Raw genomic sequence first — 49,926 nt, forward strand, 5'->3', positions numbered from 1 at the left:
TCTGGTGGAACTCCCTGAACGTCGAGCTGATGGTCGATTCGCGAATCGGCGACACCACCCATGCAGCAGCGCCCCTCTTCCACGTCGGGGCGCTCAACAGCTTCGTCCTCCGAGCCCTGGTTCGCGGGAACAGGGTCGTGGTCCGCAGGGCCTTCGACCCAGCGCAAACCCTCGACGACTACACGCACTACCAGGTCAACTCCACCTTCGCAGTCCCGGCGATGTTCATCGCGATGCAGCGCCTCCCCGAGTTCGACGCCGCCGATCTGAGCACGCTGCGTGCCGTGGTGGTCGCCGGGGCGCCAGTCCCGCCGTCGGTGATCACGGACTGGGCCAAGCGCGGTGTGATGCTGCAGCAGGCGTGGGGCCTGACGGAAACGGCGCCGTTCGCCACCCACCTTCCCGTGGACTGGACGCTCACCAAGACTGGATCGGCCGGCATCCCCATGCCGTACACCGAGGTTCGAGTGGTCGACGTGGTGACTGGCGAGCCAGTGGCAACAGGCGAGCGCGGTGAAGTCATCGTTCGAGGTCCGAATGTCACTAGCGGCTACTGGAAGAACGACGAGGCCACCGGAGCTGCATTCGATGCCGATGGGTGGTTTCACAGCGGAGACATCGGGTTCCTAGACGACGACTCCTGCCTCTACATCGTCGATCGGCTCAAGGACATGATCATCTCCGGAGGAGAGAACGTGTACCCAGCTGAGGTGGAGCGGGCCCTGGCAGACCTCGAAGGCCTGAACGACGTCGCTGTCATCGGAGTGCCGGACGAGCAATGGGGAGAGATCGTCGTCGCCCTGGGTTCTGTCCAGCCAGGAGCCGATATCACGCTGGAGACCGTGCGTGAACACGCAGCCAACAAGGTCGCCCGGTACAAACTCCCCAGCCGATTTCTGATCGTCGACGCCGTTCCACGCAACGCGTCCGGGAAGCTCGACAAGACCAACATCCGCCGACTTGCGGGCGAGACCGATGAGCGAGGCTGATCTGTCCGCCCTGGACCTGCCCGGCTTCACGATCATCGAGCGGTTCGGCGGCCCTCGAACGGCGAAGCTAGCCGTTCGTCTTGGCGGGAATCTCCACGCCGTGGTCGAGGTCGCCCGCTGCCGTTCGAGCCGATTGCGTGACGCCTATCCCGTGGGAGAGCACGATGTAGAGGTCGTCACCACCGGCGACCTGCCGCCGGATGCGACCACCGCCCTGCTCAAGGCGGTCGTCCAAGCGGTCGAGAAGGCAGACCCGTTCTGCCGACGACTTGTCACTGCGACGGACGCCGACGATCTCGACTCGTTGCACAGCGCAGAGGCCGCGGGATTCCGGTACGTACTGAAGGTCGACCTGCGCGAGGGCACTTTCAACCTCGCCGTCGTGGAACCGTCCTGGGTTACGGCAGTCGACATGGACCTTGACCACATGCCCGGCACCTGACCAGGTCGGCTCCGAAATGCCTATCCAGGCAAGCGGTCGAATCTCATGATGCAGCAGCGTGCGGAAGCCGAACGGTGGCGCCCACACCTGCTCGCCGGAGTGCCTGTGAAGCAGCGTGGCTGACTCGCCGTAGTGCCGCGGCATGGGAACGTGGGTCGAAACCTGCGGCCGGACCCGATACGGACAATCCGGCGATCGCCCTGTTGCCCACTCCGAAGACCGGCACCGCGACGCAGGCAAGCCCTGGCGCCGACTCCTCGATCTCGAACGCGAGACCCTCTCGGCGGATGCGGTGCAGCTGCAACGACAATTCCTCGACGTCGACCACCGTTCTCTCCGTCAGTCGCTGAAGGTGGGTGTTCGAGGTGATCATCTCGAACACCTCCGGGTCGTTGGCGATGAGCGCCTTGCCGATGGCAGTGCAGTGCGCTGGCACTCGGCCCCCGACCCGCGAGGGAGCCGGCACCCGTCGATGCCCGTAGAGCTTCGCCAGATAGACGACATCAGTCCCGTGAAGGGTGGCCAGGTGCACCGTCTCGTGAGTGAACTCGTACAGGTCAGCTAGGAAAGGTGTCAGCACCTCTCGAATCCGGTCCTGCTCGGGTGAGTAGACCGCCGCGCCGAGATCGTGAAGGCGTTGGCCGAAGCGGTATGAGCTTCCCACGCGTTCGACGACGCCGTTGCGCTCGAGGAGATTCAACACTCGGAACGCGGTCGACTTCGACAGCGAAGCGCGGCGGGCGAGTTCGCTGACCCCGATGCCGCTGGCAGCCTGCTCCCCGAAGCAGGTGAGTAGCGAGAACGCCTTGTCGATCGCGGCTCGATCGTCTCGCGGGGTGTTCTCGGTATCGGTCATGTGATGCTCCGAGGTCTAGCGGTGAGGTGTTGTAAGTGACATGATGACCACTAGAAGTGACGTCACACAAGTGTGACACTCAGTCAATTTTAAGTGACAGGCGTTGGGGATGGACAGCAACGAACTCGTGGCGCGCAACGTCAAGAGGTTCCGCCTCGAGCGCGGCCTCAGCCTCGGCGACGTCGCGCGACGCTCCGGGCTCTCCAAACAGACCCTGTCGAAACTGGAGAGCGGGGTAGGCAATCCGACTGTCGAGACGCTGTCCGCCCTGGGATCCGCGCTGGATGTCTCCCTCCGCCGCCTCATGACCGAGTGGGGGACGCCGGTTTTCGTTCAGCGCGTTGACGAAGGCGAATGGGCCCCGGCTCACGGGCACGAAGAACGGCCGCTCGACGAGATCTTCGGCTCCGGCTATGTACGCACCACCTTGATCAACCTGAATCGCACCGACCGCGTCGAAGACATCGAAGCGCACCCCCCGGGCACCCTCCACCACGTATACGTCGTAGTCGGGCGGGTCCGCTTAGGACCGACCACAGACCAGGTTGAGCTTTCTGCGGGCGACTTCGTCCGCTACCCGGGCGACGTCACTCACCGCCAAGCCTGCTTGAGCGAGAAGGCAGTCCTCCACGTCGTCACGACCCTTCCTCAGGTGCGGCAGTTCACCCCCACCGCCCGCCCCGTAGATGGACAGTAACTCCGCGTGCCGCTGACCGGAACGAGGGTCACGCCGCCAGTTGGAACTGATGAAGGCTGAGAAGTCCGCAACCGATCCTGGAGCGCCCTCATGCCAACTGCTCAGACTCCTCGCGTACCTGCTGAGGTTATCGACGAGGCCGCCAACCGCCTCCTGGTTGCCGGGTACACGAACTCGCCCTGCGAGCCGGTTCGCGACCTGATCGGCGCCGAGGACGTCCAGGCGGCGTACGCCGTTCAAGAGGTGTTGACCGGGGCTCGAGTGGAGGAGGGGGCGGCCATCGTCGGGCGAAAGATCGGCCTCACCTCTGAGGCCGTCCAACAGCAGCTCGGGGTGAGCCAGCCCGACTTCGGGATTCTGTTCGACAACATGGCCTACATGTCCGGGGACACCATTCCCTTCGAAGCCGTGCTCCAACCCAGGGTCGAGGCCGAGATCGCCTTCGTCCTCAAGCATGACCTCGTCGATGGACCCCTGGACCTCGAACAGATCCGCACCGCGGTCGACTTCGCCGTTGCTGCTCTGGAAGTCTGCGGGAGTCGAGTACGAGACTGGGACATCTCTTTCGCCGACACGGTTGCTGACAACGCCTCGTCAGGCGCCTTTGTCCTCGGAACCGAGCGACGCACCCTAGGCACCTTCGAGCCCAGGGATGTCCAGATGACCATGCGGGTCACCAACCAGAACGACGCCAACGGGACGGGTGCCGCCTGTCTCGGTGATCCGCTCCTTGCCCTCCAGTGGCTCGCCGTACGAGCCCGCGAACTCGGCGCCCCACTCCTCGCCGGCCAAGTGATCCTCTCCGGAGCTCTGGGGCCCATGCGACCAGTGCAGCCGGGGGCTGTCGCTCACGCCGAGATCACCGGGCTCGGCTCTGTGTCGGTTCGCTTCTCCAGCAAGGACATCTGAACATGGCCGCCATCAAGAGCAAGATCAAGGTTGCGATCGTCGGCTCCGGCAACATCGGCACCGATCTCATGATCAAGGTGATGCGCACCTCCCGGCGCCTTGAGGTAGGCGCCATGGTCGGCATCGATCCCGCATCTGACGGGCTCGCGCGCGCCGCACGCCTCGGCTTCGCCACTACTTCAGACGGAATCGACGGTTTGATCGCCCTGCCGAACTTCGACGAGATCGACATCGTCTTCGATGCGACATCGGCCAAAGCTCACGAGTACAACGCCGGCAGGCTCGAGCCCTACGGGAAACGACTGATCGACCTCACTCCCGCCGCCATCGGGCCGTATGTCATCCCTGCCGTGAACCTGGATCAGCACCTCGAGGCGCCGAACCTGAACATGGTGACGTGTGGAGGCCAGGCAACGATCCCCATCGTCGCTGCCGTTGCCCAGGTCGTTCCGGTTGCCTATGCCGAGATCGTCGCCTCGATTGCGTCGAGGTCTGCGGGACCGGGCACCCGCGCCAACATCGACGAGTTCACCGAAACCACCAGTTCGGCGATTGTCCGGGTGGGCGGGGCCCGACGTGGCAAGGCCATCATCATCCTCAACCCGGCAGAGCCACCACTGATCATGCGCGACACCGTCTTCTGCCTGGTCTCGGCGCCCGGCGCCGACATTCAGGAGGACATCGTCGCGAGCGTCGAGAAGATGGTCGGCGACGTCGCCGAGTACGTCCCGGGCTATCGCCTCAAGCAGAAGGTTCAGATCACAGAGATCCCAGAGGATCAACCGCTGGAGACCCTGATCGGCTCAGAGGGCGAGCGCCCAACCCATCAGGTGTCGGTGTTCCTTGAGGTTGAAGGCGCTGCTCACTACCTGCCGGCCTACGCGGGCAACCTGGACATCATGACGTCAGCCGGAATCCAGGTCGCCGATCGGATCGCAGCCCAGAAGGTGAGCGCCGCGTGACCACCAAGATCTTTGTCCAGGACGTCACCCTGAGGGACGGCATGCATGCGGTCCGCCACCGCATCACCCCAGAAGATGTGCAGCGCATCACCCTTGCATTGGACAACGCAGGAGTTGACGCCATCGAGGTCGCGCACGGCGACGGCTTGGCCGGATCATCGGTCAACTACGGGCCGGGTTCCCACTCTGACTGGGAATGGATCGAGGCGGCCGCCTCGGTCCTCGAGCGGGCGCGACTTACCACCCTGCTTCTCCCGGGAGTCGGCACCATCCACGAGTTGAAGACCGCATGGGACCTGGGCGTCCGCTCGGTGCGAATTGCCACCCACTGCACCGAGGCAGACATCTCTGCCCAGCACATCGCCGCAGCACGAGAGATCGGCATGGACGTCTCCGGCTTCCTGATGCTCTCCCACATGGCCGCACCTGAGGACCTCGCGAAACAGGCGAAGCTCATGGAGTCCTACGGAGCCCAGTGTGTCTATGTCACGGATTCCGGCGGGCGCCTGACCATGAACGACGTCTCTGCTCGAGTGCGCGCCTACAGAGAACTCCTCAACCCAGCTACCGAGATCGGGATCCACGCCCACGAGAACCTCTCCATGTCAGTCGCAAACTCGGTGGTCGCGGTCGAAAATGGGGCTTACAGGGTCGACGCGTCTCTGGCCGGACACGGTGCAGGCGCCGGCAACTGCCCGATCGAGGCGTTTGTAGCCGTGGCAGATCTTTCAGATTTCGAGCACAACTGCGAGCTGTTCAAGCTTCAGGACGCCGCAGACGACATCGTTCGCCCGCTGCAGGACCGACCCGTCAGGGTCGATCGCGAAACCCTCACCTTGGGCTACGCAGGCGTCTACTCATCTTTCCTGCGCCACGCAGAGAACGCTGCGGCCCGCTACAACATCGACGTACGCGACATCCTCGTCGAATGTGGCCGGCGAAAACTCGTCGGCGGTCAAGAAGACATGATCGTCGACGTCGCTCTGGATCTTCAGGCGGCCACCCACTGAACTCGAGCGACCGATGACAGCGAGCCTCGCACACATGCCTCGATTGCGTGACGGTCGAGACTGGACCGTGCTTGCTGCATGCCTCGACGAAGACCCGGACTTGTTCTTCCCTGCCGGCGAACGCGGAGCAGCACCCGCTCAGCTAGAACGAGCTCGGAAGATCTGCCAGAGTTGTCCGGTGCGCGGGTGGTGTCTTCAACTCGCGCTGAGGATCGATGCGGATCATGGCATGTGGGGCGGAACGACGCCACACGAGCGACAGAGGTTCAAGAGTCGTTCAAGAAGGTAGTGCGGTCCAGGCGAACCGTGCGTTTCGATCGACGGCGCGAGCCGGACACACGCCTTCCTTGAAGGCGAAGTTCGGCATAGGCCGCCGTCGAGTTCCGATTCGGGTACGCCACGTGCCTCCGGGTTCGTGAGACGTATGTGAGTGATGGCGCCCGGCGTGACGTCCAATCCAGCCGAGATCCGGACCCTTGGTCACGTGCATGAAGTGGTTGCGCTGCGAATGTCATGCACCAGCACCAGCGCACACACAGAAGCCAATGGCGACGAGCACGAGCCCGCTGATCCCGCTTAGACCCCTCTGGGCGCCGGGGCGCGTCATGAACGCGCGGCCGCGAGAGACGAGGAAGGCGAACAGCAGGTACCAGCAGGCCGTGACGGTCGCCCACAGGATGCCAAGCCCCAGAGTGGGCAGAAATCCGCCGCCTCCGGCGAACGCCGGCAGGAGCGAGACTGCGAACGCACCTGCCTTCGGGTTTCCGAGGTTGGTAGCCAAGCCCGCGAGGTAGGCAGATGGTCCGCTTGCTTCAATATCCGGGCCGCCGGAAGACACGGCGGACAGCTCGGCTGGGTGGCGCATTGCTGACAAGGCGGTGCGTAGCCCGATGACAATGAGAACGCCGCCGCCGGCTAGCAGCAGTCCGCGATAGACGGCAGGGTCGGCTAGCAGCGCGGCGGCGAGGCCGGCGCCTGCGGCCGCCGACCAGATGACGAGCCCGGTCACTGTGCCGAAGATGGTGGCCACCGCGACGCGCGGCCCGTTCGCGAGCGTCTGGCGCAGCATGAGCGCCTGCCCGATTCCAGGGAGCATGGCCAGCAGCCAAGTGATGGCAACGAAGTTGAGTAGCACGCCGGAAGTCATCCCTTTGGGCTCGCCAGGTCGGTGAGGAAATCGCGTAGGGCGGTCCACATGGCGGGAGGGTTGGAGTACATGGGCCAGTGGCCGCTGTGATCGATCTCGACGACTCTGACACTTCGACGGCGCAGCTCGGGCAGGTAGCTCAGGTGCGCGTTCTGCTCGCCGTGGATGAACATCCGTGGCATCGGGAGGCCGGTGAACGTGTTGAGCAGGTCTCCGTGGTCGGAGAGCTCGACCATCGACTCGAACACCGCTCGCACGACGTCGGGGTCGACGGTGGTGAGCACGCGTGACCCGTAGAGAGCGCTGGCGTATTCGTCCGACTGCAGGGAGCGGTCCGCGAACTCGCTCAGGAACGTTTCCGGGTCGTCGTTGCCGTGGGTGACGATCTGACGGGACAGGAAGCAGTCCTCGGGGGCGAGGTTGCCTTCGATGTCGGTGTAGCTGAGCACGCGGTCCGGCACCCGATCGGCAAGGATCAGCGCGGTAAGGCCGCCCATAGAGTGACCCACGACGTGGAACCGGTCGATGTCGAGCTGGTCAAGGACGGCGAGCGCGACGTCGACGAGGAAAGGGATGGACACTTTCGTGAGGTCGCTGGCGGTGGACTCACCGAAACCAGGGGCGTCGTAGGCGAGAAACGGCTGGCCCGCGAGCCCAGGGAACTGCGTGAAGTCGGCATACTCCTCTTTGGTAGACCCGAAGCCGTGGAGGAACATCACTGGCTCCGGCCCCGGGGCGTGCATGGCGGCGATGTCCAGTGCGACGTCTTCGACCGTCAGGTCGAGGCTGTGCGCGGACCAGGACGGCTGAGGCATTTCAGGAGCCGGCTTTCGTGAGTGCGGAGACGAGCCTGTCGGCCGCCTCCGTGAGGCGCTCTTGGTCGAGCGCGAAGCTGATGCGCAGCGTTCCGTCGTCGCCGAAAACCTCGCCTGAGACGACCGCGACGTGTGCCTCGTCCAGCAGCCAGGCTGCCAGCTCAGCGGCGGTGGGATGTTCGGCGCTCAGCAGCTTGCTGACGTCGGGGAACGCAAACATCCCGCCCGCGGGCGTGGGGCACTCGACGCCCGGCACCTGAGCCAGCTTGCCGACGAGCAGGTCGCGTGAGGCGCGGTAGTCGGCGACGGTGTCGGCGTCGACAGGTGCGGTGAGGGCCGCCAGTGCGGCGTATTGGGTGATGGAAGGGACGTGGGTGATAGTGGCGGACACCTGAGCGCGGGCGGCGGCAACCACTTCAGTGGGGCCGAGTAGCCACCCGACTCGCCAGCCGGTCATCGCGTGGACCTTGGAGACGCCGTCGACTACCACCAGCCGCGACGAGTCGGCCACGACGGCCGTGGCGGAGAACGGGTCGGCGTCGAAGACGAGGCCGCCGTAGACCTCGTCGCTGACCAGCCACACGTCTTTGTCGACGCACCACGCGGCGATTTCAGCGAGCAAACCGGCGGGGTGCAGGACACCGGACGGGTTCGACGGATTCGCGACAACGACAGCGCGGGTGCGCGGAGTCCTGGCGGCCTCGAGCGCGTCGACGCTCGTGAGACCGTCCCGGTCCACAAGAACAGGTACGACGGAGGCGCCGACAGACTCCACCGCGCCGACGTGTCCCGGCCAGCTCGGCCGCAGCACGAGCACCTCCTCCCCCGGCCCGGCCAGCGCCCCCAATGCCAGGTGCAGTGCGTGCTTGGTGCCGATGGTGATCTGCACGTGGTCGGCGGTGACGTGGTCGGGGTGCTGGGCGGCCACTCGTTCGCGCAGGTCTGCGAGCCCGGCGGCGGGACCGTAGTGGTGGGTTCGCGGGTCCCGTGCCGCGGTGACTGCGGCTTCGACGATGTGCGTGGCGGTAGGTGCCTCGGGTTCGCCGGCGGCGAGGGAGATGACGTCGAATCCTGATGCGCGCAGACCTGCGGCGCGGTCGGCGATCCGGAAGATGGGGTTGTCCGACTCAGCCACGGCCGGCCTCTGCTAGCCCGTAGATGTCCAGCGAGCTCTCGCCTGCCTTCAAGCGGCGGATGATGTCGGCCTCCTTGGCGACGCGCTCGTCGGCCGTATCAAGCACCCGATCGGCTACGTGCTGCGGGAGGACGACGACGCCGTCTGCGTCGGCGACGACGAGGTCGCCGGTGTGGACGGTGACTGCGCCGACCTGGACGGGAACGCCGAGCGCGCCGCGGAACAGCTTGCGGGTGCCGCGGACGCTCACGTGCCGGGAGAACACCGGGAAGTCGAGCTCGGCCATCTCGACGGTGTCGCGGACGCCGCCGTCGATGACGAGACCCGCGATCTGGCGGAACTGGGAGGCGACCGCGAGAACCTCTCCCCAGTGGCCCCAGTCGGCACCATTGACGTCGGCGACAAGCACCGACCCTGCCGGCGCTTCGAGGATCGCGTGCTGGAGCGCGAGGTTGTCTCCACCTGCGCCTTGGACGGTGAACGCGGGCGCGGCCACGCGGGCACCCGGCCAGGTGGCGCGGATGCCGACGTCCATCGCGTAGCGGCCCGGACCCTCGGCAGCGACCGCGGCCTCGTACAGCGTCGCGGCGGTGTGCCCCCGGGCGGGGCCGTCGGCGGCGCTCATGCCGTCTCCCCGGTGTCCGATGCGGTCCTATCCGGGGTCTGGAGGGAGTGGTAGCCGTGGGCGCTGCGTGCTTCGCGCAAGGTCGCGCCGTCGCGGACGGTGGCGACGATGGCGGCCTCGACGCGCTCGACCTCGGTCGCAATGGATGCGACCTCATCGGCTCGCCCTGCCGGGACCACGACGACTCCGTCCTCGTCGGCGCACACAACGTCGCCGGGGCGGATAGTGACGCCGTCGACGAGCAGCGGCTCCTGCACCGCCCGGACCCGCACTCGGTCCTTGCCGGTGCGCATGAACCGGCCGACGCTCCAGATCCGGTAGTCGGTGGTCGTCGTTACCGCGACGTCGCGACACACTCCGTTGATCACGGTGCCGGCGACGTGCTTGTGGGCCGCGACCTGCGTCATGATGCCGCCCCACACCGTGCAGTCGGTGCGGCCGGCGTTGTCAATGAACACGACCGAGCCAGCGGGGACGTCGTCGAGGAAGTCACCCACGGTGCCGCCTTGGTCGTCGACCGGCTCGTAGGCGACGGTGTAGGCGGGCCCACAGGCGCGCTGCCCCGGCCGGAGCGGGGAGAGGCCGTGCATTGACCCTCTCAGCCCGAGCTTGTCGAGGGCATCCGAGATGGAAGCGGTCGGAAGGTCGGCGAGCTCTCCGGCAACGCGGGCGCTCATCGGCCCTCTTCCTGCCCCTGATGAAGCACCTGCTCGGCATCGGCTTCGTTGTCGGTGTGGCCGGCCAGGCGCACATCGTGCATGGCCTGGTCGATGCGGACGCCGGCACGGATGTCAGCGGAAATGGCGGCCTCACGCTCGACGATGGCCTCGGCAGCGGCGAGCACCTCCTCGGCACAGTCGGCCGGCACGAACACGACACCCGAGTCGTCGGCGATGACCAGGTCGCCCTCGCTCACGGTCACATCCTCGACCTGCACGGGCACTCCAGTCGCTCGCTGCCGCAGCCGGCCACGTGCCGTGCGGGGACTCACACCTCGGGCGAAGACAGGCAACCCGAGCTCCTGCGCCTCGGCGACATCGCGGCACGCACCGTCGGCAACCACACCGACGACACCTTGCTGGACGCAGCCCAGGGACAAGATGCCACCCCAGCAGGAGACGTCCAGGCGTCCGCCGTTCGCCATCACGAGCACATCGCCCGGGCGAGCATCCGCCACGACGGAAGTGCCCAGGTGCGGACCCGGGGAACCGCCGGAGTCGCCCTCGAGGGCAACGGTGCGCGCGCGTCCCACGAACCGCGGAGTGCCCCAAGCCGGTCGCAGCCCACCGAGTCCAGCCGGAAGGTGAAGGCCGTCGAGAGCGTCACTCACGACGGTCGAGTCAAGAGCGTCCAGACGCTCCACCAGCGGGTCAACGGTTGATTCGCCAGCGCGGTCACCGGTGAGGTCGAACGACGAGGTTTGACTGCTCATGACTCCAGTAGACGGCACCGGACCCGTAGGGTGAAGGTCCGAATCTCTATCTCAGTTTTCTGCGAGGCAGATAAATGTTGGAAGTCCGCGAAGCCCGCTACTTCGTCGCGGTCGCCGAGGAGCTGCACTTCGGGCGAGCCGCCGAGCGCCTGCACATGTCCCAGCCGCCCCTGTCGCAGACCATCAAGACGCTCGAGCAACGGCTCGGAACGAAGCTGCTCACCCGCACCACACGCGCGGTGGCCCTCACTTCGGCCGGCGAGGTACTGCTCCAGCAGTGCCGTCGGCTGGTGAACATGGCAGACGAAGCCGAGACGGCCACCCGAGACGCCGCGAGCGGTCAACTCGGGCGGCTGCGCATCGGCGCGGTCACATCCGCGTTCTTCGAGCCCCTCCCCGCCATGCTCGCCAAGTTCCGCAGCCAGCACCCCCGCGTCGACGTGGTTCTGCGCGAGCTCGACACCCAAGACGCCGTTCGCGCGCTGGCCGACCACGGCATCGACGTCGCCCTTGTCCGCCGGCTCGCCACACCACCCGGCATCGCCCGCCGAACCCTCCTCGAGGAGAAGTTCGTCCTGGCGGTCCCCGCCACCTGGGACCACGTCCCCGACGACGTCGTAGACCTGGCCGACACCGCCCGCGAACCGTGGATCTGGCTCCCGCGACACATCTCCTCCGACTACCACGACCAGGTGGTGGCCTGCTGCCGTCAAGCCGGGTTCTCGCCAGTGGTCACCAACACCGCCGACTCCATCGTCAGCCAGCTCGCCATGGTCGCCTGCGACATCGGCGTCGCCATCGTGCCCGACAGCGCAGCCGAGCACGGCCTCAACCTCCACGGACGCGTCCGGTTCGTGCCCATCAAGAAGCCGACCACCATAGAACTCGCGGCCTTGTGGCTCGAGGACACGGCCAACCCCGCTGTGGCGGCGTTCGTGCGCGACTGAGCGCCGAAACTTCGCTGAGGCGCGATCAACCCTTCGAGCACGAGCCTCTCAGCAGCTAGGGCTGCATGCACCCGTCTGCCGCGAATCCGGGCTCCGATTCGGCTGGCCCAGCAACCGCCATCTGGCCTGTCAGAACGGTCCTGCGAGAGGTTCGTGAGAAGTCGCGCCGACCCTGGACTCGCTGGAATCGCCCAATGTCGTACTGACCTGCACCGTTGCTCCCCGGGTAGGCTACGAACCTACATCGCTAGTCTTGATTCAAAGTCAGCCCACCGTGTACGCGAGATCTGGTCCGATACGCGCCCCGGAAGCTTCGGCCGCGACCCGATCCCTACCAGGGCACCCATGTTGCGTTGCGTCTCTACAGGCCGAGGTCGCGGCTGGAGGTGAACTCGAGGGCTTGGGCGGGGCGGATGTAGCGCTCCAGCAGCGTGGAGAGCCGTTTGTGGCGGGTCTGGGCGGCGATCCGGTCCAGGCTGACGCCGGCGAGCGCGGCGGCGGTCGCGTGTCCGGCGCGCAGGGAGTGCGGGGTGATCCGCTCGGCCGGCAGACCTGCGTCCGTGGCTCGGCCTCGGAGCATGCGGCCGACTGCGGTGCCCGAGAGCGGGTCGGCGGTGACGCGCCTGTTCCTCAACGCGGTGAAGAGGGGACCTGGTCCGGTTCCTCGGTGGTGAAGCCAGCCGCCGAGTGCCGCGATGGGGTCGGTGTCGGCGCGTTGACCGTGGGCGACGGGGACGAGGTGTCCGGCAGCCTCCTGGTCCGTCTTGGACCGGTGGATGTGCAGCAGCAGCCCGGCGGGCTTGTGCTCGACGTCGGCCAGAGTGAGACCAACGAGCTCGGAGACGCGGAGGGCGGAGGCGAAGCCGAGCAGGATCACGGCGGCGTCGCGGGCGCCCTTGGCGGTCGTGCGGTCGATGGGGTGCAGGATCTGGCGGAGGTCGGCGATGTCGAGGGGTCGGGCTTGGCGTCGGGGTGCGGTGCCGACGAGGCGGCGCAGCCCGCGGCGGACCTGCCGAACCGCTTCGCAGGCCGTGGGGTCGTCGAGGCCGCGCACGCGGTGGCGATAGGAGATCGCGCCCACGGCCAGGTCCAGCGTGGGAACCGAGGCTCCGGCGGCGGCGAGGTCGGTGAGGTAGGCGCAGACCAGGGCGGCCGAGGCCGGCAAAGGCTGGGCGTCTCGGGTGGCGCACCAGCGTTCCCACCGCTTCCAGCCCAGGTCGTAGATCCGGCGGGTGGACCCGGCGAGCGTGGAGTGGATCGCTTCGGCGATGCGCAGCGCGTCGTCGACAGTGAGTCCCTCCGGCAGGTCGAGAGCGGGGCTGTCGGGCAGGGAGGCGGCCAGCGCCTCGGCGGTAGTGGTGATCACCCACAGGTTGTAGGGATCGGTCTCCCCCGCCCATGCGCCGGGGAGCCTGCGGTGCCGACCGGGCGCGAGGGATGCGGGTCGGTCGAGGGTGTGGGTCGTGGCCGGGAAAGGAGCAGTATTCGGCCCGGGGTTGAATCTCATCGCTTGCGCGGGCGACAAGCGCTGCACACCTGCTCAGCATGACACTCTCAGTAGAGAACCCCGACGAGCTGATCGCGGTCATCCCGCACCTGCTCGGCTTCAAGCCCGAAGAGTCGATCGTGTTCCTGCCGATGCGATCCGACCTCCCCGTCGCCCGGGTCGACCTGCCCACCACAACACGCGACCGCGACTTCGTCTGGCGATCCATCAGTGACGCCTTCAGCCGCTACGCGCAACCCGGAACCAGCGTCGGCATCGTCTGTATCACCGCCGACCGGGCGATCGCCGAGGAAGTCGGTCCCGAGTTCGCCGCCCGGCTCGACACCATCGGGATCGACACGCGACTGGTCGTGTGGGCCGACGAGACCCGATGGGCCGACCTCACCACCGGCGACATGGGCCTCCAGACCGACGCCGCCCGGGAGCGGATCGCGGCGATGACCGTCCTGGGCGGTCGGCCGCCGCCGGCCGCCAGTCGCAACTCCCTCGCCACGACCCTGGTCGGCGACCGTGAGCCGGTGGCCCGCCTGCTGCCGGAGACTCGTGAGGCGGCACGGGAGAACACAGCGAAGTTGGAAGGCCGGTGGGCACTCGGCCGGATGCAGCGATTCCAACGCGACGGGGTCCGCCTCTCCGACGGCGACGCGGCCCGGCTGCTCGTCTCCATCGAATCCATCCCGACCCGCGACCGGCTCTGGCTCGACATGAACCGCGGCAACGCCGCCTCGCACGTCGCGCTGTGGACGGACATGACTCAGCGCGCTCCCGACGGCGTGCGTTCCGCCCCGGCTTCGCTGCTCGGCTTCGCGGGATGGCTGAGCGGCCACGGGGCTCTCGCGTGGTGCGCCCTCGACCAGGTTCCCAAGGACAAGCCGTACACCCTCGCCAACTTGGTGGCAGCGGCCGTCCAGACAGGCATGCACCCACGCGAGTGGGAAGCCGCCAACCGTCCCACCGAACGCGGGCTGGAGAACGCTGCCGAATTCATCGCCCGACGCTCGACCGCACAAGCCGGACCGGCCCGACCCGCGCACGGGTTCTGAGGATGACCCCGTGGATGTCACGTACCGCCGTCGCCACCCGGCCGGCCGACTCGAACGACTACTCGCCCGTCTCGTGCCGGCAAGGTCGACGCACGAGCCCGTCGCCATTCGGGTCGATTTCGTGCTCGGCGATGGCGTCGAGGTCAAGCAGGTTTGAAGTGGGAAGCGACGGTCGCGCGAACGACCGCAACGTCGACGGAGCCCTCGTCCTCGACGAGGAGCTTGGCGAGCCGCTTCGGCCAGAGAACCTGCACCGCACGGGTTGTGAATGCTCCGCCGATCAATGGCCAGTCAGCCTCGACAAAACAGAGAGAGCCGGTGACGGGGAGGTCACCGACAACCTCGCGGACCAGATCGACCTGCTTGAGAACGCCGTCGACGAGCTTGGTGCAGTCGCGTCGCCCGACGAGGACCTTCTCGACCTTCGGACGAAGGATGCCGCCCTCGATCTTCAACTCGGGTCGGCCCTTGTATCGCTTCGCGTCGATCACCCAGATTCCGGCGGCGGTGATAGCGATGTGGTCGATGTTGGCCTTCGTGCCAGGAATACGTCGGTCGTGAAGCACAGCAACCGACTCTGAAACGAGCGAGTCGAGTCGTGCGCCGAGTCGCTCCTCACCAACCGCGCCGGTCGCCCATGCCTTCGTGCTCTGCTTCTCCTCGGAGAGGGCGACGGCGATGCCGCCGAGCTTGCCCCACTTCTGACGGAGTCGCTCTTCGTCCTTCGCCCTGCGCCGTTCGTACTCGCGACGAGCAGACAATCCTGCGACTCCGGTGTCCTCGACCGGGACCACAGCGGATGGCTCGTCGGTCTCAACCTCTGTCGCTGGAGCCACCGCTTCGACCCCGGTCGGGCACGCAATGCACCGGACAGTCTTGGTCGCCCGCTCGTAGATCGCCTCCGCGCGGACAGGAAGCTCGGTGCCACACAGACGGCACATCGCTGGGTAGCGGAGCTTCATCCGCTTGTCGGAATCGCCGTCAGGCGAAGGTTCGTCAATCAGGTCGACCACACCGTCAGACTAGGGATCGGGACTGACGGCTCTCGCGGCATCCCGAGGTGTCGGACGGCCCCAGTAGTGTCTTGCAGGACGACAGGAGTGAGCGGATGACCGAGGCGCCGACCGGAACCGCAGGCGAGCACGGAGCCGCTGCAAGTGCTCTCGGCTACCAGTTCCAAGTTAACTGGGGCCTCCTCGAACTGCTCCGTCGCGGCGCTTCACGCCCAGACCAGTCGCTCACCCTTGAACTCCACGACGATGTCGCTTGGGACCACGCGGGCCATCCAATCGAGCGAATCCAGGTCAAGCACCACCTCAACCGCCAAGCCTCGCTTACCGACGCGAGCCCGGATGTATGGCGCACCTTGAAAGTGTGGATGGACACAGCGAGCCCCGCCGACCCCAACGGTGCACTCCTCGTTCTCGTCACCACTGCAACAGCAGCAACGGGAAGCGCGGCCTCCATTCTTCGGCCAGATCAAGGTCGTGACGAATCGGCCGCTTTAGCGTTGCTCGTCGCGACCGCGGAGACATCCGCGAACCAGGCGACTGCTCCAGCCCGGGAGCAGTTTCTCGCGTTGTCCTCGGCGGACCGAGAGGTCTTCGTCTCCAAGGTTCAGGTCCTAGACGGACAACCTGGAGTTACCGACCTCGACGCCCAACTGCGTCAGCAGCTGTGGTTGTCGCTGCCTTCGGACGAGGGCCACGCCAACACCTACCTCGACCTCGTCTGGCGCTGGTGGGCGAGCGTCTCACTTGACCTACTCACGGGAGTCCGCGCGTCCGTCGACGTTCAAGAAGTTCGTCAACAACTCGCCGGCATACGCGACATGTTCCAAGCAGACAATCTGCCGACCCTGGTCGAGCTCGAAGATGTTGACGAGGACGCAACCGTCGACCTACATGTCGACCGTCCGTTCGTTCACCAGATGCACTGGGTCCGAGTGAAGATCGACAACCTTCGAACGGCGATCGTCGACTACCACCGAGCCGTCACCCAGACGACAAACTGGCTAGATCGGGACCTGATCGGAATCGCGGAGTTGGAGAAGTTCGAGCGGAACCTCACCGACGAGTGGCGCCGAGCTTACGGCGACATGATGGAGGACCTTCCGGACGACGCAACGGACGATGCGAAAGCGGAGATGGGCAGGGCCTTGCTTCGCAAACTCCGGGACTCAACTGCGGTGACCGTCCGAAGCCGCTACACAGACTCCTTCTTCGCGAGAGGCAAGCGCCACGAACTCGCCGACGCGGGCAACATCGGATGGCACCCGGAGTTCCAGACCCTCCTCGAGAATCTGCTCACCGGAAGCGACACGACCGCGTCTGGCGGCGGCAGCGCCGCCTGACGGCGAAACTGGGGTAATCCCAGAGTTGAACGTAACTCGCTGGCATGCTTCATGGGGTGAGTAGCTGGACTGAGCGTTCCCCGGCCGTGGCGGCCATGCTCAACCCTGCCCTGCTGGCGGTCGTCGCTGGCGCAGCGACCGAGGAGTACACCCGGCTCAGCGGCGAGCCACTGCACTATGCCTACCCTTATCTGGTCGCACCTCTGGTGCTCCACCACGACACTCGCCAAGCGTTACCTCGCCGAACCGACTCCCATCTCGCCACATGGCTTCTCCGCAACCCAGTCATTGCGGCAGGGTTCCCGGAGCGAGCCAAGTCGCTCACCCCCGCAGTCACCGAAGGTCTCCGCTTCGCGCTGGCTCATGGCTCTCTTTCCCTGACGGACTCCGGCCATCTGATCGGCGGCATCGCGGACAACGCGCGCCCCGCCAAGGTCGGTGACATCGCCGCGATCGTCGCGAAGTCGGGATTCGTGGGCCGGTGGCTGACGAAGCTCGACAAGCCTGCTACGGCGTTTGCGCTCCTCGGCGTGAGGCCGTAACCAGCATGCAGCTCCTAACTATTTCCCTCTACGGTCCCGACGGCGCACGACGAGACGTCGAGTTCGCACCCGGTCAGCTCAACATCGTGACGGGCGAGTCCCAGACCGGAAAGTCCGCTCTCCTTACAATCGTTGAGTACTGCCTCGGCCGCGACTCGATGCGTGTGCCGGCAGGACCAATCAGCGACACCGTTTCTTGGTACGGAGCGCTATGGCAGATCAGCCCCGGCGCGAGAGCCTTCGTCGGCCGACCCGCGCCCGCACCAGGTCGTGCATCAACCCAACAGGCAATGTTGGAGTTTGGGGACGACACCCTCGCCCCCCCGGCTCGCGACGACCTCGTCGTCAACACCGACAGCGACTCTCTGCGTGTCCAGCTCGGCCGCCGGATCGGCATCGAGGAGAACTTGTCCTCGACTGCTGCCGGCTCGCTCCGGACTCCGCTCGAAGCAAACATCGGTCACGCCGCTTGGCTCTGCCTCCAAGGCCAGAGTGAGATCGCGAGCCCCAATCAGCTCTTCCACCGCCAAGGCGAACAGGGCATTGACCAAGCGTTGAAAGATACGCTCCCGTACTTCCTCGGTGCTGTACCCGCAGACCAAGCGGTCAAGAAGGCGCGCCTGCGTGACGCCCGGCGAGACCTGCAACGTCTGGAGTCCGCCCTTCGTGTTGCAGAAGACGCGGCAGCAAACCTGGACACCCGACTTGCTGCTGCACTCGCGGAGGCACACGCAGTCGGCCTCGTCGAGTCCACCGCGTTCGAGAACCGCAAGGAGGTTCTCGACGCCCTGAACGCTGCGCGCGTCGCTCGGCCTTCCGAGGCGCCAATCGCGGACGTCGAGGCCCAAAATCGACGACTGGAGCTCGTTGTCGAGCGCGATCGCCTTCGACAAGAACTGCGCTCAGCACTCGGCGACCGTGAGCTGCTTCTCGAACGGCGTCAGAGCGAGGCGGAGTACACCGAGGCAATCGCCCTCCACACAGGACGAATGACGAGCCTTGAACTTCTGCCCATCCCCGCCCCACGCTCGGCCAACGACGAGGACGCCGCCACTAATGCCGATGATGCGAGCGAACCGAGCCACTCCTGTCCTGCCTGCGGCCAGCATCTGGAGCAACCCGATGCCGCGGCGAGCCAGGTTGCGGCTCGCCTCCAAGAGCTGCGCATTGAGTTGGCAGAACTTCACGCGGCACCGCCGTCGCGAAGGTCCGAGATCGAGCGGCTTGACGAGGCGATTGCAGGATTCCGCGCAAGCCTGGTTGCCACCGAGAGCGCGATCGAATCCTTGCTGGCCTCCGAACGCTCAGTCGAGGAACTCAACGCGATTGCCAACCGTGACTTCGTCCGAGGACGTGTCGACGCGCTCCTGTCCTCGGCAGCGAGTGCCGACGAGTTGGAGATCCTAAGACTTCGACGAGATCGAGACGCCGTGGCAAGGACGGTCGCCGCGCTGGAGGCCGAACTCGATGTGGATGACGAGCGCGAGCAACTGACGTCTCGCTTGCTGTCGGTCGGCTCTGACATGACCGCCTACGCAGACACACTGAATCTTGAACACGCCGGCACGAGCGTCCGCCTCGATCTCGCGCGGCTGACAGTTGTCACCGACCGGGATGGAGCCGGACCAGTTCCTCTCTGGCGTATTGGCAGCGCGGCGAACTGGATCGGCTATCACTTGGTCACGCACTTGGCCTTGCACCGGCACTTCGTCCGCAACGGCCGCCCCGTGCCGAGATTCCTGATGCTCGACCAGCCGACACAGGCGTACTACCCATCCGAGGCGTCTCGGGCGAGCGGCCTCCCTGAGTCTGATGCCGATGCACTCGCCGTCGAGGCGATGTTCAAGCTCATCTTCGACGTCGTCACGGAGCTTGCGCCAGGCCTCCAAGTCATCGTGTGCGACCACGCTCATCTCAACACGGACTGGTTCGAGCAGTCGATCCAGCACGAGTGGCGCAACGGCGTGAAACTGATCCCCGCCGAGTGGATTGCCGGCGCTGCCGGTGAACCCAGCGAGTCTGGCGGCCAGACTGATGAAGCAGGTGCCTAACCCGCCGCTAGGCGAGCAACGTCTGGATGCGCGCGGCGAGACTCTGCTTCAGATCCGCCAGCCCTTCTCCGTTACGGAGATAGGTGAGGGTCCGGATGGACCGCAGGTCAAACGGTACGTCGTCCATCGATTGCGCGATCTGGATGACGTCCCTGCCGAGAGAGTGGGCGACGCCAGTCTCGTAGAAGACATTGGCGTTCTTCGAGGTCAGGTCCGAGACGACCAAGCGGCACCGCCAGATCAGGCTTATCACGTCATCCATGATGTGGTGGTTTTCCCAGATGTCGTCTGCGCGATGGCATCGCAGCCCCAAGCCTTCGACCGACTCCTTGATGGCTGCGTAAACCGGGTTGAACTCGGCCCCGAAAGGCATCATCACGGCCACGAGATCCGGCTCAACCGGTGCCTCGACAGGAAAGCTGAATACCTGAGGCGCGAGGTGACGGATTCCTTCGGCTGCCAGCAAGACCTCGTAAAGGTCCAGATCCTTGATGGCCCAGTGCGTCCGGTTCAGCTCCCACTGTCCAATGCCCAGCTCGGTTGCAAGTGACGCGACTCGGCCGGTACTCAAAGCGGGAAGACCCGGATTCTGAACGAAAGTGAACCTGTAGTCGGTGCCGATTAGCTGGAGGTTAGTGATGCGCCCAACTCTGGCAACAGGCGGCGCGTTGGAGTCGCCGATCTCCGGCATCACCAGTGCCGGGAAGCTGAGAACTCTGTTCACGTCCAGAGTCCCAGCCGGCCGGACGTAGTCCACGAGTGCCTGATCAGTGTGCTCGAAGACCCGACTTCCCGTCGCGGTGTTGTCGTAGAAGCCGACGAGGAGGTTGTACATTCCTTAACTCTCCTCAAAGCCCGACTGGTCGAACTTGAGGGTCTTGGCGTTCTCGGAGACAGTGCGGACCTTGCCGTCCTCGAAGCCGGTGGTGTTGGTGGCTTCGATCTCGATGCGGACGGTCAGCTCAGTGCCCTCGTCGGCGCGCAGGTTGGCGATGACCTCGTCGGCGATGTTCTTGAAGTCCATCGCGATTTTGTCGGAGTTAAGGGTCTTCACTCCGTAGAAGCGGGTCTTCGGCTTGGTAAAGACGATGTCGACCTTCGGCGCCGACGGATCGTGCGAGACCGGCCCACCCTGCTGCTCGACGAGTGCCGCGAGCTGCTCCTCGGGAGAAGTCTTCGGGGCCGACTCTGCCTCGATCTGCTTCGACGCAACGTTTGGCTTCACGAGCAGCAGCGTGTCCGTGGTGGTCGGCGGGAGCGACTTGCCGTCGGTGGTCGGGTGCCACAGGCCGACGTAGCGACCGGTGCCCTCGTCGTAGCCCGTGGCGAGCGCGAACGCGTCGGTCTGCCAGATCATCGGCATGTCGACGATCCCCTCGTTAAGCACCTTCCGGTCACGGAGCCGTGGCATGTACGGGTACTGCGCGTACAGGCTCCACAGGGTGCCGAGCGCGACGTGGCCGTCCTTCCATATCTGCGGCACCTTGTTGATCGCCAACCGAATAGTTGCCGCAGCCTGCCGCGTGGACAGGTCGCCGTCGTTGCCAAGCCGACGCGAGACACGCTCGGCGAGCGACTCGGACTGACCCTCGACCTTGGTCTCCCGGATCAGGAACGGCGCCCCGGGGTCCGGCTGCGTCGGCACCAACGCCCAGGTGAAGGACTGCAACAGCCGCGCGGTCACGGTCTGGTCAGCCTGGTCACGCCGCTGCGCCGCCTGGTTCTTCTGGTTTTGCGTGAGGTCGAGATCAGCCTCGTTGTCGAGCACGTGCTTCCAACCGAGGTAGTCACGGGTCGCAGAGTTGAGCTCTTCCAGCCTGGCTTCGTCGGCGGCGAGATAGACGACCGTGTTGCGGTTGGTCCGGTTGGCGCTACCGCGATGCTCGGTGGCCTTCTGCGCGAACGCCTTGGCCTCAGAGTCAGTCTTGGCCTTGTGCGCGACCTTCGGGTGAAGGATCACCAGCCGCGCCTCGTCGGTGTCGGGGATGTCAGCGTTGGACTCAGGGCAGACATGAACGCCAGCGAAGTCGCCCCGCGTTCGGCCCTGGCCCTGGAGGCGGCGGACGATCTCGGCCCACACGTCCTCCTTGTGAAGACGCTCGGCCTGGTCCTTGGCTGTCCGGGTGATATTGGGCTGGAGGTCGTACCAGTACTTGCCCGAGCCGGAGTAGAAGTACGTCGCCCGGTCGCCGAGCTGGGTCAGTGCCGCATGGAAGTTGCCTGGCACATCGCCCGGAACTGCGGTGCCGAGGAAGACCCGCTGGGTGCCGATGCCCTTGTGCGTGGAACCGGGCGCGATGGTCGGAGCCGCGCCGAAGAACACGGTCCGGGCAAGGCGCTTGGTGAGTGCCCGCTGACCGAACAGTGGCTTCTCCTTGTCGATGCGCCCAGGCTCAGAGTTGGGGCCGTCGACATCGGCGTCGATGATCGTCTTCCACGAGTCTTGGAGGTATTGCGTCAGCTCAGCGTTCACGTTTGCCGTGGCGAGCGGGATCGAGCCAGGCATGATCAGCGGCGAGGCGTCCTCGCCGGTCCAGAGTGCGTGGATGACGGTGCTCATCAGGCGCAGCACGCCACGGGTGCGCTGGAAGCGCTCCAGCGATGACCACTCCTCGTAGAGGGTGTCGAACATCTCTGGGTGGATCGGGTAGGTCCGCTTAATGCGGTCCTCATACGCCGCATCACGAACCTCGCGCGGGAAGTCGTCGGTGTACTTGCGGTACATCTCGACGTACGCCTTGGCCGTCGCCCCTATGGACGCGAGCCCAGCAGCGTCGGGCTGCTTGAACAGGCGCTGCTTCACGATGTGATACGCCTCGTCGGATGAGGCCGGACGCCACTGGTCAGCCACACGACGGACGACGTTCTGGAGCCGCTTGAGCGCTTCGAGGCCGTTCGCGCCGCCGACCTCCTCGGCATTGCCAACAGCAATCTGCGAATCGTCGCCGCTCTCCGATGCAGGGATCGAGATTGCCAGAAGGACCCCGGACGTGCCCTTTGATGCTTCGGTGAGCGACTGAGCGAAAGTGAACTGGTCATCGAACGTGCCGCCGGCGAGGTCATCGCGGCCAACAAGGGACCGGGCATAGGCGACCCACTCGTCGATCAAGATGACAGCGGGTGCGTACTTCTTCAGCAGATCGTGGAGGGCGTCGCCCGGATGGGTTCGGTCGCCGTCGGCCTTCGCCACGAGCGCGTATCCCTCGGGTCCGCCGAGCTGCCAAGCCAGCTCACCCCAGATCGTATTGACCTGAGTGCCGTCCTCCTTGATCACGCCAGACGGACTGAAGTGGTTGCCGACGATGGCGACACGGTTGACTTTGGTGCCCTTGTAGCCGCTGGCGAGTAGCAGCTCTTGGGTTTCCTGCGGGAAGTTACCTACAGGCAGGCCTGCCGCGACGTGCCACAGGGAGAGCATCGAGTGAGTCTTGCCGCCACCGAAGTTGGTCTGCAGGTTGATGACCGGCGAGGCGTTGTCGTCACCGGCAAGGCGGCGCACGGCACGGCCGATGAGGTCACCGAGACCTTCGGTGAGATAAGTGCGCTTGAAGAACTCGACCGGGTCGGCATAGTCGGAGTCGACCTCACCGCCCGTGGCGACCTTGTAGAGGTCGGCCGCGAACTCCGAGGCGTGGAAGTTGCCGGTGGCGACGTCGTCGTGCGGCTGGAGCACCTCGCGCCACGGCTTGAGACCGCCCGTGGCCTCGGGGTTGTCCACGGCGGCCTTGAGGACCTTCTTGTCGTCACGATCAGCGGTGACTCGCCGCAGGTTGAGTCGGATCGACCTCACCTGGTCTGCCTCCGCAGGCTTGCCCAGCAACGTCATCAACCGCTCGGCTGTGTCGAGCGCGCGGTAGGCGTCATCGTCGGTGAACGACCCGTTGTGCGCCCAGGTATTGCGGGCATTCTTCAGCTCGGTGGCGAACGCCTCGCCAACCCGACCCAGGGTGTCCGAGAACGGATACCAACGGGGCTTCACATTGTTGGTAATCGAGGACTCCGTCAGCATGCGCAGCTGGACTTGAGGGTCGAGGGGGTCATAGACCTTGCCTGCGTGTCCATCCTTCGCGGCGACGAGCTGAACCCAGTTGGCGCCGACCGCAGCGTCGACAGCGCCGATCACTGACGAGATGTAGTCGTCGAGTGCCGGGGCGATGACTTCGAACAGCTTGCCGATGCGGTCGCGGTTGCTCACTGCCATGTCAGTTGTCCTCGTCAAACTCGAACGCGCCCTGCGTCTGGCTGGGCTGCCTTACGGATCGCGCCACCTCAAGGATCTCCGGCCAGCTCGTCACAAGGCTGTTGAAGGAGAGTGCGTCCTTCGTCCAACCATTGCTCTCGGCGACGCGGAAGAGTAGGTGAGCCAACTCCTTGACGAGGTCGGCGTCGACCGCGCCGTCGGGTCGGCTCAACGCTGCCTGGAGGAAGTCACCGGCAGGCGCGATGCCATCGCGCTCCAAGACCTTGATCGTGTGGTGCAACGCCTCCCAGTTGCTGGTGTGGGTGTCCTTGAGGACGTCGTAGTCCCATGGAAGGTCGGCCGGTTTGATGAGCTGCACGTTGCCGGCGCGGCTCGTGAGGATCTCGTCCCGGTCCATGACGTCGACGCTGGTGTTGCGAGCACGCGCGAGATTGTCGGCGTCACCGAACTTCCCGACGCCGTAGCCGTTGCCTCTGTACCAAGCAAGCGCGAACCGCGACGTCGCGTCGAAGTCCCCCTCCTGCTCGTTGAGAACCTGATCCAGAATCTCGTTGATGCGGGCCAGGGCGGACCTAACCGACATCTTCGAGCCGTCGGGCTCCAGCACAGCGTTGAACCGGCTGAAGACAGCCATGCCAGGCCCGATAGCAGCCTGCGGAAGGTCCACCGGAGCAACCTGACCTTGCTGCAACTTCCGCAGAGCATCCGGAAGTTCCGATTCAAGGGCAGCAATAAATCCACGACGGTCAACAACGAAGGCACCCTCCTGCCGTGGCCTCAACGACAGCACGATCGAGGACGCCAGAGCATTCCTACCGCTGGCGATCATCCGATAGCCCTGTTCGCTTCGCAATGGCCAGGTCGACGTGATCTCCCAACCCGACCTGATCATGCCCTCCAGCAGAGTTTCCCAGCCTGTTGATGCCTCGCCGACCGCGTCGGCCTCGCTCTGCTTAAAGGCGTAATAGACCGTGATCGGGAACTGAGAGGAAGCCGAGGCCCGTGCAGTCTCGAAGACCCTGCGAAAGCCGTCCTCAAAGAAGTCTCGGGCACCTTCAGTACCGTCATGACGGTGCGGGTTCGCGACCAGTTCCTCAGCCTTGGGGACGAGCAAAGTGGACAGGAGCTCCGGATGCACGGTGCGGAGCGAGCGCCGGATCCAGACGTAGAAGTAGTCCGACAGATCCGAGTAACCGATGTTGTCGTAGTAGGGCGGGTCTGTTGAAATCAACAAACCTTCGTAGGAGCGGGTCGCCGCGTCGACTTGTGTTGCTACTCCTGACGCCAGGCACGGCCCATCCTCGAATGCCTCCGCAACCCACTCGAACTGACTCAGGAAGTTCCCGCTGGAAGACGAGAACAGGCCTGCCTCAGCGAAATCCCAGGACATCGGGATCGCTTGACGGCCGAACGTATTGCGGATCTTTCCAAGCGACGAGTCCCAGCCTGCAATCGTGGACGATCTATCGGCCGTCCGACTGACGGCAAGCCCGAGATATGTCGCGAGAGCGTCCGCGTATCCGGGGTCGCCCCCATCAGCGAGCACACGACTTCGCGCCTCCACGACCAGGTCGCTGAAGGTTGTCAGCGCGACGAGCTGCCTAGCCGTGTACAGGTCTACGAACTCCGTCAGCCCGTACGTTGGCGCTTTGAGGTCCCGCGGGTAGTAACCCAAACTTCCTTGGATCGTGTTCTCAGGCGGATCGATTCGTGCAGCGTCCACCTGCTCTGGCGTCGGCGACAAGTACACCCGCTGCCGCTGACCCTCTGCGACCACGGCCATGAGCGACGAGCCCAGACGACGGCTGCGGCCCTCGTCACGGATATAACTGAGGGGCACCGTCGAGCTACAAGAGGCGCATCGCGCACCACTTCGTCCGACCGTCCCGTCGCTGGCTGCGGTGGGAGCTCCAGCTCGATCTGTGCCCACCGTAAACTTCACCGTTTGGCCCGATGGGACGGTCGGGTCCGGGACTACCTTTGGAATGATGTAGGCCTCATTTCCCTTGCGCTTGCCAAGCCACCAGCTGCGCACGAGGGGCATCTGGATGCCACAGGCCGGGTTGGGACACGTGACCGTGCGTGCCCAAACCCAAGCAACCACGGTCATGCCATCGGCCATCGGGTACAGGTGACCGATTTGCTTCTCCGCTGCATCCCGCATCCAGCGGCCGTATGCGCGCAGGTCGGCCGCGAGGCCTTGCGCGCCTCGCCACTCCCGAATTTGCGAGTCCGCGAGTCCCGGAAAGACCGGCCGCCGGTCCTTGAACTTGGGTGGCAACTCGATCAATGCCTTGTTGATCAGTACAGCAACCGGATTCAGGTCCGAAGCGTGCGCCTCAAGTCCAAGGCGTTGAGCCTCCAACGGGATCGTGCCACCTCCCGCGAAGGGGTCGACGATCGCAGGTGGAGTGCCGCCGCAGGACTTGAGGATTTCGGCGTGGGCTTCGCGAAAGAGCCCTTCGTCCCAGGAATTCTCCCATACAGCCAGCCGTTCGATGAGGCCATGGAGCCGCTCGCGTTCCGCCCGCTGGAGCTCGTCGGTAGGGAATTCCTCCGGTCGCGACGAGGGGTCATCGACCAGTTGAGCGAACAGGACCGCCCTCGCGGCGACTTGCGGCCGGCGCGCCCACCACAGGTGGAGCGTCCGAGGGTGACGCCGAATAGCCGGAACCTTCTCATGAGCAGACTCCCGGTTGATCGCCTCCAGAGGCAATGCCACCTCGATCAGCTTGCGCTTCTGAACCACATCGACCCCTCTGCCCGTCTCCGGACATGACCAAGCGGCGCCGCGGCGCCGCAACCTGAGTCCTAAACCTAGCCGCCGGGGCCGACACAAACCGGGCAGACAGTTGCAATCTCGTGGGGAGCGGCTCATCTCTTGAGAGGATCGACCCGTGTCCGGTGTCCGTGCAGCGCTCGCAAAGGGTCGTAACGCCTGCCTGGAGCACATGGGTGCTTGCGAGTCGTCGGGGCTCCAGTGGACTGAGGAGCCTGTCACGGAAATCTTGCTGAGCCGTGCGGCACCGGAGGTCAGCTTCGCCACGTTCACGAGGAGGCAGGAGGCGAAGGTCGGAGCCGACTGGCTGTGGTGGTGGATCGCGCCGAACGGCGAGTCATACGGGCTACTCGTGCAGGCCAAGCGCCTGTACGTCGATGGCACACGTTGGAGTTTCAAGTTTGACCACAACGCTGGGGAGCAGCGCAGATCACTCTTCGAGGCAGCAGCCGCTCTCGACGTCGCTCCGGTCTACAGCCTGTACCTCGGCACTCAGCGATATCGGGGTCCGGTGGATTGCGGGCGCGTCTCGCACGAGACGGAGTGCTGCGCCGAGTGCGCGGTGCTCGCAGTCTCCCTCATGCCAGCGAACCTCGCGGTCAGCCACTTGGTCACGGACGCGCATGACACGTACAGCCAATCAGTCGCGCTGGAGGCCGCCTTCGACAACGCCGAGAAGCAGGCGGCCTGGCTCGGCGCGATCACCGCTGACCTAACCCCAGACCTCCGCGAGTTCCTTCACACTCCGCAGATTGGCGTCCGGGCGATTGCACGATCCCTCGTCGACCGCGTCCTCCACGTTCGGCAAGGGCAGTTCAGCAAGAACGTCGAAGCGTCTATCCGCACGGAGAGCCTGGGGGTTGTATTCCCCGAGCTCCCCGGAGATCGCGGTCACTTCGGAAGCCCCTACATGCCGTTACTGCTCCGAGGACTCGTCCATGCGCCGCCTGACTACGTCGTCTCCATGATTGCGGGCAACGAGCTTGGCGACCCTCCCTTCGACAACATAGCGGGAGTTGTTCTCATCCAGACCGGCGGCTGACTCCTAGAACGGGTGGTTCCCCTTGGCCCACTGCTTAGCCCAATCACCCCGGATGCCTGTGGCGTCGAAGTCGCCGAGGTCAGTGGTGGCGAAGGGGTCGTCGAGGTAACGGACCTCATCGTATTGCGCTCCGCGTGGGTCGACGCGGACGAGGGCGAGTCGGTATCGCGGAACGGCGTTCTTGCCGACCATGACCTCGTTGTGGGTGACGAAGAAGTCCGTCGCGCCGTCGATCCGGGCCTTGACCTCGATGCGGTAGGTGTCGCCCGCGGTGTCAGTCGACAGGATGTCGAACCCAGGGTTGTTGAACGCCTGCTCGACAGGCTTGCGCCCGAGTTCGCGCTCGCGAGCAAGAACCAGGTCGACGCCGCGGCGCTCGACCTCCTTGGTCTCCTTCGCGTGGATCGGCGCTGTCGCAGGCAGCTCGGCCTCCAGCATGCCGATCGGGAGCACGAGTGCCGCGGTGACGATCCGCGGGGGTTTGGTCGACATGAGCTGCTGCTGGTCGAGCAGTTCCAGCCGCTTGCGGAGGCGGACATCGAGTTCGACGGCCTTGCGGTTGAGGCTTTCCGAGGACTCCTTCGGCTTGTCGCCGGCCTGCTCCTTCTCAGATGCGATGGCGGCGTCGAGGAGGAGGCGGTCGCGTTCGCCTTCCAGGCGCTTGGTGACGAGGTCGCGCGCCTTGCTCAGCTCGGCGAGGCGCCGCGGCCGCACCTCGGCGAGGTACTCCGGTAGCTGGTTGGCAATGATCCAGCTCGTCGCCTTGTCCTCGGCGTCGGCCAGCCACGGCAACGCACGGGCGGCGTCGGTGGCCGGACTGCCGGGTGCTGCGACGCAGTCGAGGTACGGAGCAGGGCCGGCTGGGGTGACGGTGCCGAAACTGTCGACGAAGGCATATCCGAATCGTCGTGACACGGACCCGCCGGTGGCGTCAGCGACTTCCTCGATCACTCCGACGAGCAGGTTCGGTTCCTCCAAGGTCGAGGACACAAGGACAGTGCCTCGGTTGAGGGCGCCGCCGAACTGGCGGACGGCTTCGTCCATGACAGCGTCGTGGAGCGGGTGACCCGGTGCCAGCAGGTCGGCTCGGGAGAGGTCCTCGCCACCGACCTTGCCCAACTCGAAGGTCACCCGGTCGTACTTGGTGGCAATAGGCCCCTTGCCTGCGGCCCGGATCTGCTGGGGCACGTTAGCGATCTCGTAACGACCTTGCTCCCGCTTCACGATCCGGCCGCCGAGGCGGTTGAACGCTGCCTTGAACGCGAGTTCGATGTAGTGCGGCTGGAGACGGCGTGCGCGGGCTTCGTCCATCGCCGCTCTGAGCGCCTGGAGGTCAGCCTCTGCGAGGTTCTCCGACGCCAGTGCTCGCTCGTCGAGAAGGTCCTTGAGTCCGTCGCCGACGGAGGCGTCGATGACCTCGTGCATCTTGGCCTTCACGTCTGGGCGTTCGCCGTACTGGATGGCCTCAAGCAGGAGGGCGCGCAGTGGGGTCTCGGTGAATGCTTCACCGAGGACGTCGAAGACCTTGCCGCCGTAGGTCTGGCGCATCTGTTCGAGCTTCTCCAAGAGCCGGGTGAAGACCTCGCCCTCGCGTGTGTTGGAGGCGACGAGGTTCCACAGGCGGCAGACCTCCTCTTGGCCGATGCGGTGGATACGGCCGAAGCGCTGCTCGATGCGGTTGGGGTTCCACGGCAGGTCGTAGTTGACCATCAGGTGCGCGGCTTGAAGGTTGAGGCCTTCGCCGGCGGCGTCGGTGGCGAGCAGGATCTGGACGTTGCGGTTCTTGGTGAACTCCTCGGTGATCAGACGACGCTCGCCGCGGCGTACGCCTCCGTGGATCGCGCGGACGGCATCGGGCTTGCCGATTAGTGAAGTGATCCGGCGATGGAGGTAGTCGAGGGTGTCGCGGTGCTCGGTGAAGACGATGAACTTGCGCGGCCACCCATTCTCGTCGGTGATGAGCGCATTGTCTTGGAGGATCGTGGACAGTTCGGTCCACTTGCGGTCGGTCCCGATGTCGCGCACCTGCTTGGCCGTCTTGGTGAGGTCTGCGAGTTCGATCAGTTCGGCGTTCAATTCTTCGACCGTCTGAGCAGCGGTGGCCGCGTCGAGCAGTTCCTCCTCGATCTCCTCGATCTCCTCGGCATTGAAATCGTCTGAGTCCAGGTCTGAAAGGTCGACCTTGGGGTCGGCGTCGGAGTAGGTGCCGTTGAGGATCTCCTGCTTCTTGCGTTCCAACCTCTCCGAGCGACGCACGAGACTCCGGTAAATCGCCTCGGGGCTGGATGCGAGTCTGCGCTGGAGCACAGTGAGGGCGAAGCCAACGGTGTTCTTGCGCTTGCCGCCGAGCTTCTCGGCGCGGTTCATTCCCTCGCGGACGTAGTGGGTGACGTCCTCGTAGAGGTCGTACTCCAAGGCTGTCAGCTCGTAGGGCACTGTTTCGGCGATGCGTTCCGGGAAGAGCTTCTTGCCCTCGAACGTGAGCAGGTCTTCCTTGGTGAGGCGCCGCATGACGCCATCGAGGTCCACTGACTTGGTGCTCTTGCCCTCGAACCGGTCGCGGTCGAGCAGGGTGAGGAAGAGCTGGAAGTCCTCCTCCTTGCCGGAGTGAGGGGTGGCGGTCATCAGCAGCAGGTGGCGTGTGATGTCGCCCAGCATCTCGCCGAGCTGGAAGCGCTTGGTCTTCTCCAACTTGCCGCCGAAGTAGTGGGCACCCATCCGGTGTGCCTCGTCGACGATGATGAGGTCCCACTCGGTTTCTTTGAGCTGCGCCTGCAACTCCTCGTTGCGGGATAGCTGGTCCATCCGTGCGATCAGGAGAGGGTTGGACTCGAAGACGTTGAGGTTGACATTGGCGTCGATCAACTGGTTTGTGAGCAGGTCGAAGCGCAGCCCGAATTTGAAGAACAGCTCGTCTTGCCACTGCTCTACCAAGCCGCCCGGCGCGACGATTAGGCAGTGCTTGACGTCGTCGCGGAGCAGCAGCTCCTTGACGTAGAGGCCGGCCATAATCGTCTTGCCCGCACCGGGATCGTCGGCCAAGAGGAACCGCAGTGGTGTGCGCGGCAGGAGCTCGCCGTAGACCGCCTGGATCTGATGCGGGAGCGGCTGCACGTCGCTCGTTGCCACGGCAAGCATCGGGTCGAACAGGCCGGCCAGCGTGATCCGCTGAGCCTCGGCCACGAGCTTGAAGTCACTGGCGGTCGCGTCGAACGCGCGGCTGCCGGTCTGCGCGGCCGAGAGGGTGCCCTCGTCCTTGCGGAACACGACCTGTTGGCCGAGCCCGCCAGCGGAGTACTTGTAGGTCAGCTCCAGCGCGTCGGTGCCGTGCCACTGCACGGCAACAACAGTGATGACCTCGGCCGGGATCAGCCCGTCGATCCGCAGACCCGGCTTGAGCTCTTCGAGCAGCACGTGTGAAACCTCCTGGTTGACAGCCTGCAAACGCTACTCGGACGGACCGACAGTTTCACGATCCCGCCGAAACTGTCGGGCAGGTTGACTAATCTTCGCAGCGGACCATCCAACGAATCAGCAGGGGCAATGGAGCGAGAAGAGCGCCAGCACGCCAAGGCTGTGTCCGACGCAATCAGCGGGTGGATGAAGCGCGCGGCGAAGCTCGTCGCCCGACGACAGAAGGTCGCTGGCGAAGCCGAGAAGGCGGCTGCAGAACTCACCCAACGCCTGCTCCCCCGCGGACCGAACGGCCAGGCGCATTGGCGCACAATCAACCTGACGCCGGGTGACGGCGATCTTGTCACCGCCATGGCGCGCGCCCAGGCCCTCCCCGAGCTGACGTCGGAGACCCAACGCGTCCTGAACGAACTCGCTGCGGAACACGTGGCCAAGGCACTGCTCACTGCGAGAGCGCTCCATGGCGCGCGGCGCATGTTCTCCGGTAGGGACCGCCAGAATTCTGCTGCTGAGGCGGCCGCGTACCTCAGCGCGTTCCACAGTTGGGTAGGTGCCTCGGGGTTCCTGCCGGACCTGGATCGCTTGGAGGCGTGGCATAAGCAGTCGGTCACAGCCCTGGGATCCTCCTCAGTTCTCGATGAGTCCGTCGGCTTCGCGAGCACCTTCGCAGGCCGGGCTGACCTCCTGGTCCGCCAAGAGCTGGACGCAGCCGAGGGTTCGATCCTTGCCATTGACCGAGCGCTCCAGCGCGAAGGCGACTTCCGTACTGCGGTGACCTCCGCAGGAAACGCCGTGCGTCAGTCGGAGGCACGCCGGCTCGTCAGCGAAATGCCCGTCGAGCGACTCAAGGACGCCACGAGTGGCCAGCTACGGATCTCCGCACTGACCGGAGCCGGCATTCGCACTGTGCAGCAGGTCCTCGACCAAGGCCCTCGGATCCTCGCTCTACCTGGGGTCGGTGACACGACCGGCAACCGCATGATCGGGGCCGCCCGCACGATCTGGCAGACCACCGTCGATGAGATGCCGGTCCGCATCGACATCAAGAACCGCTCTGCCGCTGCAACAGACTTGCTCAAGGCCATGCGAGCGTGGGACGCGGCCCGATCCATCAAGAACGCCACGGTAGACCTTGCCGCAGCAGACTCACTCCGCCCACTGCTGACCGGTTTGGAACGGAAGACGACCCACGTCGTTGTGGTGCCGGAGAGCCGGTCCGTCGCGGACCTACGCGCCGCAATCTCCGACGTTGAACGGCGGGCCGCGCTGCTCATGGGGGGCGGGAGCGCGGCGGCCGGCGATCCGTGGGATGACTTCCTCGCTCGCCCCGCCGACTACTTCGCGATGCTCTCCGAACTCGGCTTCCTGTCCGATGACGAGGAGAAGAGTCATGGCGACCTCCCAACTGAGATCGTCGAGGCAGTCCGCGAGCTGAAATTGGAGACCATCCACCTCAAAGCGTCCCTTCGCGGCTACCAGTCCTTCGGCGCGCGATTCGCCATCGTGCAACGCAAGGTGATCATCGGTGACGAGATGGGCCTCGGAAAGACCGTCGAATCACTCGCTGTGCTTACCCACCTCAGGGCCAAGGGATCGCATCATTTTCTCGTGGTGTGTCCCGCTGCGGTCGTGACCAACTGGGTCCGCGAGGTCGCCGACAAGTCAGATCTCCGTGCCCATCGGCTTCACGGAGCGGGGCGTGACGGCGCCCTGACATCGTGGATCCGCAACGGCGGAGTCGCAGTCACGACGTACGACAGTTTGGGCTGGCTCGACGGGCAGATTCCCGACCGCACCCGCCCGACATGCTTGGTGTTCGACGAAGCCCACTACATCAAGAACCCCGACGCCCAGCGAACGCGCAGATCGCTGTCTCTCATCCGAGACTGCGAACGCACCATCCTGCTCACCGGAACGCCGCTCGAGAACAGGATCGAAGAATTCCGCAACCTCGTCGGCTACCTCCGACCCGACCTCACCGTGAGCGCCAGCGAGTTCGCACCGCGTCAGTTTCGCAAGCAGGTTGCACCGGCGTACCTGCGGCGCAACCAAGAAGACGTGCTCACCGAACTTCCCGAACTCGTCGAGGTCGACGAGTGGATGCCGCTCTCAGCCCACGACGAACAGCACTACCGAGCTGCGGTCATGGAGGGGAACTTCATGGCGATGCGGCAGGCCGCTCTGCGTTCGGGCTCGAACTCGCAGAAGATGCAGCGGCTCCTGGACATCGTCGAAGAGGCTGAAGACAACGAGCGTCGCGTGCTCGTGTTCTCCCATTTCCGCGGCGCGCTCGACGACATCGCCTCCCTCCTGCCAGGCAAGGTATTCGGTCCGTTGACCGGCTCAGTCCCGGCAGCCAAACGGCAGCAGATGGTCGACGAGTTCTCCCGCGCCGGGCACAGCGCCGTGCTGGTCGCGCAGATCATTGCCGGAGGGGTTGGACTGAACATCCAGGCGGCCTCCGTTGTCGTGATCTGCGAGCCACAGCTCAAGCCGACGACAGAGTGGCAGGCCATCGCCCGTTCGCGCCGCATGGGCCAGCTCGAATCCGTGCAGGTCCACCGGCTCCTCTCGGAGGATGGTGTCGACCAGCGGATTACCGAGATTCTCGCCCGCAAGAGCGAACTGTTCGCCGAGTTCGCGCGGGTCTCGGAGACCGCAGACAGTGCCCCTGAAGCATTCGACATCTCGGACGCTGAGGTCGCCCGAGAAATCGTCGCTGCGGAACGGGAGCGCCTGCTCAGCCAGCCTTGACCGCGAGGGTGATCAGAGGCGATCGATCCAGGTGTCCTCGTCGCGCGATTCCCAAAGAGACGCAGAACGGTTCCCAGCGGGGCCCGACCCACCCAGCCGGTTTAGTACGACGATTGCCTCGTCGTGCGTGAGGTCACGGAGATTCGCAAGCGCGCGACCCGCTGCGCCCTCGACCGCCTGCTGACGATCATCCATCGCCGTGAGCCCGCGAGCGTCAAGCGCCTTCCGGATCAGGTCGCGTTGCCAGTCAGCGATCGGCGTGGGCACCGCGACAGGCGGAGGGGAAGTGACACGAGGTTCGTCTCCAAAGAGGGCCAACTCGTCAGTCACGTGGCGAAGCGTACGTAACCCTCCCCGTCCGGTGGGCGATTGCGAGCTGAAGTCCGCGGAGCGGAGTGAGGAGCGCCACCGACGCGAACTTGAGTGCGTTCCAAGCGAACAGCAACACCAGTACGTTGAGATACCCCTGGCCACCGCGCTCGACCACCGTGGCGCAGACGCTCATAGCGAAGAGGTAGACGGGCACCGTCACCAAGGCAACGGGGACCGCCCACTTGAGCCCACGCGGGGTGCGCAGCAAATCGACAAGGCGGTTCGTGGGCATGTAGAAGGCCAAGTAGCCGCGGATGGCCGCGGCGAGGTGGATCGAGAGGGTGAGCATGGGAGTCTCCTTCAGGTCGGCGCACTCCACCGCTACATCGGAGCACCGACCGCTCGCCGAGGCCACCGTCTTGAGCTGGGGACAAGCGAGCCGGAAGTCGGCCTGTGGACACAATCAGCCGAGCGCCCGGGCCCCAGGCGCGAGCCCACTCTTTCTCGCGTCGCTAGCCCGCTGCGAGATGTCGGACGCACGCCGAGCCGCACTTCTCGCCCTCGCCTCGTCGACGCGCTGCCGATCAGACGCGCCAGCGGAGCCAACGGGAGAAGCGCCATCCACCTGCCACAGGTCGCGATAGGCGGCGACCACCCGAAGCTCCTGCATCCAGCAGTCACGCTGGCGAGGATCGGCGGGCGGTTCGCCGATCCTGCGGACCCATGCCGGGCGCCCGCCGACGGCCGCCTCCGCCAATGCTGTGGCCCGCGACTCCAGCAGGTACTGGCGCTCGGTCAACGCCCGGCGCATGCTGTCCGCCATCGGGCCGCTGGCGACGGGGACGAGCCCGGCGATCAGCCCCGCATGATGTCGTCGGCCGCGACTCCTCTGGGATGTCGCGTGCCTGATTCTGCTGATCAGGACGGCACCGATGTCTTCGGCGTCAGCGAGTCCGCGCTGCGCGACCACCTTGGGCAGCATCTTGGCGATGTTGCAGCCGGACGACTCTGCTCGTCGCAACTCGGCGGCCAGCGGCCCGAACGAGTCGGACGCGATGACCTCGTCCACCTCGTCGTCGGTCAGCCCAGACGAGCAGAGCTCGACGACCCATCGGTCGCGTTGCGCCTCGGCAGCGATGGTCAGGTACTCCGCTGCAACCTGCGCGAACGACGACCAGTGCTCCTGCTCCTCGGTGATCGTCTGGTGGGCCGAAAGCTCGACTCCCGAGTGCTTGAGCACCCCGAACAAGACCGACTTGGCGGTGACCTCCTCGGGCGTTGGCGCGGCGTGCGACTCGTCGGGCCGGTCGAGGGCGACGTACGCCATGTTGGTTTGTCGGCCGCGGGTCATAGCGACATAGAAGTTTTCCCGGGTGGTCGAGCCCGTAACGACGACATGTGCGGTGTCGACGGTCATGCCCTGGGCACGGTGGGCGGTGACGGCGTAGCCGAGGTCGACGTGTTCGGCGACGTACTCGGCGGGCAGCACAACCGAGGCGCCGATCTTCATCCCGAGCCGCTCGGCAACCACAGAGCCATCCGGGTTGACGTCGGTGACGCGCCAGCGGTCTCCGTTCTTCACCCACCCGCCACGCAGGGCACGGATGCGCCGGTGGTTCTGCCTCGTGATGATCAGGTCGCCAACCGAGGCCCGGGTGCCGTCGTGGAGCTCGACCTCTCGACTCGCCTCAGTCTCGCCGTCGCGAAGCCGTTCGGCACGGGCGCGCTCGTTCAGTTGAACCATCGCGTCAGTCGACTCAGTGACGAGCAGGCTGCTGCGCCCTTCGCGCAGATCGGCTCGCCAGGCAAGGTAGGCAGCGTCCACCATCTCGTCATGGGCGCCGTCCCTAATGCGCTCGTGGCGGAAGTACGTGCTGATGACCTTGGTGCGCCCAAGACGGAGGTCGATCGACGCGGACTTCTCCCACTCGTTGGCGAAGCGGTGGACCTCGGTCAGCTCGGGGGTGTCGTTTCGCGCGTCGGCCAACAGCGGGAAGGCTCCGCCCGCGTCGACCGATTGGAGCTGGGCCCAGTCGCCGACGAGCAGCACCTTGGCTCCTGCCTCGCTCGCGAGGCAGGTGATCCGGTCGAGGTTCAAGGTGCCCGCGAGCGTCGCCTCGTCGATGATGACGAGCTGACCCCTCCGGAACTCAGCTCGCCCTTTGTCGTGCTCGTGCAGCCACTTCGCTGTGTTGTCACAGGCGACGTTCAGGTCCTGCGCGAGTACGTCCGCGGCGGCGGCCGACGGCGCAAGGCCCACGACGCTGTCCTTGCCATGGACGCCCGTCCAAGCCTTGTGGAGCGCCCGCATGGCGGTTGTCTTGCCCGCTCCGGCGGGGCCGATCAGCAGATCGACTTGCCGGCCCGAGACGGCCACCGCCGCCAGCGTCGCGATCTGCTCATCGCTGAGTTGATGACCCAAGACCGCTCTTCCTGAGACCTCCTCGATCGTGTCCAGATCGACCACGGGCGAGCTGCGGTCGTCACCACGGGCGAGTAGCCGGTCTTCAGCCGCGAGGATCTCCTCGGAGGTGAACGCGACCTCGTGCTTGGGCCGGAACAGGCTGGTTCCGTCGCGACGCCGAAACACGTCCGGGCTGTAGCTCAACTCCGGTGGAGTCAGGGAGATGGAGATGCGCTTGGCTTCCTCCACGATCGTCGCGACGGCCGCCTCACGGTCACCGACACTGGCGAATCGCCACTCCATCGTCTGCCTGGACGCTTCGGCCCAGAGGTTCCAGTGCTTCCAGGTGGACCGCTTCTGGCTGACCGCTCCGACCGTTGCACGGGCGACCTCAGTGACCACCGCGGGCGACACGTCGTCGGCCAGTAGGAGGCCACGGGCGAGCGTGTTGTAGTCACCTCTCGCTCCACGGGCGAGCAGTGAGCGAGCCCATCCGGTCGAGTCGCCGTCAAGGACGTGGCTCGCCCGTGCCCTCCAGTCCGCCGTGAGCTCGGCGAGCGAGTGGATGTGTTTCTCAGGCCGCGTCGTCAGGGTCGCCGTTGCGCGTAGTTTGATGACGGTGGCAGCGTCGGGCGCTCGCCCGTGGTCGCGCCGGTACTCCTCGACCATCCGATCAGTTTCGACGTCGATCGTCCTAGACCGACTAGAAAACTCGGTCACCAACTCCTCGGGCACACCACTGACCTCGAAGGCGGGGTGCCGGTTGGTGCCGCGCGCACGCCTCTCCCACTCCAGGCCGAACGATCGCTGGAGGATGTCCGCGAGCACGGCGTTGTAGTGCTCAGACAGGGCGACGACCGAAGCGAACATCGGCCGGCTGTCCAGAGCCCGCCACCGGCCGTCGAACACCGTGCGGACCTTGTTCGAGACAACAACGCAGGCCCGCGACAAGTGGGGCGACCACGCGGCGGGCGCCATCTGGGACGCCTCCATCGTCAAGGTCATCCTCGGCGGCACCTCCTCGGCACGCGATCTCCAGGACCTCTCCGCCCTGATCGGCGAACGCGACGAGCACACAGACACGGTCTCCGTCGGCGACTACGGCTCGCGCTCCCTCCAGCGTTCGACCCGGCGTGTGCCGGTGATGCCGCCCGAGACGATCCGGACCTTGCCGTTCGGCACGGCGCTCGTCCTCCTGCGCAGCGCACCGCCGTTAGTTGCCGACCTTCGCCCGTGGACGGCACGCAAAGAGGCAGCGCAGCTGGGTGTGGACCGTGCCGCGGTAGAGGTGGCGCTGCGACGCCGGTGAGAGGGCCTCACCACCCGCGGGGCTTCTTGCTCGTCACATGCCACGAGCCGGGATGGTCCGCGAAGCAGGGATGAATCGATCGGACTTCCCGACCTGACGCCGCGCAGTTTCAGCAAAGCTCGTCGCGCGAGCCAGCGACGTGGCGTACGGAACATTGCTGCACATCGGCGGTCTCCAACAGGACGTGACTGCTTGGAGTGACGCCTCGCCTCTATCGACGAGCGGCACGACGGCGGTATGTATTGATACGCCCGGCTCACCCGCATTCCTAGGTCCACGGAGCCGGAGGGACCTCCTAAGGCTAACTGCGCGGGAAGCCTCGCGCACCTGACTCCCGAAGAGCGGCCGCCAGTCGAGGCGCCGCGCGACCCGAGGAGTCAAGTAATGACGATTCCCACGCAGATGAGCCTGCCGGGGTTCATCGCCGCCGCGCCGCAGCTCAACTTCACCGGCGACGGCGCCGCGCGGTTCTACGCCCGCATCGGGGTCGAGCACTACCGCAAGGAGACCGACGGTAGCTTCACCCAGCTCGAGTCGACCTTCCACGACCTGGTCTGCTACCGAAAGACCGCCGAGCGCGCCTACGCGCGCTTCAAGGTCGGCGACAACTTCGTCGCCTCGGGCTACATCCACGAGTACGAGCTGGACCGCAACGGCCAGGTGGAGGCGCGCGAGGAGTTCGTCGCCCGCCGGATCGGCCACGACACGGCCCGCACGAACTACGACGTCGACCGTACGCCGGCCCGTCAGGTCGAACCGCCCGCAGCGGACCTCCCCTCCGCCACGGAGCCGGCCCGAGTCGTCGGGATCTGACGGAGCCAGCGATGACCATCGAGATCGACCAGCCGCAGCGCACGTTGCTGGAGCCGCTCGACGACGAGATCGAACGTGAGCACCCGATGTTCGGCAGCCCCGCCCCACCCCGCGGGGCTGCCGACGCGGACGAGGAGCCGCCGCACCCGATCAACTGGAACCTCCTGACCGGCGACGAGGCAGAGGCCGAGTGGCTCGACCTCAACGCCTGGGTCAGCTGGCTGCGCGCGACGTACGGACTGCCACCGACGGTGATTCCGCCGTTCTGGCATCGCCACGACGAGCTGGTCTGGGAGCTGTCGGCCCTGCACACGCACTGGCTCAACGCCTACGACCCGGACGGCTCGCCGTCGGCGCCGCTGGCGTGGCATCGCGACTTCGCCGACGCCCGCAACCGCCTTCGCGAGTGGGTCTCGACCTGCGGCACGAAACTCGACCGCGACCGGGCCACCCGGATCACGACGTGGCCAGGCGAGGCCCCAGCCGTCCGTGCGTCGGAAGTAGCCATCGAAGACCGCGACGCCGACTTCGTCGCGTACGTCTTGCAGGACGTGACGGCCCGCCGTCGCATCGAGGACCAGGCGCGAGCCATCGCGCGTGCGTCCTGACCGGTCCACGACCTCGGAATTCCTCGGCCGTTCTCCCCAGACCGCGTGCGCCACGTCGCCCGGTTCGGCGGTGCGGCGCAGCGTCGGGGGTGAGCCACCTCCCGAAAGGGGTTTCACATGTTGCTTGCCCACGCCGTCACGCTCACCGAGGTCCGCTCGTGCATCGCCGCCCTCGCCGAGGATGCCCGCACCGTCGAGGCCGCCTCGGCCTACGAACGCGCCCTCCTGGAACTGGACTGGATCCACGGGGATGACGTACCTGCGCTCGACACCTACGGGCTGACAGACGACCGCGACATCCTCATGGCCGTCGCGACCTCCGCCATCGAGCAACTCGCCACCTACGACGTAGACGCCCTGCAGATCGAGCTCCTGCTGGCAGCGCTCGACGACGCCCGGGCACTGGATGAGTTCTGATGTACGGCGAGAACGGCGGCCTGATGCGGGCCGAGCTGTCCGCGCTGCTGCACCAGCACCGGATCCAGCAACGCATCGGCGGCGAGGGGATCTACACGGTCGCGGCCACGACCACGGCTGACCAGCGACGGCAGATCGGCGAGCTCATCCGCCACTACCGGCAAGGCATCCTCATCTGGTGCCACCAGGCCACGATCGCCGCGGCTCCCGCTACCGCCAGCAACCTGTCGCGACCGCCGGTGAACCCCTTCCGGGCCGCGAACTCACGCCACGGCGCACTGGCTGCTCTTAGCCGTGCCGTCGAGCAGGCCGTCGACGCCTCCACAGCACCGCTCGCCACACTCGACGAGCTGGCCGCGCCGCATGTCCTTCCGCTGGTCGAACGCTGGCGCCATGCCGCGCGAGCGGCCGCCCTCGGCGAGCACGACTTCGACGCCGGCCTCGGACACGGCCGCCTCGACGCCCAGCAGAGTCAGACCCTGATCGCCGACGTCGCCGCGGTCGTGCAGGCACTCGTGGTGCTCGACCAGCGATACTCGAACATCCCGGGTTGGGAGAAGCTCCACCGCCCCGAGCGGCTCGGTTGGACTGCTCTGGCCTGCGCTCTCGACGCCACTCTTGACCCACCCGACTACGCGATCGACCTGCGCGGTTGGCGCCCGCCGACCAAGGTGATCAAGGGCCCCGGCAAGCCGGGACTGCTCGGCGTACTCCAAGCCGAGCACAACCTGGTGATTCGGATGCGGTCGTTCCCCAGCGCGATGCACCTTCGCCTGGTCGTCGACTCCCAGCGGCTCCTCTCCAGACAGCTCGCGAGCCTGGTCGAGAAGGTCGAGCCCGCCCTCCACGACACGTGGACCGTCCGGGAGCGGACCTATGTCGACCTCCAGCACGAGCTGCGCAACATCCGTGGCCGCATCGGCACAGGTGGGCTCGCCGCGGCCGAGGCAGCCAACGCCGTCAGCCGACTCCGCGCGATCCCGAACGACGACGGCCTCGACCTCCGCACCCTGCACGGCTTCACGACCCTGTTCGACGCGCTCGACCACCGGATCGCCGACGTCCTCGAGGAAGGCATCAGGCGCAAGGAGTACCTCGTCAGAGTCAAGGTTCCAGCGGTTGAGGACGACAGCGGCCAGATGGTCGCGCCGCCCCGCGAGCGCCACCTACCCCTCGGCGAAATGGAGCACACCTCGATCATGCGGCTGGCTAATGACCGACTCCGCCCGATCCCAACGCCGAACCAGGCTCCGCCGCAGGCCGCGCGGAGTCGAGCCGAGTTTCATGCGGCGATCGTTCACCAGCCCGACGGCCGGCCCGCTGGGCCGACGCTTTCGATGTGATTAGGCACTCAGAGCGGCCCCGCACCGAGGCAATGTCGGTCTCCAGCTTGTCGAGCGCAGACTAGAGATCGTCAACCGGTGGCGGTCGCCCGCAACACTGCCATCCGAACGACCGTGGAGCCGGGAAGTCGCTAGGCGACGGCGTCGTCATCGCTTTCGCGATCGACCGCGGCGAGCAGCTCGTCCTCTCGTTCGGCCGGACGGCTCGCCAGCAGCGCGCCGTCGGGCTCGACTGGTCGCAAGGTGCTTTCTAGGTGAGCGGCTGGAGAGCGGTCGACGGTACGGTCCGGCTCGATGTAGTGGCCCTCGGTAATCACCGCTGAGGTGTGTCCGAGGAAGGCGGCGGCCGCGTCGGTCCCGATGCCGCGTGCGATCACGGTCGCCCCCGTCCGCCGGTACCAGCGAAGACTAATTCCGCTGCTGCCCAGGTCGGCGAGCCGGAGGAACTCGCGGAAGGTGCGGCGGACGTTGTACGGGCTCAAAGGACGACCGCCACGACTGGCGAAGATGGTCCGAGTGCCGGCATCGCTCGGCATGTCAGCGATCCGACGCCGCAGCACAACGGCCGCGAACTCAGGGACCGGGATGCGCCTGATAGAGGCGTCAGTCTTGGGTCGAGGCTGACGCTCGGCTCCGCTGCCCTTGCGTTGGACGACGGTGCCATTGACGCTCGCGATCATGCCCGTGGGCAGGTCCTCGATATCGCAAGGACGAAGCGCCAGCACCTCGCCGGGACGCATGGCGGTGCCGAGCAGGACCTCGATGATGTGGCGGACCTGCCCGTCCGGCTTGGGGCCTGGGAGACCCGGTTCACTTCGCCACCTGGCGGCAGCATCGCGAATCGCAGTGATCTGCTCAAGGGTCAGCGCCTGGGGTGTCACCTTGGCTCTCCGCAGTTGCGACGTACCTTCGACCGGGTTGCGGGCTATGGCGTCGTGACGCAGCGCGTAGCCGAAGAGCATGTTCAGCATCGTCCGAGTCTGCTTGGCTTGCGACGGCGACACCTTCGCCTGCTTCGCCAAGAACCACTCGACCCTGCCCGTGGTCACCTCGGCCAGGGTGTAGTGCTCGAACGCGGGCCTGACATGAAGTCGAAGATAGGTCCGGTAGTTCTCCTTGGTGTTGCTCGCGAGGTCGCGCAGTTCGAGATCTGCCAACCACAGGTCCGCCAGGTCGGCGAAAGAGCTCGTCGGCCGCAAGACGCCGCTGCCGGGGAGGGATGGTCGTTCGCGGATGCGCTCCATTAGTCGGCTGCGCGCGGCGGCCGCGGTGGGACCGGAGGCCCTGACCTGGCGGAGGCGACCGTCGAGGTCACGGACGCGAGTTTCGGCCACCACACGTCCGCCCACGCGGCGGGTGTTGACGGCTCCGTGGGTACCGATCGGGGTGCGAGGCCGACCGGTGCGCATCAGCCGGCCTGTCGGGGGTGACGCTCGGCGTCGTCGGCCTCCATCTGGGCGAGCCAGGCGTCGACCTCGGTGACCCGGAACCGAAGCTCACGGCCGACCCGGAATCCTCGCGGGCCCCGACCTTGGCTGCGCAGGTCGTAGAGAGTCTGGATGGTGACGCCGAGTTGGGTGGCGAGTTGGGACAGCGTGAGCACGGGACCGAGCCCGGTCGATGGGTGTGTGGTGGTGTTCATGCACACCAGGTGCGCAAGTCCAGTCGCACTTGGCCGAAAGCGGCCCAGACGGGCCGAGTACCCCGGCCAACCGTCCGAATTTGTGCTGACTTTCTGCTGAGTTGCCACGCGCTTCTCCTTTGTCAGGATCCGCGCGTGGCCTCTGACCAGCGGGTTTGGTGGAGCTGAGGGGATTCGAACCCCTGACCTTCTCATTGCGAACGAGACGCGCTACCAACTGCGCCACAGCCCCAAGTGCGAGGAAAAGTTACCACCCGGGCCGTCGTACTTCGAATCGAGCCCGGGGTGCGGGGCTCAGGCGCCGGCCGCCTTGCGCTGCTCGGCCTCGGCGTCCGCGACGGTCTCCGCCTCGGCCTTCGCGGCCTCGTCCGCGGAGCGGGCCAGCTCGGTGTCCGCAGCGTCGTGACCCGACGAGGTCATGCCGGTGATCTCGATCGTCCGGACGGTACGCCGCGCGCGCGCCTTGGTGACGTAGGTCGGCAGCGTGACGGGGAGCGGGTCCCAGAGGCCACCCTCCTCGAGCACCGGGGCCGCGACCGCCTCGGCGAGCTCCTCGCGGGAGAAGCCCTGGGTGTCCTCACGCCCGAGGTCGGGCTCGACCTCGGCCGGAGCAGTGGCGTGGGAAGCCGCCACCGGCTCGACGGCCTCGGCCGGAGCTCCCGTTCGGAGGGACTGGTCGGGCGCAGCGCGGCGCACCTGCTGCGCCCGGACTGTGAGCCGGGCAACCACGAGGAAAACGAGGATCAGGGCACCCGGGACCGCGGTGGACCACCACGGCGTGTAGGCCAGGTAGCTGGTCACCGAGACCGCCACCAGGGCGAGCAGGAGGACGAGGAGCACGCGGCGACGGCGCCGGGCCGCACGGCGGGCGGCCTCGCGGCTGATCGTGTGGCGCGGCGCGGGCACCGGTGCCTGGGCGACCGGCGCCGGGGGCACGGGGAGGACGGGGCCCGGTTCCGCGGTCGTGGCGGCGGGCGCCGCAGTGGTCGTGGCGGCGGCCCGAGCGGTCGCCCGAGAAGCCGGCTTGGTCGACGCGCCCACCACGCGCACGGAGTCGGAGAACGTGTCGACGGGGCGGCTCATCGCCAGGTCGTCGTGGTGCTTGAGCGCCTTGGGGATGAGGTAGCCGGCCCACCCGACGGCGAGCACCACGAAGATGATTCCTGACAGGTCCACGCCATGAGGGTAGGAGCGAGGTGGCGCTCCGGGACGCAGGCGCACCGGTGTGTCGCCAGAACACTCCTGTGACTGGTGGGAACCAACGTCGCGACGCATGGGCGGCCGGGCCGCAGCCGGCTCAGCCCAAGGGCCAGCCCCGGGTCAGCCGCTGCTGCAGACCCTTCGGGCACTCCTCGCGGGTGATCGCGAACAGGCGGTGGTCACGCCAGTCGCCGTCGATGTGCAGGTAGCGCGGTGCGAAGCCGTACTCCTGGATGCCGAGCTTCTCCACGATCCGCAGCGAGGCGGTGTTCTCGGGCCGGATCGCGATCTCGATCCGGTGCAGCCGCAGCTCGAAGAAGCAGTGGTCGACCGCCATCGCGACCGCGAGGGTCATCAGGCCGCGCCCGGCGTACGCCTCGTCGATCCAGTAGCCGACCGACGCGAACTGCGCCGACCCACGCACGATGTTGTTCACGGTCAGCTGACCGATGAACTCCCCGTCGTACTCGAGCGCGAACGGCAGCTGCCGGCCGGCCCGCGCCTCGCGGTGCATCGCGCGGACCATCGCACCGAAGGTGCGCGGCCGGGCGTCGGCTCCGGGCGGCGTGGTCGCGTCCCAGCGCGAGAGCCAGGCGACGTTGCGCTGTCGGATGCGGCGCCAGTCCCGCCGGTCACCGATCGCCAGCGGCCGCAGGCGCAGCGGGCCGTTGCCGAGCGCGACCGGCCAGCCGGCGCTCATGCGGGGTCCCGTGGGGTGTTCAGTGGTCGCTCCCGAGGAGCTGCTCGGCGGCGTGCCGCAGCACCGGTACGACGACCGCGAGCCCGTCGCGCACTCCCCCGCTCGAGCCGGGCAGGTTGACCACCAGGGTCGACCCGACCACGCCCGCGACGCCCCGCGAGAGCATCGCCGTCGCGACGCCCTGCGCGACGCCACGGGCCCGGATCGCCTCGGCGATGCCGGGGACCTCGCGGTCCAGCAGCGACCGGGTCGCCTCCGGCGTGCGGTCGGTCGGCGTGAGGCCGGTCCCGCCGGTCGTCAGCACCACCCGGGCACCGGCGGCCACCGCCTCACGGATCGCGTCGGCGACCGGGTCGCCGTCGGGCACGACCACGGGTTCGCCCACCTCCCAGCCGTCGTGCCGGAGCGCCTCGACGATCAGCGGTCCGGTGGTGTCGGCGTACACGCCCGCGGCGGCACGGTTCGAGGCGACCACGACCGCCGCCCTGAGGGAGCCGGTCACGCTCGCTCCCACGGGCCGCTCTTGCCGCCCGACTTCGCCTCGACCCTCACGTCGGTGATCACCGCTGCCTTGTCGACGGCCTTGACCATGTCGACGAGCGTGAGTGCGGCGACCGAGACCGCGGTCAGGGCCTCCATCTCGACGCCGGTGCGATCGGTGGTGCGCACGGTCGCGGTGATCGCGACCGCGTCGTCGAGCACCTCGAGGTCGACCGTCACACCGGAGATCGCGAGCGGGTGGCACAACGGCACCAGGTCGGGCGTGCGCTTCGCGGCCATGATCCCGGCGACCCTGGCCACCCCCAGCGCGTCGCCCTTGGGAACGCCCTCCCCGCGGAGCAGCCCGATCACCTCGCCGGAGACGAGCACCCGGCCGCTGGCCACGGCGACGCGGGCGGTGACGTCCTTGCCGGTCACGTCGACCATCCGTGCCGCGCCGGTCTCGTCGACGTGCGTCAGCCGCGGCTCCTCCGTGCCCATCAGCGCTGCCGGCCCATCAGTACTCCCGGTCGAGCAGCATGACCGGCACGTCGGCCTCCGCCGGGACCGTGGTGACGTCCTCGGCGAGGACGATGAGCGCGTTGGCCTGCGCGAGCCCGCCCATCAGGTGCGAACCGGGACCGCCGACCGGCGTCACGACCGACCCTCCGACCCGGGGCTCGAAGAACCCCCGCAGGAACTGCCGCCGGCCCTTCATCGAGGAGACCTCCGAGGTGATCCTGGCCCGGACCAGGCTGCGGCTGTACGGCGTGCGCCCCATCATCTTGCGCAGCGCGGGCGCGACGAAGACCTCGAAGGAGACGTACGACGACACCGGGTTGCCGGGCAGGGTGAAGATCGGGGTGTCGTCCTCGCCGATGACCCCGAACCCCTGGGGCTTGCCGGGCTGCATCGCCACCTCGCAGAACTCCACCGTGCCCAGCTGGGACAGCGCCTCCTTGACCACGTCGTGCGTCCCCTTGCTGACCCCGCCGCTGGTGACGACGACGTCGGCGCGGACCAGCTGGTCGGTGAGCGCCTCGACGAACGTCTCGGGGTCGTCCGGGGTCGCGGCCACGCGGTAGGCGATCGCGCCGGCCTGCCGCACGGCCGCGGCGAGGAGGTAGGAGTTCGAGTCGTAGATGCTGTCCCGGGCCAGCTGCTCGCCGGGGTCGACCAGCTCGGAGCCGGTCGACATCACCACGACCCTGGGCCGCGGACGGGTGATGATCCGGCCGACCCCGACGGAGGCCAGCAGCCCGACCCGGCGGGCGTCGATCCGCTCCCCCTGGCGCAGGACGACGTCTCCCTCCTTGACGTCCTCGCCGGCGCGGCGGATGTGCTGGCCCTCGCGGGGCGCGCGTCTGATCTGCACCGTGGCGACCCCGTCGTCGGTGTCCTCGACCGGCACCACCGCGGTGCAGCCGGTCGGGATCGGCGCGCCGGTCATGATCCGGACGGCCGTGCCGGGCGACATCGCGAAGATCTGGGTCTGACCCGCCGCGATCTCGCCGACGACGGGGAGGTGCACCGGCCGGTCGGGCGTGGCCTCGGCGACGTCGCGGAACACCACGGCGTACCCGTCCATCGCGGAGTTGTCGAAGATCGGCAGGGACAGCGGCGAGATCACGTCGTCGACGGCGGGGAGGCCGAGGGTCTCGAGCAGCGGCTGGTCGTACGCCGGGAGCTCACGGATCTGGTCGAGGATCGACGCGAGGTGCTCGTCGACTCCCCTCAGGCTGGAGTTCTCGGACATGGGCTCCACCCTATGACCGCGGCGGTGCTCAGCTGGTGAGGACCGTGCCCGACTCCACCCGACCGCGCTCGCCGTCGAGGGTCACCTTGCCGACCACCGTGATGTTGTCGCCGAAGGTCCAGTCGCCGTCGACGACGAACGACTCCGCCTGCCGCAGCGAGGGAGCGCCCTCCTTGAACCGCTTGTCGAAGTCGCCGACGAGCTTGTAGACGCCGTCGAGGTCCACGAACGGGATCATCGGAGAGGCCTGGTCGAGCACGAAGTCGTCGCCGAGGTCGTAGACGTCGGAGCGCAGGACCAGCAGGTCGTTGGTGGTCTTCACCGGCACGAACCGCCGGCGGGTCACCTCGATCGTCTGCGCCCCGGAGAAGACCTCGATCGCGGCACCCATCGCCGACTCGATCTGGATCACCTTCGGGGTCGACGAGTCGGCAGGGTCGACGTGCTTGACGTTGCGGATGAGGGGCAGGCCGAGCATGCCGTCGCGGCTGTCGAGCTCCGACCGGAGCGCCTCGAGGTTCACCCAGATGTTGTTGGTCGAGGCGAACCGGTGCCGGTCGAGATCAGCCAGCGCCTTCTGGTCCGCAGGCAGCGTCTGCGCGGTCTCGCGGAGCACGATCCGGCCGTCGGCCTTGCGGATCGCGAAGTGGCCGCCCTTCCGGTCGGACGGAGTGCGGCGCACCGCCTCGATCGCGAAGGGGGCACCCGACCCGGCGAACCACCCTGCCACGCGCGGCTCGGCGACCGCGCCCAGGTTGTCCGCGTTGGAGATGAACACCTGCCGGTAGCCGGCGTCGAGCAGCGTGCCGACGAGGCCGGATGCGGAGAGGGCGGTGTAGATGTCGCCGTGTCCCGGCGGACACCACTCCAGCGTCGGGTCCTTCTGCCAGCTCACCGGCATCAGGTTCTTCTCGAGAAGCTTGGGCTCCTTGTTCTGCATCAGCTCCAGCGGCACCCCGTCGACCGGGAGGTCGGCGTACCGGGACAGGGCGGCCAGCGTGTCCGCGCTGGTGCGGAAGCTGTTCATGAAGATCAGCGGCAGCGAGGCGTCGTACGTGCGTCGCAGGTGCAGCACCTGGCGGGCGATGATGTCGAGGAAGGAGAGGCCGCGACGCACGCAGAGCAGCGACTTGGCACGGTCCATGCCCATCGACGTGCCGAGGCCACCGTTGAGCTTGATCACCGCAGTCTCGCGCAGCGCGCGGACGCCGTCCTCCTCGGTGACGTCGGCGTCAGCGAGCGCCGGCATGTCCAGGGGCTCGATCGCGGACTCGGGGATCATCCCGGTCTCGCCGCGCTCGAGCTGGCGGTAGTGGTGTGCGAACACCTCGATCGCCAGCGGGTGTACGCCCGCCGCGATCATCTTGTCGCGGGCCGCGCGTAGTCCTGGCCCGCTGCCGGATTCGGTCATACCCCGATCGTAGGGTCGTCCCGGTCGGGTTCCACACCGAGGACCCCGATGCTCACTCCTCGGCGCTCGGGGCCGACGCTCCACGCTCCTGCAGCTCGCTCGCGATCACGTCGAGGTCGACCACGACCGCCCGCAGTGCGCGTACGCCGCGTGGCTGCAGGATCGCCGACATCGACCGGTCGACCTCGTCGCCGCTGACCGCCGCGGCGAGGCTGGCGAGCCCGATCCCGACCTGCGCCTTGGTCACCGGGCGGCCGAGCGACGTCGACCCGGTGCGGAGCACCTCCATCGCGGTCGCGAGGTTGGCGTCGATCGCCGCGACCTGCTGGAGCGCGCGCTCGACGTCGGGCCCGGTCGGTCGCGGTCGGCGGTCGACGAGCTCGATGCTGCGGATCCGGTCGCGGAGGCGGGCGAGCCGGTCCAGGGGTTGCGACGGAGGTGCCGGGTGCGCCTCGATCTCGGCGACCGTGCGCGCGATCGCCGCGGCGACGTACGGCGTCCGCGCGCTCGCCAGCACCTGCTGGAGCGCGGGCACGACCGCCGGATCTCCCAGTCGGGCGAGCCCTGCGAGGGCCGGCAGGGGGTCGTCGGAGTGAGCCACCCACTCGAGCAGGGCCCGGACTCCCCGGGCGTCGCCGTGGTCGGCGAGACCGCGGGCTGCCGAGAGGCGCACGTGCGGGTCACGGTCGGTCACCCCCGCCGCGAACGCCTCGTCCGCGAGCGCCGTGTCGAGCCGGCGCAGCAGGTCGCTCGCCACGAGGCGCACCTGTCCGTCCGGGTGGCACTCGAGGGCATCGGCGAGCAGGGCGACGGCGCGCGGGGACGCCGCACGGTGGAAGGTCTCGTCCTCGATCCGGCCGAAGTGGGCGTGGTCGGGGTCGTCCAGGATCGCCTCGAGGAGCGCGGTGATGCCGGCCTCGCCGAGGTCCACGAGCGCGGAGGCCGCCACGCACAGCTCGTCGGCGGCCCCGGCCCTGGCGGCGGCGAGCATCGCCTCGCGGAGACCGGTCACGTCCCCGAGCGCGGCCAGCTGCTCGATCCGGTGCCTGCGTGTGAACAGCGACATTTCGGGCTCCTGCCTTCCCAAGCCCAGCATCGCGTCGGGACCGGACGGTGCAGCAGAGGCATTCGGGCCGCTCCGGAGGGCCTTTGGGACCGCCGCGAACGCGCGGATAGGTTGGGTGCGCCATGGACCCGATCGACGGAGCGAAGCTCGCGCTGCGCGACCAGCTCGTCACGGCGCGCGGTCGGCTCCCCCTCGCCGAGCTGGCCGAGCGGTCCCGCGCGGTGGCCGACCTGCTGCTCGCCGACCCCGCCGTACGCCGGGCCGCGACCGTCGCGACGTACGTCTCGGTCGGCCGCGAGCCCGGCACCGGCGCCCTCCTCGAGGGCCTGGCCGCCGCGGGCAAGCGGATCATCCTGCCGTTGCTCCTCCCGGACGACGACCTCGACTGGGCGACGTACTCCGGCCCGGACGGGCTGGCCCCGGCCGGCCGCGGGCTCCTCGAACCGGTGACCGCGCCGCTCGGCAAGGACGCTGTCGCCACCGCCGATGCCGTGATCGTGCCGGGCCTGGCCGTCGACCACAGCGGCCTGCGGCTCGGCCGTGGAGGCGGCTCCTACGACCGGGCGCTCGGGCGCGTCCCCGTCGGCACGTTCACCTGCGTGGTGCTCAACGACGAGGAGGTCCTCGACGCCGTCCCGGCCGCCCCCCACGACCGCCGGGTGACCGCGGTCGTCACCGAGCGCCGCCTCCTCCGCTTCTGACCCGTCGGCCAGGAGCTCGAGTCGCCACCCGGTGGTTGAGCCGACCCCGGTGGTTGAGCCGACCCTGGTTTCGGCAGGCTCAACCACCAATCCCCCTGGTTCCGGCAGGCTC

General features: G+C 66.9%; 46 protein-coding genes and 1 tRNA gene (1 of these 47 running past the window's edge). 21 read left to right on the forward strand and 26 right to left on the reverse strand.

The window, feature by feature from the left end; genetic code table 11:
- Both EFL26_RS20020 and EFL26_RS20025 read left to right on the forward strand, forming a co-directional pair.
- Positions 1 to 989 carry the 3' portion of an AMP-binding protein gene (locus EFL26_RS20020; protein WP_183408289.1) on the forward strand. Its footprint begins 580 nt before the window's first position, so only the last 989 of its 1,569 coding nucleotides appear in the window; its start codon lies beyond the left edge, outside the window; it ends in the stop codon at positions 987 to 989.
- On the forward strand, positions 976 to 1,431 hold the full coding sequence (locus EFL26_RS20025) for a GNAT family protein (protein ID WP_123224683.1): 456 nt from the start codon (positions 976 to 978) through the stop codon (positions 1,429 to 1,431). Before EFL26_RS20020 ends, EFL26_RS20025 begins: the two co-directional genes overlap by 14 nt.
- A 43-nt stretch (positions 1,432 to 1,474) precedes the next feature.
- Here the strand turns inward: EFL26_RS20025 and EFL26_RS20030 are convergent, their stop codons facing one another.
- Positions 1,475 to 2,287 carry an IclR family transcriptional regulator gene (locus tag EFL26_RS20030; RefSeq protein WP_123224684.1) on the reverse strand — a complete coding sequence of 271 codons (813 nt, stop codon included), beginning with the start codon at positions 2,285 to 2,287 and terminating at the stop codon, positions 1,475 to 1,477.
- Positions 2,288 to 2,396: 109 nt separating this feature from the next.
- Between EFL26_RS20030 and EFL26_RS20035 the strand changes: the two genes are divergently transcribed.
- From EFL26_RS20035 to EFL26_RS20055, 5 genes are all read left to right on the forward strand, one after another.
- Positions 2,397 to 2,984 carry an XRE family transcriptional regulator gene (locus tag EFL26_RS20035; RefSeq protein WP_123224685.1) on the forward strand — a complete coding sequence of 196 codons (588 nt, stop codon included), beginning with the start codon at positions 2,397 to 2,399 and terminating at the stop codon, positions 2,982 to 2,984.
- A 90-nt stretch (positions 2,985 to 3,074) separates the two neighbouring features.
- The gene (locus EFL26_RS20040) at positions 3,075 to 3,893 is read left to right on the forward strand and encodes a 2-keto-4-pentenoate hydratase (protein WP_123224686.1); all 819 of its coding nucleotides are present in this window, start codon (positions 3,075 to 3,077) and stop codon (positions 3,891 to 3,893) included.
- A 2-nt stretch (positions 3,894 to 3,895) separates the two neighbouring features.
- Positions 3,896 to 4,855, forward strand: coding sequence for an acetaldehyde dehydrogenase (acetylating) (locus EFL26_RS20045; RefSeq protein WP_123224687.1), 960 nt, complete (start codon positions 3,896 to 3,898; stop codon positions 4,853 to 4,855).
- The gene (gene dmpG / locus EFL26_RS20050; RefSeq protein ID WP_123224688.1) at positions 4,852 to 5,865 is read left to right on the forward strand and encodes a 4-hydroxy-2-oxovalerate aldolase; all 1,014 of its coding nucleotides are present in this window, start codon (positions 4,852 to 4,854) and stop codon (positions 5,863 to 5,865) included. Before EFL26_RS20045 ends, dmpG begins: the two co-directional genes overlap by 4 nt.
- A 34-nt stretch (positions 5,866 to 5,899) precedes the next feature.
- The gene (locus EFL26_RS20055; RefSeq protein WP_123224823.1) at positions 5,900 to 6,154 is read left to right on the forward strand and encodes a WhiB family transcriptional regulator; all 255 of its coding nucleotides are present in this window, start codon (positions 5,900 to 5,902) and stop codon (positions 6,152 to 6,154) included.
- A gap of 222 nt (positions 6,155 to 6,376) precedes the next feature.
- Here the strand turns inward: EFL26_RS20055 and EFL26_RS20060 are convergent, their stop codons facing one another.
- The 6 genes from EFL26_RS20060 to EFL26_RS24940 are packed head-to-tail and all read right to left on the reverse strand — an operon-like array spanning position 6,377 to position 11,019.
- Positions 6,377 to 7,012, reverse strand: a complete 636-nt coding sequence (locus EFL26_RS20060; protein WP_123224689.1) for a LysE family translocator — start codon at positions 7,010 to 7,012, stop codon at positions 6,377 to 6,379.
- Complete coding sequence (locus EFL26_RS20065) at positions 7,009 to 7,827, reverse strand: alpha/beta fold hydrolase (protein WP_123224690.1); 819 nt, start codon at positions 7,825 to 7,827, stop codon at positions 7,009 to 7,011. Before EFL26_RS20065 ends, EFL26_RS20060 begins: the two co-directional genes overlap by 4 nt.
- Before the next feature lies 1 nt (position 7,828).
- Positions 7,829 to 8,962: an aminotransferase class I/II-fold pyridoxal phosphate-dependent enzyme gene (locus EFL26_RS20070; protein ID WP_123224691.1), complete on the reverse strand. Its 1,134-nt coding sequence runs from the start codon at positions 8,960 to 8,962 to the stop codon at positions 7,829 to 7,831.
- On the reverse strand, positions 8,955 to 9,587 hold the full coding sequence (locus EFL26_RS20075; protein ID WP_123224692.1) for an RraA family protein: 633 nt from the start codon (positions 9,585 to 9,587) through the stop codon (positions 8,955 to 8,957). Before EFL26_RS20075 ends, EFL26_RS20070 begins: the two co-directional genes overlap by 8 nt.
- Positions 9,584 to 10,264, reverse strand: a complete 681-nt coding sequence (locus EFL26_RS20080) for an RraA family protein (protein WP_123224693.1) — start codon at positions 10,262 to 10,264, stop codon at positions 9,584 to 9,586. The genes EFL26_RS20075 and EFL26_RS20080 overlap by 4 nt, the downstream gene beginning before the upstream one ends.
- Positions 10,261 to 11,019 carry an RraA family protein gene (locus EFL26_RS24940; RefSeq protein ID WP_123224694.1) on the reverse strand — a complete coding sequence of 253 codons (759 nt, stop codon included), beginning with the start codon at positions 11,017 to 11,019 and terminating at the stop codon, positions 10,261 to 10,263. Before EFL26_RS24940 ends, EFL26_RS20080 begins: the two co-directional genes overlap by 4 nt.
- A 74-nt stretch (positions 11,020 to 11,093) precedes the next feature.
- Between EFL26_RS24940 and EFL26_RS20090 the strand changes: the two genes are divergently transcribed.
- Positions 11,094 to 11,966, forward strand: coding sequence for a LysR substrate-binding domain-containing protein (locus EFL26_RS20090; RefSeq protein WP_123224695.1), 873 nt, complete (start codon positions 11,094 to 11,096; stop codon positions 11,964 to 11,966).
- Between the two features lie 361 nt (positions 11,967 to 12,327).
- Here EFL26_RS20090 and EFL26_RS20095 read toward each other — a convergent pair whose 3' ends face one another.
- On the reverse strand, positions 12,328 to 13,332 hold the full coding sequence (locus tag EFL26_RS20095; RefSeq protein ID WP_183408290.1) for a tyrosine-type recombinase/integrase: 1,005 nt from the start codon (positions 13,330 to 13,332) through the stop codon (positions 12,328 to 12,330).
- A 179-nt stretch (positions 13,333 to 13,511) separates the two neighbouring features.
- Here EFL26_RS20095 and EFL26_RS20100 point away from each other — a divergent pair, with 179 nt between their 5' ends.
- A complete protein-coding gene (locus EFL26_RS20100; protein ID WP_123224697.1) occupies positions 13,512 to 14,516 on the forward strand; it encodes a DUF4192 domain-containing protein in 1,005 nt (334 codons plus the stop codon).
- A 10-nt stretch (positions 14,517 to 14,526) separates the two neighbouring features.
- Entirely contained in the window at positions 14,527 to 14,673 is a 147-nt protein-coding gene (locus tag EFL26_RS24380) for a hypothetical protein (protein WP_183408291.1), read from the forward strand.
- On the opposite strand, the gene EFL26_RS20105 is transcribed toward EFL26_RS24380, so the two are convergent.
- Positions 14,660 to 15,529 (reverse strand): nuclease-related domain-containing protein, encoded by an 870-nt coding sequence (locus EFL26_RS20105; protein WP_246000305.1) that lies wholly within the window; start codon positions 15,527 to 15,529, stop codon positions 14,660 to 14,662. The two genes, EFL26_RS24380 and EFL26_RS20105, sit on opposite strands and share 14 nt — an antisense overlap.
- A gap of 95 nt (positions 15,530 to 15,624) precedes the next feature.
- On the opposite strand from EFL26_RS20105, the gene EFL26_RS20110 reads away from it, so the two are divergent.
- The 3 genes from EFL26_RS20110 (at position 15,625) to EFL26_RS20120 (ending at position 19,462) form a co-directional block, all read left to right on the forward strand.
- Positions 15,625 to 16,869, forward strand: coding sequence for an ABC-three component system protein (locus tag EFL26_RS20110; protein ID WP_123224698.1), 1,245 nt, complete (start codon positions 15,625 to 15,627; stop codon positions 16,867 to 16,869).
- A 56-nt stretch (positions 16,870 to 16,925) separates the two neighbouring features.
- Complete coding sequence (locus EFL26_RS20115) at positions 16,926 to 17,411, forward strand: three component ABC system middle component (RefSeq protein WP_148046782.1); 486 nt, start codon at positions 16,926 to 16,928, stop codon at positions 17,409 to 17,411.
- A 290-nt stretch (positions 17,412 to 17,701) separates the two neighbouring features.
- The gene (locus EFL26_RS20120) at positions 17,702 to 19,462 is read left to right on the forward strand and encodes a DUF3732 domain-containing protein (protein ID WP_221177076.1); all 1,761 of its coding nucleotides are present in this window, start codon (positions 17,702 to 17,704) and stop codon (positions 19,460 to 19,462) included.
- A 7-nt stretch (positions 19,463 to 19,469) separates the two neighbouring features.
- Here EFL26_RS20120 and EFL26_RS20125 read toward each other — a convergent pair whose 3' ends face one another.
- The 3 genes from EFL26_RS20125 to EFL26_RS20135 are packed head-to-tail and all read right to left on the reverse strand — an operon-like array spanning position 19,470 to position 26,412.
- Positions 19,470 to 20,297 (reverse strand): hypothetical protein, encoded by an 828-nt coding sequence (locus EFL26_RS20125; RefSeq protein ID WP_123224701.1) that lies wholly within the window; start codon positions 20,295 to 20,297, stop codon positions 19,470 to 19,472.
- Positions 20,298 to 20,300: 3 nt separating this feature from the next.
- Entirely contained in the window at positions 20,301 to 23,663 is a 3,363-nt protein-coding gene (locus EFL26_RS20130; protein ID WP_123224702.1) for a DUF499 domain-containing protein, read from the reverse strand.
- A 1-nt stretch (position 23,664) separates the two neighbouring features.
- The gene (locus EFL26_RS20135) at positions 23,665 to 26,412 is read right to left on the reverse strand and encodes a DUF1156 domain-containing protein (RefSeq protein ID WP_246000306.1); all 2,748 of its coding nucleotides are present in this window, start codon (positions 26,410 to 26,412) and stop codon (positions 23,665 to 23,667) included.
- A 148-nt stretch (positions 26,413 to 26,560) separates the two neighbouring features.
- On the opposite strand from EFL26_RS20135, the gene EFL26_RS20140 reads away from it, so the two are divergent.
- Positions 26,561 to 27,484 (forward strand): hypothetical protein, encoded by a 924-nt coding sequence (locus EFL26_RS20140; protein ID WP_148046783.1) that lies wholly within the window; start codon positions 26,561 to 26,563, stop codon positions 27,482 to 27,484.
- A 3-nt stretch (positions 27,485 to 27,487) separates the two neighbouring features.
- Here EFL26_RS20140 and EFL26_RS20145 read toward each other — a convergent pair whose 3' ends face one another.
- Positions 27,488 to 30,898: a helicase-related protein gene (locus tag EFL26_RS20145; RefSeq protein WP_123224705.1), complete on the reverse strand. Its 3,411-nt coding sequence runs from the start codon at positions 30,896 to 30,898 to the stop codon at positions 27,488 to 27,490.
- Between the two features lie 129 nt (positions 30,899 to 31,027).
- On the opposite strand from EFL26_RS20145, the gene EFL26_RS20150 reads away from it, so the two are divergent.
- A complete protein-coding gene (locus tag EFL26_RS20150; RefSeq protein WP_123224706.1) occupies positions 31,028 to 33,652 on the forward strand; it encodes a DEAD/DEAH box helicase in 2,625 nt (874 codons plus the stop codon).
- A 12-nt stretch (positions 33,653 to 33,664) separates the two neighbouring features.
- On the opposite strand, the gene EFL26_RS20155 is transcribed toward EFL26_RS20150, so the two are convergent.
- From EFL26_RS20155 to EFL26_RS20165, 3 genes are all read right to left on the reverse strand, one after another.
- The gene (locus EFL26_RS20155; RefSeq protein WP_148046784.1) at positions 33,665 to 33,982 is read right to left on the reverse strand and encodes a hypothetical protein; all 318 of its coding nucleotides are present in this window, start codon (positions 33,980 to 33,982) and stop codon (positions 33,665 to 33,667) included.
- Positions 33,975 to 34,313: a sulfate permease gene (locus tag EFL26_RS20160; protein WP_123224708.1), complete on the reverse strand. Its 339-nt coding sequence runs from the start codon at positions 34,311 to 34,313 to the stop codon at positions 33,975 to 33,977. Before EFL26_RS20160 ends, EFL26_RS20155 begins: the two co-directional genes overlap by 8 nt.
- A gap of 114 nt (positions 34,314 to 34,427) precedes the next feature.
- A complete protein-coding gene (locus tag EFL26_RS20165) occupies positions 34,428 to 37,277 on the reverse strand; it encodes an AAA family ATPase (RefSeq protein ID WP_183408292.1) in 2,850 nt (949 codons plus the stop codon).
- A gap of 10 nt (positions 37,278 to 37,287) precedes the next feature.
- On the opposite strand from EFL26_RS20165, the gene EFL26_RS20170 reads away from it, so the two are divergent.
- From EFL26_RS20170 to EFL26_RS20190, 5 genes are all read left to right on the forward strand, one after another.
- The gene (locus EFL26_RS20170) at positions 37,288 to 37,677 is read left to right on the forward strand and encodes a TraM recognition domain-containing protein (protein WP_246000307.1); all 390 of its coding nucleotides are present in this window, start codon (positions 37,288 to 37,290) and stop codon (positions 37,675 to 37,677) included.
- Positions 37,678 to 38,061: 384 nt separating this feature from the next.
- Entirely contained in the window at positions 38,062 to 38,490 is a 429-nt protein-coding gene (locus tag EFL26_RS20175) for a single-stranded DNA-binding protein (protein ID WP_123224710.1), read from the forward strand.
- Between the two features lie 11 nt (positions 38,491 to 38,501).
- Entirely contained in the window at positions 38,502 to 39,098 is a 597-nt protein-coding gene (locus tag EFL26_RS20180; protein WP_221177077.1) for a hypothetical protein, read from the forward strand.
- Positions 39,099 to 39,215: 117 nt separating this feature from the next.
- A complete protein-coding gene (locus tag EFL26_RS20185) occupies positions 39,216 to 39,515 on the forward strand; it encodes a hypothetical protein (RefSeq protein WP_123224711.1) in 300 nt (99 codons plus the stop codon).
- A complete protein-coding gene (locus EFL26_RS20190) occupies positions 39,515 to 40,858 on the forward strand; it encodes a hypothetical protein (protein ID WP_123224712.1) in 1,344 nt (447 codons plus the stop codon). The genes EFL26_RS20185 and EFL26_RS20190 overlap by 1 nt, the downstream gene beginning before the upstream one ends.
- A gap of 131 nt (positions 40,859 to 40,989) precedes the next feature.
- On the opposite strand, the gene EFL26_RS20195 is transcribed toward EFL26_RS20190, so the two are convergent.
- The 10 genes from EFL26_RS20195 to EFL26_RS20240 form a co-directional block, all read right to left on the reverse strand.
- Positions 40,990 to 42,102: a site-specific integrase gene (locus EFL26_RS20195; RefSeq protein WP_183408293.1), complete on the reverse strand. Its 1,113-nt coding sequence runs from the start codon at positions 42,100 to 42,102 to the stop codon at positions 40,990 to 40,992.
- A gap of 164 nt (positions 42,103 to 42,266) precedes the next feature.
- Positions 42,267 to 42,500 (reverse strand): helix-turn-helix transcriptional regulator, encoded by a 234-nt coding sequence (locus tag EFL26_RS20200; RefSeq protein ID WP_123224714.1) that lies wholly within the window; start codon positions 42,498 to 42,500, stop codon positions 42,267 to 42,269.
- A 156-nt stretch (positions 42,501 to 42,656) separates the two neighbouring features.
- Positions 42,657 to 42,732, reverse strand: a tRNA-Ala gene (locus tag EFL26_RS20205).
- Positions 42,733 to 42,794: 62 nt separating this feature from the next.
- Positions 42,795 to 43,676, reverse strand: a complete 882-nt coding sequence (sepX, locus tag EFL26_RS20210) for a divisome protein SepX/GlpR (RefSeq protein WP_123224715.1) — start codon at positions 43,674 to 43,676, stop codon at positions 42,795 to 42,797.
- A gap of 121 nt (positions 43,677 to 43,797) precedes the next feature.
- On the reverse strand, positions 43,798 to 44,400 hold the full coding sequence (locus EFL26_RS20215) for a GNAT family N-acetyltransferase (RefSeq protein WP_123224716.1): 603 nt from the start codon (positions 44,398 to 44,400) through the stop codon (positions 43,798 to 43,800).
- 19 nt (positions 44,401 to 44,419) lie between these two features.
- The gene (locus EFL26_RS20220) at positions 44,420 to 44,902 is read right to left on the reverse strand and encodes a MogA/MoaB family molybdenum cofactor biosynthesis protein (protein ID WP_123224827.1); all 483 of its coding nucleotides are present in this window, start codon (positions 44,900 to 44,902) and stop codon (positions 44,420 to 44,422) included.
- Positions 44,899 to 45,381 (reverse strand): cyclic pyranopterin monophosphate synthase MoaC, encoded by a 483-nt coding sequence (gene moaC / locus EFL26_RS20225; RefSeq protein ID WP_123224717.1) that lies wholly within the window; start codon positions 45,379 to 45,381, stop codon positions 44,899 to 44,901. The genes EFL26_RS20220 and moaC overlap by 4 nt, the downstream gene beginning before the upstream one ends.
- Before the next feature lie 16 nt (positions 45,382 to 45,397).
- Entirely contained in the window at positions 45,398 to 46,636 is a 1,239-nt protein-coding gene (gene glp / locus EFL26_RS20230; protein WP_123224718.1) for a molybdotransferase-like divisome protein Glp, read from the reverse strand.
- A 28-nt stretch (positions 46,637 to 46,664) separates the two neighbouring features.
- On the reverse strand, positions 46,665 to 48,047 hold the full coding sequence (locus tag EFL26_RS20235) for a UTP--glucose-1-phosphate uridylyltransferase (protein WP_123224719.1): 1,383 nt from the start codon (positions 48,045 to 48,047) through the stop codon (positions 46,665 to 46,667).
- 52 nt (positions 48,048 to 48,099) lie between these two features.
- A complete protein-coding gene (locus EFL26_RS20240; RefSeq protein WP_123224720.1) occupies positions 48,100 to 49,113 on the reverse strand; it encodes a HEAT repeat domain-containing protein in 1,014 nt (337 codons plus the stop codon).
- A 122-nt stretch (positions 49,114 to 49,235) separates the two neighbouring features.
- Here EFL26_RS20240 and EFL26_RS20245 point away from each other — a divergent pair, with 122 nt between their 5' ends.
- Positions 49,236 to 49,814, forward strand: coding sequence for a 5-formyltetrahydrofolate cyclo-ligase (locus tag EFL26_RS20245; RefSeq protein ID WP_123224721.1), 579 nt, complete (start codon positions 49,236 to 49,238; stop codon positions 49,812 to 49,814).
- Positions 49,815 to 49,926 lie beyond the last annotated feature (112 nt).

This window comes from Nocardioides pocheonensis, from assembly GCF_003725535.1.
GTDB lineage: Bacteria > Actinomycetota > Actinomycetes > Propionibacteriales > Nocardioidaceae > Marmoricola > Marmoricola pocheonensis.

What these genes read in the sequence shown, in the direction of transcription:
- EFL26_RS20035 (WP_123224685.1), top strand. Translation starts at nt 2,397, where the DNA reads ATGGACAGCAACGAACTCGTGGCGCGCAACGTCAAGAGGTTCCGCCTC.
- EFL26_RS20090 (WP_123224695.1), top strand. Translation starts at nt 11,094, where the DNA reads ATGTTGGAAGTCCGCGAAGCCCGCTACTTCGTCGCGGTCGCCGAGGAG.
- EFL26_RS20080 (WP_123224693.1), bottom strand. Translation starts at nt 10,264, where the DNA reads ATGAGCGCCCGCGTTGCCGGAGAGCTCGCCGACCTTCCGACCGCTTCC.
- EFL26_RS20200 (WP_123224714.1), bottom strand. Translation starts at nt 42,500, where the DNA reads ATGAACACCACCACACACCCATCGACCGGGCTCGGTCCCGTGCTCACG.
- EFL26_RS20055 (WP_123224823.1), top strand. Translation starts at nt 5,900, where the DNA reads ATGCCTCGATTGCGTGACGGTCGAGACTGGACCGTGCTTGCTGCATGC.
- EFL26_RS20040 (WP_123224686.1), top strand. Translation starts at nt 3,075, where the DNA reads ATGCCAACTGCTCAGACTCCTCGCGTACCTGCTGAGGTTATCGACGAG.
- EFL26_RS20075 (WP_123224692.1), bottom strand. Translation starts at nt 9,587, where the DNA reads ATGAGCGCCGCCGACGGCCCCGCCCGGGGGCACACCGCCGCGACGCTG.
- EFL26_RS20120 (WP_221177076.1), top strand. Translation starts at nt 17,702, where the DNA reads ATGTTGGAGTTTGGGGACGACACCCTCGCCCCCCCGGCTCGCGACGAC.
- EFL26_RS20025 (WP_123224683.1), top strand. Translation starts at nt 976, where the DNA reads ATGAGCGAGGCTGATCTGTCCGCCCTGGACCTGCCCGGCTTCACGATC.
- EFL26_RS20100 (WP_123224697.1), top strand. Translation starts at nt 13,512, where the DNA reads ATGACACTCTCAGTAGAGAACCCCGACGAGCTGATCGCGGTCATCCCG.
- EFL26_RS20060 (WP_123224689.1), bottom strand. Translation starts at nt 7,012, where the DNA reads ATGACTTCCGGCGTGCTACTCAACTTCGTTGCCATCACTTGGCTGCTG.
- moaC (WP_123224717.1), bottom strand. Translation starts at nt 45,381, where the DNA reads ATGGGCACGGAGGAGCCGCGGCTGACGCACGTCGACGAGACCGGCGCG.
- EFL26_RS20130 (WP_123224702.1), bottom strand. Translation starts at nt 23,663, where the DNA reads ATGGCAGTGAGCAACCGCGACCGCATCGGCAAGCTGTTCGAAGTCATC.
- EFL26_RS20045 (WP_123224687.1), top strand. Translation starts at nt 3,896, where the DNA reads ATGGCCGCCATCAAGAGCAAGATCAAGGTTGCGATCGTCGGCTCCGGC.
- EFL26_RS20190 (WP_123224712.1), top strand. Translation starts at nt 39,515, where the DNA reads ATGTACGGCGAGAACGGCGGCCTGATGCGGGCCGAGCTGTCCGCGCTG.
- EFL26_RS20150 (WP_123224706.1), top strand. Translation starts at nt 31,028, where the DNA reads ATGGAGCGAGAAGAGCGCCAGCACGCCAAGGCTGTGTCCGACGCAATC.
- EFL26_RS20235 (WP_123224719.1), bottom strand. Translation starts at nt 48,047, where the DNA reads ATGACCGAATCCGGCAGCGGGCCAGGACTACGCGCGGCCCGCGACAAG.
- EFL26_RS20065 (WP_123224690.1), bottom strand. Translation starts at nt 7,827, where the DNA reads ATGCCTCAGCCGTCCTGGTCCGCGCACAGCCTCGACCTGACGGTCGAA.
- EFL26_RS20180 (WP_221177077.1), top strand. Translation starts at nt 38,502, where the DNA reads ATGACCATCGAGATCGACCAGCCGCAGCGCACGTTGCTGGAGCCGCTC.
- EFL26_RS20110 (WP_123224698.1), top strand. Translation starts at nt 15,625, where the DNA reads ATGACCGAGGCGCCGACCGGAACCGCAGGCGAGCACGGAGCCGCTGCA.
- EFL26_RS20185 (WP_123224711.1), top strand. Translation starts at nt 39,216, where the DNA reads ATGTTGCTTGCCCACGCCGTCACGCTCACCGAGGTCCGCTCGTGCATC.
- EFL26_RS20195 (WP_183408293.1), bottom strand. Translation starts at nt 42,102, where the DNA reads ATGGAGCGCATCCGCGAACGACCATCCCTCCCCGGCAGCGGCGTCTTG.
- EFL26_RS20245 (WP_123224721.1), top strand. Translation starts at nt 49,236, where the DNA reads ATGGACCCGATCGACGGAGCGAAGCTCGCGCTGCGCGACCAGCTCGTC.
- EFL26_RS20160 (WP_123224708.1), bottom strand. Translation starts at nt 34,313, where the DNA reads ATGCTCACCCTCTCGATCCACCTCGCCGCGGCCATCCGCGGCTACTTG.
- EFL26_RS24940 (WP_123224694.1), bottom strand. Translation starts at nt 11,019, where the DNA reads ATGAGCAGTCAAACCTCGTCGTTCGACCTCACCGGTGACCGCGCTGGC.
- EFL26_RS20240 (WP_123224720.1), bottom strand. Translation starts at nt 49,113, where the DNA reads ATGTCGCTGTTCACACGCAGGCACCGGATCGAGCAGCTGGCCGCGCTC.
- EFL26_RS20175 (WP_123224710.1), top strand. Translation starts at nt 38,062, where the DNA reads ATGACGATTCCCACGCAGATGAGCCTGCCGGGGTTCATCGCCGCCGCG.
- EFL26_RS20125 (WP_123224701.1), bottom strand. Translation starts at nt 20,297, where the DNA reads ATGTACAACCTCCTCGTCGGCTTCTACGACAACACCGCGACGGGAAGT.
- EFL26_RS20030 (WP_123224684.1), bottom strand. Translation starts at nt 2,287, where the DNA reads ATGACCGATACCGAGAACACCCCGCGAGACGATCGAGCCGCGATCGAC.
- EFL26_RS20215 (WP_123224716.1), bottom strand. Translation starts at nt 44,400, where the DNA reads ATGAGCGCCGGCTGGCCGGTCGCGCTCGGCAACGGCCCGCTGCGCCTG.
- glp (WP_123224718.1), bottom strand. Translation starts at nt 46,636, where the DNA reads ATGTCCGAGAACTCCAGCCTGAGGGGAGTCGACGAGCACCTCGCGTCG.